Here is a 55,668-nt window from a genome sequence, read left to right as displayed (position 1 = left end):
CTGCATCACCGGCTCGACACCGGCGCGCTGGGCGAGCACGCTCCCGGCCAGGCTCGACATCCTGACGTTCGCCCCCTGGTTGTCCGTGATGTTCGCGGCGTCGACCCAGCCCCGCAGCAGATCCGCCTTACGCGTGACCGCCTCCGCGTCGGCCCCTCTCGGCGGGCCGATCTCGGCGGTGACGGCGAACCTGCCCGCTTCGAATGCGGCACGCAGCCCGCTCATCGCGGCCTCAACCCCAACTCGCGTCGCAGCAACGGACGAGGTTCGTCCTTGCTGGGTGCGGTCCCCAGCCCGTCGTCGCGCCCCTGCCAGTAGTTCACCCACGAGCTGCGATCCCATTCGCGATGATCCACCGGGCGCTGCAACAGATCCAGATCGGAGCCGTGCCCGGCGCCCTGTGCCCGCTCGAACGCGATCACCCAGACGCAGGCCAGCTCAGGATGGACCTCGCAGCGGCCATCGGCGGCCACACCGCCGCATGGGCCGTTGCGCAGTTGCTTCGGGCAGGTCATCGGGCAGGTGTAGCCGGTGTCGGGCAACGCGCACTGACCGCACATACGGCAGCCGTACAACCGCTCTTTCGCCACCCGCTCCACCCTGGCGAACCACCGGTAGGCCAGCCGCCTGCGTTCGAGCCAGGCGCCGAGCCTCCGATACAGGGAGTTGGCGGCAAGAACAGGGTGCAGGGCGTAGCTGACCCGAGCTTCGAGCCGGGGAACCACGGGGCGGGGCCGGCCATCCCCACATGCACGCTGCTCGCCCACGACCAACTCCCTCCGGATGAGCGGCTGCCGACGCGGCCCGAAGGCCGCTCACCGCTGAGATCGAGGCTGCCAGAGTGGTCAACGCGTGTCTTAGGCCCGCACACCAACACTGAGGGGACGTTCATTGTGATAGCTCACAACCGCGCCTTACTGTCTCCGCTCAGGCGTCGAGGGCGACCGGATGTTGGGCGTGAGGTGCCTAGAAGCAGGCGACATCGAGCGAGCGGGCCAGGCGCGGAACCAAGTGATCGCCTCCAACCCGGACTATCGGTTTCCGGCCATCGCCAAGCTGCTGACCGTGCAATGCACCGTGGTCGCCGGCAACGTGGACGAGGGCATGCGAGCGGCCGCAAGCGTGGTGGACGACCTGCCGGACAAGCGCCGCACAACCATGGTCGTACAAGCCGCACGAATGGCCCTGCGCGCAGTACCGATGGGCCAGCGGGACCGGCCGGCGGTACGAGACGTGCGCTCGCTGCCGGCCAAAGAAGTACGGCCTTCCTGGGACTGTACGGTCTTCGGCTCTGACTGGACACGCCCCGATCCGGCGGGCCTCCTGGCCCTCGGGGTACTTCCTCGGGGCTGGCATCGTCGTGTGATTCTCCCTTCCGTCAGCAAGATTTCGCTGACTTCAGGGCCTCCACGAAACCCGGGGCGGTTCACTCCCGGGGTTTGAATTGGGGCCCAACACCGCGCGAAGCCCTCGCCTGATGCATACGTGTCGGCGACCTCCGCCCCCAGCGGTGCAGACGAGGCCGGGTGAGATCTATCGAGAGAAGCCAGTGCATCGTCTTGACCGGCCGGATCGCGGCTTTTAGGTCCCGCCGGTCGCAAAATCGGCCGGAGATTTTCACCTGCGCGAACCTCCCACCACCTTATGCCGAGAGCGGAATTCGCTCATTTGTGCGAAACCTCCTTGCTATTTATTTCGAATGGGTATTGAATAAGAAACGCAAGCCAAGAAAAAAGGGAGGCTCTTATGAGCTTCGTACAGATTCTGGAATTCGATACCAAACGCGCCACGGAAGTCGAGTCGCTCATGAACGAGTGGCGGACGCAGACCGAGGGCACCCGCTACGTAAGACGCGAGGTCGTGGCGAAGCACCGCGATCGCCCCGATCACTACGTGGCCGTCGTGGAGTTCTCCTCCTACGAGGAGGCCCAGCGTAACAGCAAGCTGCCGGAAACCGACCGGTTCAACGAGCACATGGGCAGACTGTGCGAGGGCCCGATCGAGTTCTCCAACTACGATGTGATTCGCGATAAGAGCTGATCACCATCTGAACGTCGCGAAAAGCTCAACCTGCGCTGTGGTGTGTGAGAAGATTCTCGCGCCATGGCGCGGGCGATTTTTTATGTCAGCCTTCATGTAGGGGATCCGTAGGCATTGCAGTGTCCCCGGTGGCTGGGAATTCACACCGACGCCGAGCGCAGAGGCCCTTCGCATGGCAGACGCCGGTCGAGGTCGCGGGGGCGATCCGTTGGCCGGAATATCGAGCGGGTCAAGCGACTGGGCGCGGCGGGCCTCCTGAGCCTCGGGGCGTGTGCAGCTGCTGCGGTGGATCCGGGCTGACGGCAGGCCCGATAAGGACCTGGCACTTACCGCCTGGTCGGCCGCTCTGGCGAGCGCCCACCTCGCATGCCGGGTGAGTGCGACGTACAGTCGAGGTATCCGGAAACGACGACATCCCGCCGCTTTGAGGTGCCTGCCAAGGCCGGTTCATTGAAAGGGCTGTCATGGACATCCTGCACCGCTTCCGTTCCAGATCCGGGACATCTGCTGAGACGGCTGAAGCCGATGTGCCCCAAGGCGAGAACTCGCCGGTAGCGTCCGCGGAGCCGGACCCAAGCGCCGAGCTTTCCAGGCCGGTGCCCGTCACCCGCACCAGCGTGGCCTGGGCGGGCGTTTGGGCCGCCGCGCTCGTGTCCATCGCCTTCATCGTGTTCATGCTGCAGAACACCATTGCTACGCAGGTGTCCTTCCTCGGCCTGCACGGAACGCTGCCGCTGGCGGTCGCGATGCTGATCGCCATGATCAGCGGGATCCTGTTCACCTTGGTGCTCGGCACCGCCCGCATCACCCAACTCCGCCGCCTTGCCCGTCCACGCCGCCGCCAAAACCGCTGACAGCGGCCTTCTCCGGCGCCAAAGATTTGGCCACAGAGTGGCCCTGGCAGTCTCAAGCCAGTGCTGAGGGCGGCGTCGCGGCCTCCTGCATGGGCAGGCGAACTGTATCCCCGGAGCGCAAAGGCGCACCGCTGTTCGACGGGGAGGCAGAGCTGGCATGGCTTCGACAGGTACTGGCGCCGCCGATCAGGACCGAGGCGGCGCGGCTCCGCTCATCGACGGGCGCAAACCGGTCGCGGCGGTGGTCGCGTTCTGGATGTTCGTGCTGGTGCCGTTCGCGGCGCTGGCCGCCGCCGTGCCGGTGGCCTGGGGGTGGGGGCTCAGCTGGACCGACGTGGCGATCGCCGCCACGGCTTACGTCCTGACCGGGCTCGGCGTCACGGTGGGCTTCCACCGCTATCTCACCCACGGCGCGTTCAAAACCCGGCGGTGGCTGCGGATCGGTCTGGCCGTGGCCGGGTCTCTGGCCGTGCAGGGCTCGGTCATCCAGTGGGTGGCCGACCACCGTCGCCATCACGCCTTCGCCGACCGTGACGGCGACCCGCACTCACCCTGGCGCTACGGCCGCAGTGTGCGCGGTCTGGCCAAGGGGCTGCTGTTCGCGCATGTCGGCTGGATGTTCGGGCGTGACCTCACCAACCGGGATCGCTTTGCCAAGGATCTGCTCGACGACGGTGGCATCGGCCGGGTTGACCGGCTGTTCGGGCCGCTGGTCGCGGCCTCGCTGCTGCTGCCACCCGCCATCGGCCTGGCGGTGACCGGCATCTGGCAGGGCGCGGTGACCGCGTTCTTCTGGGGCGCTCTGGTGCGGATCGCGCTGCTGCATCACGTCACCTGGTCGATCAACTCCGTCTGCCACGTCTTCGGCGAGCGGCCGCTGAAGACCCGAGCCGGGGACCGGGCCGCGAACTTCTGGCCGCTGGCGATCCTGTCGTTCGGCGAGAGCTGGCACAACGGCCACCACGCCGACCCCACTTGCGCCCGGCACGGCGTGCTGCCCGGCCAGATCGACATCTCCGCCCGGCTGATCCGGCTGCTGGAACGGTTCGGCTGGGTCCACGAGGTACGCTGGCCGACGCCGGCGCGCCTGGCCGCACGACGCCGCGAGCCCTTCCCATGACCAGCCCTGACAAGGTGCGTCTCAGCCCGGACCCTGCCCTCACACGCCGGGGCGCGGTGGACAGGGCGTGGTGGCCCGCCAGCTACGACGCCGGCGCGGAGCTGCCCGCCCTGATCGCCGCCATCGACCAGCGGCTGGAGCGGCGGGTCCTGCGCGTGGGCCTGCATATGGACACCTGGGAAACATCCCCGCACCGCATCACCGCCCGAGGCCGCCAGGTCAAAGTGGGCTGGTTCCGCGCCATCGACCCCCACATGATCAACCTCATCATCCCGGGGATCGAACACATCAACCTGCTCGTCATCCCACCCGACACCACACCCCCCGCCGCCGACAAGGCGCTCGGCATGGAGCCGAGCCTGGTCGACTGGGACAACGAAGGCGGCCAGAGCCGACAGCCCGCCCGCGGGTACCTTACAGCCTGATCCTTCTGCCTGGGATGGCGTGCGGTCAGGAGCCGCCCCGCGCGAGGCGTCGCGATACGGCCGCGTGATCCACGCCCAGCCGCGCCAGCAGCTCCGCCGCCGGGTCGGGACGTTTCAACTCCAGCAGCGCGCGCAGCAGATGCCTGGTGTCGATGTCGCGGGTCCTGGCCTTCGCGGCCTTGACGGCCTTCGTCAGTACGGCCTGGGCGGTGGAGGTCATCGGCGGGTACTTGCGGGAGGGCACTCCTAGATCGGTGACGAGGTCTCCGAGGTCGATGCCGATGGCCCGCAGGGCCTCACGGTCCAGTGCCTCCAAGGCTGCGTAGGCGGCGTCCAGATCGACCTGAAGGGCTCGTACAGAGTCCGAGCCGGTCTCGTGGAGCAGGCCGAGCAGCAGGTGCTCGGTCCCCATGCGTTTGGCGCCCCCTCGACGCGCCTCCTCCCGGGCGGCGGTGACGACGACCACGAAGGGGCTGCCGGTGAACTGTTCGAACACGGTGTCCTCACTTCCCATGCTGGGCATGCGCGGACTGCCGCGACATGCCCAGCGCGTCACCGAACTGCTCCCATGATCGTCCCTGTCTCCGGGCGTGGGTGCCGGCTGCGGTCTTCACCTGTTCGGCCAGTGGGTGCAGCACTCCCACGGCTCGCAGGCCGAGGGCCGGGTCGTGTGCTTCGATGCGCTGCGTCAGGATTTCGATCCCATGTCTGTCAGTTTGTCTTGACACGACCTTTCTGTCAAGTGAAACTGACAGACACCGCGTCATCGTCGGTTTCCTGGAGGCACGTCATGCTCAAACAGATCGGTTTGCTGTGCGGTGTGGTCGCCGGACCGCTGTTCATGCTCGTTCTCCTCATCCAGGGAGCCGTCCGCGACGGCTATGACCCGATCCGTCACGCGGGCAGTTCTCTGGAACTGGGCAGCAGGCTCGGATGGATACAGCAGGCCAATTTCCTTCTGGCCGGAGTGCTCGTGATCGTCTTCGCGCTGGCCCTGCCCGGCGCGCTGCGAGAGCGCGGACGGCAGTCGGCCTGGGGATCGCTGCTCGTCGCCCTGTGGGGAGCGGGGCTCATCGGGGCGGGCGTCTTCCTGGACGATCCGGTCAGCGGCTATCCGCCGGGGACCCCGGCACTCACCGTGCCCCCCACCCTCCACGGCGACCTGCACGGCAAGATCTCCCTTGTCGGGTTCCTGGCGCTGGCCGTCGCCTGCTTCGTGTTCACTCGGCGCTTCGCGGGCTGGGGCGAAGGCCGATGGGCACTGTATTCGGCACTCAGCGGAATCCTGTTCTCCATCGGGTTCGTCCTGTTCGTCGCGGCCTCTCTCCAGGTGAACGGTCTGGTCGAAGTCGGCGGCCTGATCCAGCGCCTGACGGTCGGCATCGGCTGGCTCTGGCTGATGCTGCTGGCGATCCACTTCATCCGGACGCCCGGCGGCCTCCTGCGTGTGGGAGGGAACCGGGCCGCACGTCAGCAACCCTGAGCGGGTGGTTCAGATGCCGAAGTGGCTGACCTACCGGTGGTTCGGCGGTGTACTCCGCCAGAGGGACGGAGGTGAGGTTCTCCGCGGCGGTGTAGGCGAAGTGGTCGAACGGCTCGATCTGGTCGAAGAACCGCGCGAGGTCCTCGGGGGAGGAGACGTCGACAGTGAGGCCGGCGGCGTTGTCGGGGAGTTCGGCGAGGGCGCGTTCGACCGATGCTGGGCGGCGGGAGCCGATGACGACCCTCGCGCCGGTGGCGGCGCTTCTCCGGCCAGCGCTGATCTTGTGCGAAATCGATCATTCATGAGACACCCTGCAGCCACAGTCCGTCTCTCGTCATCCGGTGCCGCCGGGAGAGACCAGGCCGGTCTCGTAGGCGACCACCACGGCTTGGACACGATCGCGCAGGCCGAGCTTGGACAGGATGCTGGCGACGTGTGTCTTCACCGTGGCCACGCTGAGCGACAACTGGCCGGCGAGTTCGGCGTTGCTCAGGCCGGTGGCGAGCAGACGCAGCACGTCCAGCTCCCGAGGCGTCAGGTCCGACAAGTCGCGGTGGAGGGTGGGCTTCACGTTGTCGCGGCGGGCGAAACGCTCGACCAGGCGGCGGGTGATGGTGGGTGCGAGCAGAGCGTCGCCGGAGCGCACCAGACGTACCGCGGCCACCAGGTGCTCGGGTGAGACGTCCTTGAGCAGGAACCCGCTCGCGCCCGCGGTGAGCGCAGCGTAGACGTAATGGTCGAGGTCATAGGTGGTCAGGATCAGCACGCGGGTGTCCTCATTGCCGCCCGTGAGGATCCGTCGGGTGGCTTCGAGGCCGTCCATCTGCGGCATCCGGATGTCCATGAGCACGACGTCGGGCCTGGTCCGGCGGACCGCGGCGACGGCTTCGTCCCCGTTGGCGGCCTCGGCCGCCACGTCGATGCCGTTGGCGGTGAGGATCATACGGAATCCCGTACGGACCAGTGCCTGATCGTCGGCGATGACGGCGCGCAAGGGCTCGGTCATGCGGTCCTCCACGGGAGGCGGGCCTTGATCCGGAATCCGCCCTCGGCCGTCCGTCCGGCGTCGAGGGTTCCGCCGTAGACGGCGAGCCGCTCACGCAACCCGAGCAGCCCCCTCCCGCCACCGGTCCGGGTCTCGGCTCTGCGTGTACCGCCGGTGTCGGCCACCTCGATCTCCAGCCAGTCGCCGCCATGGCCGATCTTCACGGACGCGGCAGCCCCGGGCGCGTGCTTGATCGTGTTGGTGAGGGCTTCCTGTACGACGCGGTAGGCGGCGAGGTCGATCCCGGGGGGCAGCGGCCCGGGCGGCGACACCGCGACGTCCACCGGCACTCCGGCGGCGCGGACCCGTTCCACCAGGGCGTCGAGCTGGTCGAGCCCGGGTTGGGGTTCGAACCCGTCGACAGGCCCGTCGAGGCGTTCGCCGCCCGGGCCGGCCAGCAGGCCCATGACATGACGCAGCTCGGCCATGGCGGCCCGGCCGCCGGACTCGATGGCGAGCAGCGCCTGTTTCGACTGTTCCGGCTCCGCGTCCATCACGCTGCGGGCGGCGCCGGCCTGGATCACCATCACATTGACATTGTGGGTCACCACATCGTGGAGCTCGGCGGCGATCCGGGAGCGTTCCTCCGCGACGGCCCGGCGCATGGCGTCCGCCTGCTCCTGTCGTATCTCGGTGAGCCGGCGCCGCCAGAAGCGGACGAAGTTTCCGAGCACGCCGGCGCTCAGCAGGGCGAAGAACGGGCCCATCCAGCCGGGCGGCGCGGGCGCGATGTCCCCGAAACCGGCGCCGAGAAGCCCGCCCGCGAGCAGCAGGCCACCCATCGCCAGGACCCGGTTGCGGCTGTGGACGATGGCACCGTACGCGGCGATCGTGCACGTCAGGACTGTGATCCAAGTCGCGTCCGCGTGTGTGGCGCGCGCCGCCACCAGCACCACCCAGAAGGCGATGAGCGGGTACCGGCGCCTCACTGCCAGCGGCAACGCCGTCAGCGCCACGAGGAATGCGGGCGCCTCGTGGGATGGAAGCTGGACAAGCGGATGACCGAAGAGCTCTGACGGGCTCTGGGGCAGGACACGGGGAGGTGGTGGGGGGTCAGCCCGGAGCCGCAGGCTCTCGATCACTCCGGGCTGCTGTGCGGCGGTGCCGATCGCTGGATACTGCGCCGCAGCGGTCACCGCGAGGACCGTCAGGGCGATCGCGACCACCACGTCGGCGGCGAGCGCCCGGCGGGACAGTCGCGGAGCTCCGTCGCTGCTCCGCTCGGGCGTGTCCCGGGCCGAGTCGTCCTCGTTCAGCCGGCTGTACAGGTCGAGCACACACCGCCACCACGGCCGTCGTTCACTGGTCTCCACCGGCACATTGTCACGCCTGCCCCGTCCGTCCCACATCGGCCGTCGTGACGGAGCTGCAGGCTCTTCAGGACTAGGTCGCGAGGATGACCTGCCGGCCCCTCGTTCTCAAGCACTAGGTGATCTCGGCAGCACGGCCGAAGCGCACCGGCAGGAGCGGCGCCTAGCTTCGTTCCCGGCATCAGGCCGCGGTGCAGCCGCGGCCCCGGATGGCGGCCTCGACGATCGAGGCGCTGTTCATGACCATCCTTTCGAACCGCTGCTCAGGAGGACATAGCGTGACTTCCGTCCTGCAGGCCCAGGCGCTGGGCAAGAAGTACGGCAGCCGCTGGGCGCTGCGCGAGTGCACCATCGACATCCCTGCCGGCCACATCGTGGGGCTGGTGGGTCCCAACGGAGCCGGCAAGTCCACCCTGCTGAAGCTGGCCGGCGGCCAGCTCGAACCGACCGCGGGCGGGATCTCCGTGCTCGGCGGCCGGCCGGGCAGCACGCCCGCGCAGCTGGCCAAGGTCGGGTTCGTCGCCCAGGACACCCCGGTCTACGCGAGCCTGACCGTTGCCGAACATCTGCGGCTGGGAGCCCGGCTCAACCCCCGCTGGGACGGGGCCATGGCGCGTGAACGCATCGCGCGGCTCGGTCTCGTCCCCGCGCATCGGGCGGGTAAGCTGTCGGGCGGCCAGCGCGCCCAGCTCACCCTCACCCTGGGCCTGGCCAAACGCCCCGACCTGCTGATCCTCGACGAGCCCGTGGCCGCCCTCGACCCGCTGGCCCGTCACGAGTTCCTGCAGCACCTGATGGAGGCCGCCGCCGAGCGCAAGCTGAGCGTGGTGCTCTCCTCCCACCTGGTCTCCGACCTGGAACGGGCCTGCGACTACCTGGTCGTGCTGGTCGACTCCCGCGTCCAGATCGCCGGCAGGACCGACCATCTGCTGGCCACCCATTACCGGCTCACCGGCCCGCGCTGCGATCCCGGCAGGCTGCCCGCCGGCCAGTACGTGGTCTCGGCCCGGCACACCGACCGGCAGAGCGCGTTCGTGGTCCGTGCCGGTGACCCGATGCACGACCCCGCCTGGACGGTCAGCCGGATCAGTCTGGAAGATCTCGTGCTGGCCTACATGGACCGGCGCACCGCTGAGCACCGGCGGGTCACTCAAGAGGTGCAGGGATGATCTGGCTGACCTGGCGCCAGTTCCGCGGCTCGGCCGCGATGACGGCCGCCGTACTCCTCGTCCTCGGTATCACGCTGGCCGTGACCGGCCCGGGTCTGGCCTCCCGTTACGCCGCCGGGATCGCCGACTGCACCCCGAACGACACCTGCACCGACTTCTTCGACCGGTTCTTCGGCGAGTACCAGATCCCCTTCCTGGCCCTCACCCTCGTCGTGCTGATCCTGCCGGCGCTGGCCGGGCTGTTCTGGGGTGCTCCGCTGGTCACCCGTGAGCTGGAGGCGGGCACGCACCTGCTGGTGTGGAATCAGAGCATCACTCGGGCCCGCTGGCTGGCGGTCAAGCTCGGGCTCATCGGCCTGGCCGCCATGGCCTCCGCCGGGGTGTGCGCTCTTGCGGTGACCTGGTGGTCCGACCCCCTGGACAAGTCAGCCGTTCCGGAAATGGCGCGCATGGCTCCTGTGGTGTTCGGCGCGCGTGGCATCACGCCGATGGGGTACGCGGTCTTCGCCTTCGTCCTGGGCGTGACCCTGGGCGTGCTGGTGCGCCGCACCCTGCCCGCCATGGCTGTCACCCTGGTCGCCTTCGCCGCGATTCAGCTCGCCATGCCGCTGCTGGTCCGGCCCCACCTGATGCCGCCGGTCACGTCGACATTCGAGCTCGGCCGGACGAACGTGGAAGGCATCGTGCCGCAAGGCCGGCAGGGCGGAGCCACGCAAGTCTTCCTGAGTACGTCGGCGGTGCCTGGTCACGCGGGAGCCTGGGTCCTGTCCAGCGACCTGGTCGATCCGTCCGGACGCGTCGTCGGCGGCGATCGAGCCTCGGGGCCGTCCTCGACGATCGCGCGGTCCGTCCCGGTCTCCACGACGTCGGGACCCTGCGCGCCCAGGGCAGGACTGGGCACCGACGCGTGTACAGCCGAGATCAACCGGCTCGGCTACCGGCAGCAGGCGACCTACCAGCCTCTGGAGCGGTTCTGGCCCTTCCAAGGGATCGAGACCGGAACCTACGCCCTGCTCACGCTCGCCCTCACCTGGCTCTGCTTCCGGCGGATACGGACAGGCCTGTCATGACCGCCTTCACGGCAGGCGTCAGGACCGCGACCGCCGCCCTCGCCCTCCTCCTGACGTCCCTGCTGATGACGGCCTGCACCGCGCCGGCGCCGCCGCGCGGCGAGACGAGCACGGCGGCCGGTACGGTCTGCGCGCCGCCCCAGGGCGCCCCCGGCAAGGAGAGCGCCACCACGATCGACGTCATCGAGCAGGCGTACTCCTGCATCCTCGGCAACTACCACAGCGGCGCCACACTGGACGCCCGCTCCCTGCTGGCCGCCGGGTTCGCCGCCCTGACCCAGGAGCTCAACCGCAACGGACGCGACCTGCCCGAGGCGGCTGTGCCGGCGCTGAACGGCGACCGCAAAGCCGACTGGGCCGCCTTCGAAACCGTCTACCGGAAGATCACTGATCAGGTGCCCGACCTGCGCGACAAGCTCGCCGTCGCCACCCTCGAAGCGATCGTGGCCGCCCTCGATCACCACGCCTCCTGGGCGCACGATGTCAAGCAGCCGCCGGACTACTATGACGGCGACGGCTACGGCCTGGGTCTCGAGGCGAACGTCAACGCTTCGCAGGCGGACGGCAACCTCGACGCCGCCGTACCGCCGCTGTTCGTCACCTCCGTCCAGGGCGGCGCGGCGCAGGCCGCCGGGCTGCGCCCCGGCGACGTCATCGAATCGATCAACGGTTCGGCGCCCTTCATCGACCACAAGGCCACCCCCGCGATCGCCGCCCTCTACCCGCAGTACCCCCAGGCGCGCCCGGTCCGGCTGCGTCTCCTGCGGCAGGGCAGCGGCCGCCGCTGGAGCGTGACGCTCAAGCCCGGCCTCTACCAGCGGGATCTGGCCGCCCTGCAGGTGGTGCGGTCGAAGCTGATGGACGACGGCATCGCCTACGTACGGGTGACCGGCTTCGTGCCCGACTCCGCGGACCGGATCCTGCGAGCGATCTCCCGGCTGCGCAAGGGCCGGACACTGTCCGGCGTCGTGCTCGACCTGCGCGGCGGCAGCAGTAGCGGCGGCGGCTCCACGGAAGCGACCCGGCTGCTGAGCGCGTTCGCCCGCGGCAAGGTCACCGCCTATCACTGCACCGCCGACGACACCTGCCAGAGCCTGCGCACCGACGACACCGTCGTACTGCTCGGCTTGCCGCTGGTGGTGCTCACCGACCGCGGCTGCGCCTCGGCGTGCGAGCACTTCGCCTCCGCGGTCAAGGACCTGAGGGCCGGCCTGCTGGTCGGCACACGAACTGCTGGCATGATCTCCGGGCCGGCGCAGCCGTACCTGCTCGCCAACAACACCATCCTGAGCCTTCCTGACAAACACCACCTGGGCCCGAACCGTGAGGTCATCGACCGGATCGGCGTGCCGCCCGACCACCACGTGCCCCTGACCTCCGCAGACGCGGCCGCCGGGCGCGACCCCGCCCTGGCCAAGGCCCTGACCCTGCTGCACAAGTGAAGGGATCTTCCGATGAGACACCTCTTGGCAGTCGCCGCGGGGCTGGCCCTCCTCGCCGCGTCCGCCTGCTCCGCGCCCACCCCGCCCAGGGCCGCTGCCGTGTCACCCACGCCGGCCGGCCCTGCCACCCTGCTCGCCCCCACCGGCCCCCACCTGGTCGGCACCACCGTCCTCTACCTCAAGGACACCTCCCGCCCCGACCCCTGGAACCTCGACGCCAAAGCCAGAGAGCTCAAGGTCACCCTGTGGTACCCGGCCAAGCAGGGCGACGGGCAGCGCGCTCCGTATATGACGCCCAAGGAATCCGAGCTCCTCTTGAGAGGCACCGGAATCGCGAGTGCGCCGTACGACACGCTGAGCAAGACCCGGACGAACGCCATCAAAGACGCCGAGCCCGCAGGCAAGACACTACCGCTGGTGGTGCTCTCTCCCGGCTTCACCAAGCCGATGAGCACTCTCACCTCGCTGGCCGAGGATCTGGCCGGCCGCGGCTACGTCGTGGCCGGCATCGACCACACCTACGAAAGCTACGCCACCACCTTTCCCGACGGGCGCATCGCCGAATGCCTCGCCTGCGACAGCAACTCCGATCCTGGCTTCGGCGCCGGACTAGTTCAGGGCCGGGCCGCCGACGTCTCGTTCGTGCTCGACCAGCTGCCCTCGAAGTGGGACGGTTCCAGCCGGATCGACCGTTCCCGCATCGCCATGGCCGGCCAGTCGATCGGCGGGTCCAGCGCCATGGCGACCATGCTCGAAGACCCCCGCGTGCGGGCCGGAATCGACATCGACGGCACCACCTACGCCCGGATCCCCAAGAGCGGCTTCTCCCGGCCGTTCATGTTCCTGGGCTCGGCGCGGCACATCTCCGGAGGCTCCGCCCCCACGTGGGACCGCGACTGGAAACTGCTCACCGGCTGGAAACGCTGGATCGTACTGTCGGGCACCGAACATCAGTCCTTCACTGACACCCCGCTGCTGGCGGACGCCCTCGGCATCACACCTACCGCTGGCGTCCTGCCGGCGGCGCGCGCCGCCGAGCTCACCCGCACCTACGTGGCGGCCTTCCTCGACCAGCACCTGAAGTTCCAGCGGCAGTCCCTGCTGGACAAACCGTCCTCGCGCTACCCCGAGGCCAAGTTCTGCCCCGCCACCTGCGCTCCATCCTGAGGCCCAGCCGTCCCTGAAGCCCTCAGGGGATCCTGAAGACGCCGAATGCCTGCCTGGCCCGGGTGCACCGCGCCGAGCGCGAGCCTCTGGAGTTGTTGCAGGTCTTCGTGGAGCGGGGTCTCGAATGGTGGAGAAGTGCCTCCACCAACCACGAGAACCGGCTCAGTTCAGATCTTCGGTGATCGTCCAGCCCCGGCTACCGCCGATCTCGGCGATCCGCTGGCACCAGCCGGGGTGCCGTATCGGGCCCATGGCAGGCGTCTCCTTGCCGCCTGTTCCCTATGAGCTGGTCCTCCCGAGGCCGATCGCGGGCAGGATGGCCTGCTCGACGATGGCCGCCAGGTCGTCGTCGCTGGGTGGGACAGCGGCGTCGATCATACGCTTGGTCACCAGGGCCTCGCCGATGTCGGCCACGACCGGGGTGAGCAGTTCGACGGGGAAGTGGCCGCGTTCGGCGTAGTGCCGAAGGACGGTGCTGGTGAACGTGCCGCCGCGCTCGGCGAAGACCCGCTCGAACAGGGCCTGTGAGATCTGCGGTGTGCGCTGCGGGTCGGTGAGGATGGCCGCGACGGCGCGGCCGGCCGGGCTGAGCATCCAGTCCACCATGAGCCGCAGGGCGCGGATCAGGTCGCCGCGCAGGTCGTCGGCGCCCGGCGTGGGCTCCTCGACCGGATGCAGGTGGTGGAGCGCGTCGAGCAGCACCTCGACGGGGTCGGACCAGCGGCGGTAGAGCGTGGTACGCGGGGTCGCCGCCCGCTTGCCGATGCCGTCCATGGTCAGCCGCGCCACCCCGACCTCCGCCACCTCTTCCAGGACCGCCTTGTGGATGGCGCTGATGAGCTCCTCGCCACGCCGCCGGGTCCGCGCGTTGTGATCGCCCATCCTCACTCCCGCTTGCTTAAGTACACGGCTGTAGCTTACCGTGGGGCTTATTAGCTACAGTTCGTGTATCTAATTTCCTCAGGAGAGTCATGTCCTTAGCCCCACCTGCCCCTGTCCACTCCGGGGGCGCCGTGCCGCTCACTCATCGCGCGCTCGCCCCCGACCTCGCGCGCGGCCTCATGCTGCTGCTCATCGCCGTCGCCCACGCGCACATGTACCTGTCCGGCCACCAGACCGGCTTCCGCGGCTACGCCCTCGACGGCGGCCTCGTCGACCGGCTGGTCGCAGGGCTCCAGATCCTGCTGGTGGACGGGCGGGCCCTCCCCATGTTCGCCGCCCTGTTCGGCTACGGCCTCGCCCAACTGGCCAACCGACAGCTCGCCGCGGGCAAGAGCTGGCCGGAGACGCGGCGGGTGCTGCGGCGCCGGAGCCTGTGGCTGCTGGCGTTCGGGTTCTGCCACGCGCTGCTGCTGTTCTTCGGCGACATCCTGGGCGCGTACGGGCTGGTGGGGCTCGTCCTCATCGGGTTCGTCCGGCGCCAGGAGCGGGCCCTGCTGTGGGCCGCCGGCGTCGGGCTGGCCCTGCACATCGTCATACTCGCCGCGTTCGGTCTGCTCACCGTCTCCGCTCCCAAGGGCGACACGCCCGCGGCCATGGCCGACCCGATCGAGGCGCTGGTGATGAGGCTGATCGGCTGGTCGGGGATGACGCCCACCTACTTCGCGGTGAGCGTCGTGTCGGCGTTCCTGCTCGGCATCTGGGCGGCCCGCCGGCGGCTGCTCGAGGAGCCGGCCGCCCATCGGCCGCTGCTCTCCCGGGTCGCGATCGTGGGTGTAGGCGTGGCGGTCGTCGGCGGGCTGCCGTTGATGCTCGTGGACACGCGGGTCTGGGCGCCCTCGATGGCGGTCTCCGTGGCCGCGTACGTGCTGCACAGCCTGACCGGCATCGTCGGCGGCCTCGGGTACGCGGCGATCGTCGGGCTCGCCGTGAGCCGGATGCGGCACGGGGCGCCAGGCCCGGTGGTCGCCGCCCTGGCCGCGTGCGGGCAGTGGTCGCTGACCTGCTACCTGCTGCAGTCGGTGATCTTCGTGGCGGTGTTCGCGCCGTACGCGGGCGGTCTCGGCGCCAAGGCGGGGGACGCCGCCGCCTCGGGGATCGCCGTGGCCGCCTGGTTGACCACCGTGGTGCTGGCCGCGGCCTTCCGCGGACGGCGGGGACCGGCCGAGACCGCGCTGCGCCGACTGACGTACGGCTCATAAGCTCGCACGCGCGGTGACCGGCGGACCGCCGAGGTCCTCAAGGGGTGACCATCAGCCCGGCTACGCTGAGCTAATGGTCTTCCGGCGATTCCTGGGCTTCGCCGACGAAGACCTGCTGCTGGCCGGTCGGCCACGCCTCAGGTAGCCGCCCTCGATGACGAAGTCCTCACGCCCGCGCAGCTCCGTCTCCGACAGGTCGCGGTAGTAGTCCCGACGCGCCATCGGGCCGCGACAAATAGCGATCCCAAAATCACGTCATCCAGCGATCCAAGTCACATTTCGGTGATCGGCTGCGGGCGTGACGAAGGGCGTTCATGGCCGGTGTGTGAAGACAGACTTGGACGCCCTTCTGACCGCACTCTATGTCTATCTGGACGATCACGTGATGCCTTCGCGGGGAGGGCCTCGCGGGCGGGGCCGGCCCCCGGTGCTGACCTCGGCCGAGGCGGTGGTCGTGGCGGTGGCCCAGGTACTGCTGCGTTGTGATCAGGAGCGCTACTGGCTGCGGATCGCGGCGGCCCGGATCGGTCATCTGTTCCCGCGGTTGCCCTCCCAGGCCGTCTGCAACCGGCAGTTGCGCGAGCTGGGCCCGCAGATGTCGGCGGCGGCCTTGTGGATCGCCCGCCAGGTCCCCACCTGGCACGAACCGCTGCGGCTGATGGACGGCACTCCGGTCCGGTGCGGCGCCTCGCGGGTGACGGTCAACCGGTCGAGCCTGGGCGAGATCGCCGGTTACGGCATGGACCAGTCCCACCACGCCTTCTACTGGGGCGCCAAGCTGATGCTGATCACCACGGGAGAGCACGCGGATCCGCCAGCAGCAGCTGCTGATCGTCACCAGGTTCCTGCTGGCCGTGCGACTCGCCGATCGCCATGAGCCGATGGTGCTCGAAGGCCGCGAGCACCACCTGGGTGAGGTCCCGCGCGGCCACGCCGGTCCTGCTCGTCGAGTTGCCCATGGCTCTGACCGTCGAGCTGGTCGTCAGCAGTCCACCGGCCACCGTACCGGCACCGGTGGCGGCGAGGAACCTACGCCGCGTCAACCGTCAGGGGAATGTGGCTCGTGCTTCCGGGATGGTTGTACGGCACCGCCGGTGGCGGCCGAATGTCAGCCGCTCGCCGGGATCAACCCGGGCCTGCCGGGCCGGTAGCACGGTCAGGCTGGTGGAGAAGCGTCCGCGGCGCGCCTGCGGGCCACCAGTTGAGCGGGCCGGCCAGGCGCATGAGGCTCGGCACCAGCACGGCCCTGATGACGGTGGCGTCCACCAGCACGGCCACGGCCATGCCCACGCCCAGCATCTGCACGAACGTCACCCGCGCCGGGGCGTAGGCGGCGAACGTGAGCGCCAGGATCCCGCCCGCCGCTGTGATCAGCGGCGCGCCCCGCTGCAGGCCGGCGGCCACGGCCCGCTCGGTGTCGCCGGTCCTGTCGTACTCCTCCTTGATGCGTGACAGCAGGAACACCTCGTAGTCCATCGACAGCCCGTAGGCCACGCAGAGCATGAGAATCGGGATGCTTGGGTCGAGGGTCCCAGTCGGGGTGAAGCCGAGCAGGCCAGACAGGTTACCGTCTTGGAAGACCCAGACGATCGCGCCGAACATGACGCCGAGACTGAGGACGTTCAGCAGCGTCGCCTTGAGCGGGATGATGAGGCTGCGTGTCATGAGGAACAGGACGGCGAACGTCACGCCGAGCATGAGCGCCAGCACCAGCGGGAGCCGGTCCACGACCGAGGCCCGGTAGTCCGACAGCTCGGCCGGGTAACCCCCGACCAGCACCTCGAAGGGCGGCTCGATGGAGCGGACGGCCGCCACCAGGCGTACCGGGTCGTCGGCCAGGGCGGCGGCCGAGGGCACTGCCGACAACCAGGTTCCCTGTTCGGTCGCGGTGGTGCCGCGGAAGCGGACCGGGTCGCCGTCGCCCACGCGGCGTCCCCCGGCGAAGGAGCCGGCGGCAGAGTCGACCTGGGCGATGCCCGGCAGCCGGGACAACGACTCCGCGTACGCGGATATGTCGCCCGCCGCCGGACCCTTCGAGATGATCTGGATGGCGTCGGTCTCCTCGGCCGGGAACGACTGGCGGATGACCTCCTGCGTCTGCCGGGAGGCGGCCTCCGGCGGCAGGATGCGGTCGTCGGCGACGCCGAAGCGCAGCCCGAGGAAGGGTGAGGCGAGCAGGAGCAGCACCGCCGTCGCCAGGCCCCCGAAGACCAGCGGGCGGCGCATCACGCGCACGGCCAGCCCGTGCCAGAACCCCGACTCTCCGGGCTCGGATCGCGTGGACTTGGGCAGCAGCGTGCCGCCGATCGTGGCGAGCACGGCGGGCAGCACGAGCACCGCCGCCACCAGGCCGCCGATCACCACGGCGATGCCCGCGTAGGCGAACGAGCGCAGGAAGTCGAAGGGCAGCGCGAACAGAACGGCCAGCGACATGGCCACGGTGAGGCCGCTGAACAGCACGGTACGGCCCGCGTGCTCGACCGCCCCCGCGATCGCGCTCGCCCGGTCCCGCCCGTCGCGGATCTCCTCGCGGAAGCGCTGGATGACGAACAGGCAGTAGTCGATGCCGAGCCCCAGGCCCATGGCCAGGGTCAGATTCAGGGCGAAGGTGGAGATCTCCGTCCAGAGCAGGACGCCACCCAGCAGCGCCAGCCCGGTCACCATGGCGAACACCCCAGCCAGGATCGGCACCAGAGCCGCCATCGCGCGCCGCTGGTAGAGCCAGAGCAGCACGAACGCCACCGGGAAGATCACCAGCTCCGCCCGGACGAAGTCCTGCCTGGCCAGCGGCACGGTCTCGCGGAAGACCTCCTCGCCGCCCCCGGCACGGACCTGGAGCAGGTCGTCACCGGCGGTGATCCGCGGCACCAGGACGGGCAGCACCCGGGAGCGCACGTGATCGGCGTCGCCGGGGACGCGCACCACGATCAGCGCGTGCCGGCCGTCCGTACTGCGCATGGTCGCGGGCTTGCCGCGGGTCCAGTACGAGGCGGCCTCGGCGACGCCGTCCTCGCGGCCGACCCTGGCGGTCAGTTCGCGACCCGCCGCCGCCACGGCCGGGTCGTCCACGGTGCCCTGCCTCGCGGTGACCAAAAAGATCATGTCCGGGCTGCCGGTGCCGAATCGCCCGGCCAGCTCGGCCTGCGCCCGGTCGGACTCCGAACCGGGCGCCTCGAACCTGGCCAGCGACAACCCCGACGCCGCGCCGGCCGCCAGCACGCCCGCGGCGATCAGCCCGGCCAGCGCCAGTGCCAGCACCAGCCGGCGACGGCGGACGAGCAGGAACCCGAGCCTGCGCAGCGGCGGCCCCACCGTCATTTCCCCGGAGTGCCTGGCCGGGGCGCCGACGGCCGTCACGGGCGCAGTCCCAGGACGTCGAGGAGGCGCTCGAAGCTCTCCTGATCGTGCTCGCGCCACCACCAGCGGGAGTGGATGTCGGTGCCGAAGCTGCCGCAGTCCGTGACGAGCACGGTTCTCATGGGGTCTCCCGGGGAAACTCGGTAAACTGCTCGTGTTTCTCTGCCGAGCCTAGAAATACAAGTAAATGCTCGCATTTGTCAACGAGGAGGTCGGCCATGCCTGAACGCTCAGTCCGTCGGCAGGCGCGCGGCCTGAAGCGCATGGCCGAGATCCTCGACGCCGCCGAACTGGTGGTCGCCGAAGTGGGTTACCTGGAGCTGACGACGAACCAGGTGGCCGCGCGGGCCGGGATCTCGCCCGGGTCGCTGTATCAGTTCTTCCGCAACAAGGAGGAGATCCTCGACGGGCTGGTGACGCGCTACACCGATGACCGGCAGGAGTTCTGGGCCGCCCAACTCGCCGCCGTCAGTCCGGATGTGCCGCTGGAGACGCTGGTGGAGCGGCTGGTGGATGAGAGTGTGGCGTTCAAGACGGCCTCGCCCGCGTACTGGTCGCTGCTGTACGGCACTGCCACCGGCGATAGGCTGGCGGCGGCCTCGCAGCAGTTGCACGAGGCCATCGCGGGGCACATCGCGGCCATGTTGCGCCGTCGCACTCCCGGGCTGCCGGAGGAGCGGGCGCTGCTCACCGGGACGATGGCGCTGGCCATGGTGAAGGCGGTGATGCCGATGATCACCACGGCCACGCAGGAACGGGCGGCGGAACTGGTGGCCGAGCTGCGACTGATGCTGGTGCGGTACCTGAGCTGAGCGCGCCGCCAGGTGCCAGGGGACAATCGGGCAAGCCTTTCCGGCGGCGTCCGTGCGCCCGCTCGACCGGTGAACGCCATGAGCGCGCCACGCGCTCGGGTTCCGGCTGGGGATCGGGCGTCGGCGGGGCCGGGCGCGGGAGGGCCAGCGGGCGGGCCAGCGGGCGGGGCAGCCACCAGTCGCGGTGCCCGAGCAGCCTCATCAGGGCGTGATGGATGCGCCTGCCGAAATTACATCCGTGCAGGTCAAGCGGCATGTGCGTACTCGTGAAGGACGCCGCCGAGCCGGTCTCGTCGGCGTATGTGCAGGTCACTGATTCGCCCCGGGTCCGTGATCGGGTCCGGGGCAGGACGCAGCGGGGCGGCTTGGTCCAGGGCGAAATGATGGGCCGGGCATGCAGCGGATAGTAGATCCGCTCATCAGCCCACAGCGTGCTCACCGTGACGATGCCGTTGTCGGTCTTGCCCAGGCGGCCCAGCCACTGGCGGCCCACATGCGCGGTGGCCTTCCCATCGTTGCGGTCTCCGCTGTCATCGATCACCAACACCCCATCCGGATGGGACGCGGTCGCCGCCTCGGCCGGCAATAACTCCACCCGCCGGGCATTGAACCCGCTCGGGATCCCAGCACGACTCCGACAGGAAATACTGCCCCCGCTGCGCCGCCGCGCTCTTGGACCCGGCCACCGGTTCAGCCCCGGCCAGTGCCGCAGCCGTCTTGTTCCGCTCCCGCGGCGGCGGCAACCCCGCCACATACTCCCGGACCCCGCGCCGCTGCCCCAGATGAGTGAACAGATCATCAAACCTGGCCGCCTACCCCTCCAGCGCCCCTGGCGCGGGCGGAGCAGGTTTGGGCTTGGTCATCGCCTGGCTCCCTTCTCGGGAGCCCCCGCGACACCATCCCCGCCCAGCCAGAATCTTGATCTAACGGACTATCGGTAGCAGCCGACGGCTCATTCGCGCGGCGCGTGTTGCCGCAGGAACGTCCGCACCACGGCTTGTGACTGGTCCGCCCTGGGGCTGAGCCAGAAGCCCAGGTGATCCTCATTCTCCATCCAGTAATGTTGCGCGCCGGGTATCCGCTCGGCCGCGTATTCTCCATGGTCGAAGGACACATCGCCGTCCTGCCTTCCGTGGATCACCAATGTCGGAGCCGTGATCCGCTCCAGAGGAGAACCGCCGCGCCGGGCTTGCGCCGCGTCGTTGTCGGTGCCCGGCCAGCGCTCCTCGTAGGGAAATGTCGTTTCGAACATCGCCTCGAAGAGCGTCCGCACGCGTGGCGTGTTCATGATGTACGAGAGCCGCCCGGCCCGCTGTTCCTCGTTGAAGGTGCTGGTCTCGTCCAACGTCGCCGAGACCACGGTCTCGAACGAGAGCATCGCCGTCAGCCGGGTGAGCTTCTGCCCGACGGTGTTCAGGAACGTTCTCCGCAGTGACGAGCTCGGCTTACCGGGGGGCTGCTGTTTGCTCACTCCGCCGATGGAGACCATCCCCCAGATCCGATCCGGATGGCGTGCGGCGAAGGTGTAGCCCACCGGGCTCCCGGCCGAGACCGCGAGGACTCCGACCCGGTCGATGCCGAGCTCATCCAGCAGCGCGGCGAGCAGGTCGGCCTGCTCCTCGTTGGTCCGGCCGCTCTCCAAGGGCGTGCCGAGGTAACCGGGCCGCGAAGGACTCAGGATGCGGAACCCGCCCTGCTGCAGCCAGCCGGCGAACAGTCGTCCCTGGTCGGCTCCGCCGAGCCCGGCGTGAACAGACAGCAGCACCGGACCTTCCGTACCGTACAGGTCGTACTCGATCGGGCCACGCCGCGTCTGGGCCGTCCGCAGGTCGATCTGGACACCGGGGAAGAGCTCCCGGCGCGGGCCGGTGTCGATGCTGCCGTCCCAAAGAAGCAGCCCGGCGACTACCGCGGCCGGGATCCCGACCAGGACAGCGAGCACCACTCTGAAGATCTTGATGACTCTTCGCTTGGGCACCGCTGCGACACCCTTCGGTATCTGGCCTGAAGTCACGGCAGCGTCTCGATGGCGGCCTGGCGCGTTGCCTGGACGAACCTCAATGGGGTCCTCATAACCCGCAATGGTCGTCCAGCCGCTGGTGCGGGTCATCCCACAGGTGGAGTCTTCTGCCACTACCACACCGGGATCAACGACTGACCGAGCTACAACGCTGGGAGCAGCCCGCCAGTACGGTGGTGAGAGCACTGACCACCCATGACCGGCTCTGCGAATTCAACCTGTGTACCTAAGTTTCGGAAGATCAGCCCACGTTACCTCAGCGGCTGGTGCTCACTTAGAATGCCTCTGTTAGATCCTGCGCTATTACAACCGTGGCCGTCGCCACCGAGGACGAGCAACACTCGTCGCAAAGAAGATCGTCGGTGGCAAGCGCGGCATCGTCACCGACACGCTCGGCATCATCTTCGCCGTGGCCGTCGCCGCCGCAGGCCTGTCCGACAACGTGATCGGCAAAGGGCTCCTCGACCAAACCAAAAGCGCCTACCCGACGATATCCAAAACCTGGGTCGACACCGGCTTCAAGAACGCCTCAATCGAACACGGCGCCACGTTAGGCATCGACGTCGAAGTCGTCTCCAGAAAAGCCGAAACCCGCGGATTCCACGTCGTCGAACGCCGCTGGGTCGTCGAACGTAGCTTGGGCTGGCTCATGCTGTATCGCCGGGTAACCCGCGATTATGAAACCCTGCCCGCCAGCTCTCAAGCCATGATCCACATCGTGTCGATCAACTACCTGACAAAGCGCATAAAAGACGAAAGCACCCCAACCTGGCGCGGCACTTACTAGAACATAAGCCGCAACCTACTCAAATCAAATGCCCTCTCAAATGTGGCCTCGCGGTAGTCATGCCAAGCGGCGAGCTCCGTTCATCGAGCGCCACCCGCCGCGGGCGCGTCGCTGATGCCGTCGCCGACCAGGGCGATCGATCCGTGGCGGGTGCGCAGTTCGGTGACGGCGGAGGGCTGGTGCTCGGGCAGCATGGTCGCGGCGCGGTAGTCGTCGATGCTGACGGCGGCGGCGATGTCGGCCGCGACTTGGGGTTTGTCGGCGGACAGGAGCATGACGGTCTTGCCCTGGGCCTGCAGCCGGATCGGTTGTCGCGGAACCATGTGTCGGCGAGACGTCGAGACCTTCAAGGCCGCTACTCGTCGATCCAGCCGTTCTCAACTGCCCACTCGTGCGTCATGGCTTCGGCCGCGGGCAGCGTGAGGAACGAAACGGCATACAGAACAACGAGGAGCCCGATCGGAACGGCCCACGCGCGAGGACGGGTTTCCGGCGGACCGGCCCCATCTTGTCCAGCGTCGGCAGGGCGGTCCCGACGTAGCCGCGTCGCCGGGAGCCGACGGTCGGCAGGCCTCAGTACCCACGACGCGATGGCGCACACCCCGAACATCAGTGGCACCCCCCACGCCTGAAGACCGTCGCCGAGTATCAGATGCGACGCCACGGCACTCGACCACAGGAAAAAGGCGCCCACGTAGGCCCATTCCTTGATCAGCCGGAGCTCGGGCGCGATGATCGCGACGGCCGCCCCGACCTGCCACACGCCGAGAATGTAGACGAAGTAGCGCGGGTATCCCAGGTGGCGCATCTGGACTTCCATCCATTCGATCGGTACAAGATTCCACACCGATCCAGCAGCCAACTCGAAGACGATGATAAACGTGGTGGCCCAAAAGGCGATGGGGCGGATTCGGCTCAAGTTCCAGCCGCTTCGTGCGACGGTGGCCGCCTTGTCATTGGTGCGCTGGAATATTTTTGGCATGTTAATGAGTCTCCTTACAGGAGTTGTGCACAACTTCGGTTCGAAGTCGCGGCCTCGCTGTGGTTCCCGGGGAAGTTTCCAACGGATTCGCCTCACCGGCACGGCGCGAGCATGGCGCCTGGGCGGCTCGTGGAAGCACCGCGCCGACACGCTGATGCCGCGGGCGTGGGCCAGTTCGCCGGCGCTGGATTCGGTGCTTTCATGGCCGGTCAGATCGTCTCGAAGTTGGCCATCATGCCCATGTCCTCGTGCTCGAGGTTGTGGCAGTGGAACATGTAGCGTCCGCGGTAGCCGTCGAACCGGGTGATCACCTCCACCGCCTCGCCGGGGCGCAGATCGACGGTGTCCTTGCGGCCGGCGTCGTATGGGCCGGGCGCGCGGCCACCGCGGGAGAGCACGCGGAAGTTCACCAGGTGCAGGTGGATCGGATGGTGCAGGTCCACCACGAAGCGCCAGATCTCCACGTCGCCGAGCCGGGGCCGGGCGTCGATTCGGGACGGCGCGTACGGCCGGCCGCCGATCGTCCAGCCGTGCCGGTCACCGAGGCGCCCGCCGCGGAAGGAGAAGTCCCGGGTCACGGTCGCTTGCGCGCGGTCGAGTGGTTCGATTTCGCTGAGCCGGTCCGGGATGTGGCTGTCCTCTTTGTCGCGCCGGGCGACGCGGAACCGCATCACTTGGGCAGTCGATCCGGTGCCGAGCCGGTTGACCAGGGTGACCTCGGAGCCGACCGGGTAGCGGCCGAAGTCGACGACCAGGTCATAACGCTCGGCCGGGGCTATCGGGAGGTGGTCGTGCACGCGCGACGTGTCGAGCAGGCCCTGGTCCGAGCCGATCTGCGTGAAGGCCTGGCCACCGGGTGGCGGTGGGTCGAGCGCGAGGTCGTAGCGGCGGGCGTTGGACGCGTTGAGCACCCGCAGTCGGTGTCTGGTCGCCGACACTTCGGCCACCGGCCAGGGTGCGCCGTTCACCAGGATCACGTCACCGAGCACCCCCTCGATGTAGGAGTCCTCGACGCCGTGCACGGTGGTCAGTGACCGGTCGACGGACGGGTAGTGCATCGAGCCGTCCTCGGCGAACGCTCGGTCGGTGATCATCAGCGGCAGTTCGCGCTCGCTGTGCGGCAGCGGCAACGCGTCCTCTTCGGTGTCCCGTATGAGGTGGAATCCGGCCAGGCCGCGGTAGACGGCGGGCCCGGTGAAGTCCATCCGGTGATCGTGGTACCAGAGCGTCGATGCATGCTGCTGCAACGGATACACGTAATCGCGCATGCCCTGAGTGACCCTCGCGTGCGGATCCTGCATGCCCGTGTGCCCGCCGTGCGAGTGCGTCGTGTGCGTGCCGCCGGCGGGCAGCACCAGGTCGGTGGTGTAGCCGTCGGACTCCGACGGGGTGCGGCCGCCGTGCAGGTGGACGACGGTCGGTACCGGGAGTTCGTTGCGGTGCCGGACGATCGCCGTCCGGCCGCTGCGGGATTCGATGGTCGGCCCGGGGAACGTGCCTTGGTAGCCCCAGATCGGCGTGCGCAGTCCGGGCAGGATCTCCACCGTGGTCTGCCGCTGGACGATCTCGTACCGGTCGGCGTCCGCGTCCCGCGCGATCGGGGCCAGCACAGCCGGAATGGGCAGCGGGACCTGGAACGGCGCGGGTAGCGGCACTTTGCTGGTGAGCAGTTCCCCGGAAGTCGCAGCGGATCCGAACAGCCGTGGCCCGGCGAGCCCGGCGGCGAACAGCGCGCCCGCCCCGCCGGTCAGGCTGAAGAACCGGCGCCGGGACAGCCCGCTCATCGCTGCCCCCTGGGCTGCTCTCCGGCTGTCCGCCAGATCCCGACCAGCATGATCGACGCGTACATGGCGAGCGCGACGCCCAGCGGGAAATGCAGGTCCAGCTCACCGGCCACTCCCGCGAAGTACTGTCCGGACTCGCCCAGGAACAGCAGCAGGCTCGCCCAGAACGGCCAGCGCGTCCCGGCTCGCCGCCAGAGCACCGCCGACAGCACGACCTGCGCCAGCCCGAAATAGGTGACCAGGTCGGCGCCGAGCGTGTGCAGCGCCAGCATGTCGTAGTCGCCGATCATGTAGCGGCCGGCGAACACCGGCTGGGCGAAGATCGCGACGGTGTGCGCCGTGACGATCCAACGCATCACGCCCAGCACCGCCCGTCCACGCAGCCGCGGCGGAGCTTTCTGAGTCTCGATTGTTGTCGCCGTCGTGGGCGTGGACATGGTGAGGTCTTCCTTCTCAATCTGTTGCTTACAACGGGGGTTCACTGCTCGCACGAGTCAGGGGAGGGTCGGACGCGGGCCGCCCTGAGCCAGACGAGGGACCCCGGCTTGCGGGCTTCGCGACGGATTCTCGACACCGCGAAATTGGTGGTCACTTCCTTGATCGCCGCGCCCACGCGGCCGCCGACGTAGACGTTCACCGCGGTATCGTCCTTACCGGCGAGCTGTCGGATGGCCACGCGCCGGCCGAGGCTGGCACACGCTCCCGAGAAGGCCAGTCTGATCGTCGCCGGTTCGGTCCCCGCGATACGGCTCAGCACGGTGTTCGCGGCCTGCGCCCCGAGCGGCCCGGCGGCGTAGCAGCTCATCCGCAGCGGCTGGCCCGACGGTGCGGCGGAGTCGCCGGCCGCGACGACGCGGTCGTCGTCGACGCTGGTCAACGTCTCGTCGGTGAGCAACCGGCCGAGCTCGTCGGTCTGCAGCCCGCTCGCGGCCGCCAGCTGCGGCACGCCGAAACCGGCCGCCCAGATGGTCAATGCGCTCGCGCGCACCGCACCGTCGGCGAAGACGACCGCGGCCGGCCGGACCTCGGTCACCGCGACGTCCTCGAGCACCGCGGCGCCGTGCCGGGACAGCCACTTGGCCACGGCTCGGCGACCCGGTGCGCTGAAGGACGGCGCCAGGGTCCGGCCACACACCAGCGTGACCGTGCGTCCTTGTTCGGCCAGTTCAGCGGCCGTGTCGATACCGGTCAACCCACCGCCGACCACGGTGACCGGAGCATCGAGGGGCAACTCCTCCAGCCTGGCGCGCAACCGTTGCGCGGTCTCGAATTCAGCGATGTCGAACGCGAATGCGGCCGCGCCGGGCACCGATGACGGTGTCGCCCCGGTGCTGCCGACCGCGTAGATGACGTAGTCGTAGTTCAGCGCGCGGCCCGATGCCAGCTGCACTGTGCGGGCGGCGGTGTCGATGCGCGTGGCGCTGTCGACGACCAACTCGATCCCCTCGCCCAGTAGCGTGCCGTAGTCCACCGTGGCCTCGCCGGTGCCGGCCACGAACTGGTGCAGCCGGACTCGTTCGACGAACTCCGGGCGGGGATTGACCAGAGTGATGTCGATGTCGGCGCGCATCCGCAAATGGTTGGCCGCCAGTGTTCCGGCGTAGCCGCCGCCGATGACGACGACCTTGTGGGGTGTGTGGTGTTCAGACGTGGGCATGGCGAGGTCTTCCCTTCTCGATCTCAACGAGGAAGTGCGGCTTGTGACCCGATGGGATTGGTCCTTCATCACGAAGTGGCCGGCCCCAGGGGACGATCACGCATGCCGACGAGGTCGGCTTTTCCTGCGTGCTGGATGGTGTCTCACCAGTTCGACAACCCAACACCTCGAAATGTGAGGCGATACGCCAACCTCACAGTTCACTGCGCTGTCTTGTCGAACTGGTAAAGGCAGATGCGACCAAGGGAGCCGACGACACTCATGACCACCCCATCCGAGCCGGAAGGCGACCAGCTCGATCCCGGCCTGAGCGCGATCATGAGTGAACGGCGCCACCTGATCAATCTCGCCTACCGGCTCCTGGGCTCCCTGGACGACACCGAAGACGTCGTCCAGGAGACCTACACCCGCTGGTACGCCCTGTCCCGGCGGCAGCAGGACGCCATCGCATCCCCCGGCGCCTGGCTGACGACGGTGGCCAGCCGCATCTGCCTCAACCTGCTCTCCTCGGCACGCGCCCGGCGAGAGACCTACGTGGGCGAATGGATCCCCGAGCCGCTACCCGAACCTACCGAGTGGATCACCGGGCGGGCGGACGGCATCACCGTCGACCCTGCCGACCGGGTCACCCTGGATGAGTCGGTCAACATGGCCTTCCTCGTCGTGCTCGAATCGATGACCCCGGCCGAGCGCGTCGCGTTCATCCTGCACGACGTCTTCCGCTACTCCTTCGCCGAAGTGGCCGACATCGTCGGCCGTACCCCGGCGGCCTGCCGCCAGCTCGCTTCCTCGGCCCGCCGTCGCATCCGCGCGCCGCAGACTCCCGCGCCTGTGGCGGCCGGGCAGGCCCGCATCGTCAAAGACTTCAAGCAAGCCTGGGAGGTCAAGGACATCAATGCCCTCATCGGCCTCCTCGACCCCGACGCCACGGCGATCGCCGACGGCGGCGGCATCGTCGGCGCCTTGCTCCACCCGATCGAAGGCGCCGAGCAGATCGCGCGCTCCCTGGTCAATCTCGAGGGCAGGCTACACAAGCTGACGATCCTGGAGCGTACGGTCAACGGCCAGCCCGGCCTGGTTGCCCAGCAAGACGGCATCACCGTATCGGTGTACGCGTTCGACATCGCAGGCGGCCGGATCAGGCGCATCTGGGCGGTACGCAACCCCGACAAGCTCAGGCCGTGGACGATGGGGCCGCCGCAGTAGGAGAGTCAGGAACAGCAAGTGGTGCCGAACGATAGAAGATGATCTTAGCGAGTCCGGGACACGCTGGGTTTCGCGTGCGCCTTACTCGAGGTCAAAGGGTTCCGCGAGCGCCCCCAGCCCGCGATGGACGGGCATCGCCGCAGACCGGTGAAACCACACAAGACACTCGATCTCAGTCGCCTTCCTTCACCTGCCAACGCATGGATATTTCACACGATCACAGGATGGATGGACAGAAGATGACGTACGCACAGGAGTTGCCGCTGCAGATGCGGCGGAACGGGTTCGACCTGGTCGAAGAACTGGCCAAGGCACGAGATGGCGGGGGCGTCGTGCGGATGGAGACGCCGTTCGGCCTGCCCGCCTACCTGGTCTGCCGCCACGATGATGTTCGCCAGGTGCTGTCGGATCCGGCTGCGCAGGCTCGAGCCGCGCATCACCGAGATCGTCCAGGCGGCTCTGGACGACCTCGAGCGGGCCGGCACACCGGCCGACCTGGTGGCGCACTTCGCGCTGCCGGTGCCCTCGCTGGTGATCTGCGAACTGCTGGGCGTGCCGTACGCCGACCGCGCCGCCTTCCAGAAGCGTTCCGTGCGCATGCTCGACACCTCGTTGCCGATGGAGCAGCGCGTCGCGGCGCAGCGGGAGGACCGCGCCTACATGGCCGGCCTGGTCTCCCGCGCCCAGGCCGACCCGGGCCAGGACATGCTCGGCATGCTGGTACGCGAGCACGGCGACGACCTCAGCACCGACGAGCTGATCGGCATCGCGGGACTGCTGCTACTGGCCGGGCACGAGACCACCTCGAACATGCTCGCCCTGGGCACCCTGGCCCTGCTGCGACACCCAGACCAGCTCGCCACGATCCGCAAAGATCCGGCGCAGATCGAGCCCGCCATAGAGGAGCTGCTGCGCTGGCTGTCCATCGTGCAGTCGCTACCGCCGCGCACGACCACGACGGAGGTGGAGATCGCCGGCCATACCATCCCTGCGGGTTCGCTCGTGATGCTTCCGCTTCAGTGAGCGACCTGTTCGAGCGCGGCATCGACGTCAAGGTGCTGGAGGGCATCGCGGCCGGCAAGCACACCGAACGCTCCCTCATAATCGACCTGGCCCTCGACCTGGCCGAAGACCGCCGCCGCGACATCGTCCGCAAGACCAAAGACGGCTTCGAAGCCGCTGGCCGCCGAGGCCGCGCCGGCGGCCGCCGCCCCGTGGTCGACGACAACAAACGCGCCGCCATCCTCGCCCGACGCCAGCGCGGCGAATCCATCCGCACCATCGCCGCCGGCGTCAAGGTCTCCATCGGCGTCGTCCACAAGGCCCTGACCGCCGCCCAAGCGGAACAGCGACCGTAGACACCCACTGCCACGCCGGTGAGCCATTCAGCTACCGAACGTTACTTTGGGGCTGGGGTCAGCTTCGGGAGCAGGACGCCGAGAAGACGGGTGACGGGCTGCGCATAGAGCAGGACGAACAGGGCGACGACCCGGTCCAGCAGCACCCGCCGCCTGCGGCCAGTCCGTGACCCGTGGCTCAGGTTGGATTCAGGTCATTGATCTACCACGCTGTGCCCATCGCATTTCTCGCGATTGCCGTACGTGCAGCAAGACTGAGTGACATGTCTGGGTGAAGGGGTGGGGCCCACGGTGGGCGGAATTCTCGATGATGGACGAAAGGACGTCGTGCGCCGAGCATGACCTTGCGGACCGCGTCGCCAGGAATGCGCCGCTGGCGCTGGCGGCCGTCAAGGAGGTGCTGCGCGCGACGCCGAGCCTCAACGACGGCGACGCCTTCGAGCGCCATGACGAGCCCATCTCCGGGCTGCCCTCCAGCCAGGACGCGCGCGAAGGCGCGCCCGAGGAATATCGGCCGATGTTCGAGGTGAACGTCTTCGGTCTGATCGAAACCACCAGAGCCGCCCTGCCTGTCTTGCGACGTTCGGGCCGAACGATCGTCAACATGTCGTCTGGCGCCGGAATCGCGGGCGGCGGAGGCTATTACAACGCCGCCAAATTCGCCGTGGAAGGGATTTCCGAAGCGCTCGCCGGCGAGCTGAAGCCGTTTGGCATCCGCGTGCTGATCGTCGAGCCTGGGCCGTTTCGCACCGATTTCCTTGGCCGTTCGATCACGATGGCGGCCAACGAGATGCCGGAATACGCCGCGAGCTCGCGCAAGCATTATCGCGAAACCAAAAACGGCAATCAGGCGGGCGATCTCGACAAGGCGATCGCGGTGATCCTGCAGGCAGTCGACGCCGATGACGCCCCGCTTCATCTGCCACTCGGCCTGATCGCGCACTCGATTGCTGAGCGAAAGCTGGCTGCCTTCCGCAGCGATATCGACGCCTGGCGCGACATCACGATCGCCACCGATTTCGATCAGCCCTGAGCGCTGGCCGCGAGCTCTGTTTGAACGTCAACATCTGACTGGAAAGCGATCATGATCGCAACTTTGAAGGGGTTTACCCAACAACTGATGCCGGTGAATGGCATCAAGATCAACGCTGTCACGGGAGGCTCAGGCCCGCCGATCCTTCTGCTTCACGGGTGGCCGGAAACATGGTGGGAATGGCACGATGTGATGCCGCCGCTGGCCGAGTATTTCAGCGTAGTGGCCATCGATCTGCGCGGCGCGGGCTTTTCCGACTGCCCGCTCGACGGCTATGACAAGGCGACGATGGCGCGCGACGCGCACGAAGTCATGGTTGCCCTTGGGCATGAACGCTACGCCGTGTGCGGACATGACATCGGCGGAATGGTCGCCTTGCCGCAGGCCGCCATCTATCGGGAGGCTGTTACCCATCTGGCCGTCCTCGACGTTCCGCTTCCCGGCTGGACCGGATGGGAGGCGACGACCGCAAGGCTTTGGCACTTCAGCTTCCATATGAACCGGGATCTACCCGAGCACCTGATCCATGGCCGTGAATATGACTATATTTCGACCTTCATGTCTGAGCGGTTCTACGATCACAGCACCTTCAATCCGGCGGACATCGAGATCTACGCGAGAGCGATGGCGCTTCCTGGCCGCACCCGCGGCGGCATGGAATGGTATCGGACCCTCACCGCCGACCATGCGGCCGCGCTCGAGTACAAGAAGCAACCGCTCGAGATACCGGTGCTAGGTCTCGGCGGGGATCAGCGCTTCGGTGCGCAGATGGTGCCGATGCTCAAAGAGTTCGCCAGCAATGTGACGGGCGGCTCGATTGCGCAGTGTAGCCACTATGTCGCGGACGAACGGCCGGATGAAGTCGCGGCCGCTCTGATCGATTTCCTCAAGGCCAAGTGAAAATCTGCGACCGCGCCGTCGTGGGCCGGGCGGATCGCGACACTGCGGGCAAGTTGCGCCCGCACCTATCCCGATCGATCGATCAAATAAGAAAGGAAAACTGTCATGTCCGCACCTGTCATTCGCGGCGTCAATCATATCGGCATCACGGTGCCCGACATCGAAGCCGCAAAATCGTTCCTGGTGGAAGCTTTCGGCGGCCAGGTGATCTATCAGTCCTTCGGACCGCAGGATCCGCCGCGGCAGGGACCCGAATTCGAGCGGGCCGTTGGCGCTTTCCCTGGAACGGTCGTGCGCGCGCAGGCGATGGTCAAGATCGGAACCGGGCCCGATATCGAGCTCTTCGAAATGCACGGCCCCGAACAAGCCCAGCCGATCCGAGCGAGCGACTTCGGCATCACGCACTTCGCTCTCTACACCGACGACATCGACGCATCGGTTGAGCGCTTCAAAAAGGCCGGAGGCACCCCACTCACGGCGCCTCGCGCTATTCCCTATGCAACGGAGAAAGGTCCTGGAAACAAGGTCTGCTACTGCCGCATGCCCTGGGGCACGACGATGGAATTTATCACCACGCCGGACCGCATGGCCTATCATGACCAGACGGATCTGCGCAGGTGGCAGGACGAGGACTGAGCAGGGCGGTGAGTTGGTCGCGCGCGGCGACCGCATCGCCGGCTTTCCCCGTCCAGCGGGCGAGGCTGCCCCGGGCGTAGAGGGTGCTGGGGTGGTCGGGGCCGAGGATGTCCTCTAGCTCGGGGAGCAGAGCCCGCGGTTCTCGTAATCCTCCTGGGGACCCAGGAATGCTCCTGGGGTCCCCAGGAGTCAGGGGCTTACGGCCATGTCGCGGTCCCGGACGCGGTGATCCGGTGGAGGAGCTGAGGGGTGAGGGTCGCAGGGCGTTGGGTGATCCAGCGACGCACCTGGGAACGGTCACGTCCGGCTGCCGTGCCTGCTGTGGTATCAGCATGTACAGGCCCGAGCGGCGGGCCACCAGAGCTCCGGTGCGCACCTGGGTCGAGACCGGGAGCTCAGTGGCGCGGCTTCAACCGGTCGATGCCTCCGGGATAGGCGTTGCCGAGCGCGACGACGACGTCTAGCAGCGCCCCGTACAGCCGGCCGAATTCCCAGTGCTGGTCGGCGAGCTGTCCGCTGGCTCCAGTGCGCGGGTGAGCTCGGCGAGCTGCGTGCGCCACTCCTCCGCTGTGGCGGGCAGACGCGGGGCGGCCGCCTCCGGCCGCTGTTGCGGCCGCCTGGGGTGGCGGCGCGGGCTCGGATCGCAGGGACGAGCGGAGTGCGCGCTGCCGGTCAGCGCCTTGAGGAGTTCCTCGGCCACCAGGCGCATGGTGGGCTTGCTGGTGAAGGTCAGCGTCAGCGCGGCGTCTGGCCGCACGGTGCGGTCCCGGCGCGCAGGTCCTCCAGCACCGCCTGCACCGCGAACGTCTTGCCGGTGCCGGCGCAGCCGTGCACGACGCCGGTGGCCTGTCGCCGCGCCCGCTTCAGGAGCGGCCGTCACGGCGTAGCGTGAATTGTCCGTAACGCCGGGCCCGGCAGCGAGGAAACATCTGAAAGCACATTCCTCGGCGAGGGCCGCCCGCGCCCCCGTCAGGCCCGGCGATCGTCGCCGATCCATCAGGGAGAGATCTTGACGCACAGTGGCAAAAAGACGGACCCGCGGGATCCGGAGTACGCCGACGCCCCGGCTGCAAGGATCAATCCGCACATTCCTCACCCCGCCCGGATCTATGACTTCTTACTGGGCGGCAAGGACAACTTCGCCTCCGACCGTGAGGCCGCCAAGGGGCTCATCGAGCTGTCGCCGGGCACCCGTGAGGGCGTGCGCGCCCACCGTGCCTTCGTGAGCCGGGCCGTACGGTATCTGGCGGCCGAAGCCGGCATCACCCAGTTCCTCGACATCGGCACCGGGCTCCCCACCCAGGACCCCACCCACGTCATCGCCCAGCGGGCCGTGCCCGAGACCCGGGTGGCCTACGTCGACAACGACCCCATCGTCCTCGTGCACGGGCGTGCCCTGCTGACCGGTGACCCGGCGGGCGCGACGGAGATGATCGAGGCGGACCTGCGGCAGCCACAGAAGATCCTGTCCGACCCCGCGGTCCGGGAGGTGCTCGACTTCACTCGTCCCGTGGCCGTCATCCTGGCCGGGATCCTGCACTTCGTCACCGATGACGAGGACCCGTACGGGGTGGTCGAGCAGCTCAAGGCGGCGGTGCCCAGCGGCAGCCACCTGCTGCTGTCGCACATCACCATGGACTTCGCCGACAACCTGAGCCGCGAGGAGTTCACCAAGCCGTACGACAACAGCTCCGCCCCCATGGTGCCGCGCAGCCACGACGAGACGCTGCGCTTCTTCGAGGGCTGGGACCTCCTGGACCCGGGCCTCGTCGAGGTCGTCACGTGGCGGCCGGACCCGGTCGAATACCAGGAACAGATCCCCGGCGGCCACGCCTGGGCCTACGGCGGCCTCGCCGTCAAACCCTGAGACACCCCCCGCGTGCGCCGTCCGGCCCACGCGGCCGCGCACGTCACGCCACTACACGAAGTAGCGTGCCTGGAGGCGGAACAGCTCGGCGTAGAGCCCGCCGGAGCGGCTCAGCGCGTCGTGGGTGCCGACCTCGGCCACCCTGCCCCGCTCCAGCACGACGATGAGGTCGGCCGCCTGAGCTGTGGTGAGCCGGTGCGTCACCAGGACGGTCACGCCGCCCCGCAGCCGGCCCATGCCGGCGTACTGTTCGAACAGCCACTCCTCGGCCCGCGCGTCCAGGCTGGCGGTCGGCTCGTCCAGAACGCCTCCAGGATGCGGCCCTTCCCCGGCCGGTACAGACCGCACAGCAGCTTCACCAGGATGGACTTGCCCGCGCCGTTCTCCCCGACCAGGGCGACCACGGAGCCGGCCGGCGGCTCGACGTCGACACCGCTCAGCGACGGCCGGTCCCGGTCCCAGTACCGGAGGCCGAGCCCCTCCAGCGTGACGCCCCGCTCCAGCCGGGACGGCGAACAGCGGAAGGACCACCAGGATCGGGACGACCGAGGCCATCAGCAGCGCCGACGACACCCAGACCAGCGCCCCCCGGTGAGCCGCAGAACCCGGTCGAAGCCCTCGCGGAGGCCGTTGCGGGCCGGCGCGGAACGCCGCCGCCCGGCCGGCCCGGCCGGGACGTTCGTGGATCTCCAGCGTCGGCGTCGTTCCGGCCACGTCGATGAACCGGTGCTCCACCTCGTTCTGGAGCTCCTCCGACAGGCGCAGCCGGGTGAAGTAGCCGGCGATGAACGTGCTCTGGGTGAGCATCACGAACGCGGCCAGGCAGAGCGACAGCACCGGCACCGTGCTCGTCGCGTGGTCGCTCGCCGCCTCGCTGAACAGGCCGAGCAGCATCGCGAGGCCGACCCCGGTCACCTGTTCGAGGATCGCCACGGCCACCACGACCGTCGTGGCGCCGGCCGTCAGCTCGTGGAAATGTCGCAGAGGCCAGCGGCCGGCTCGTCCATGATCAGCAGCCGGGCGCCGTGCCGCAGGCCGAACATGGCGCGGGCGATGGCGATGCGCTGCCACTCGCCGCCCGACGCGTCGGTCATCACCGTGTCCGAGCCGTCCGGAAGCCTGCCGATGAACTCGCGGAGCCTGGCCTGCGCCGCCACCGCGCGCAGGCACTCGTCGGCCTTAATGGCGGCCTTCAGCGTGCCCGCCCGCCTGGCGTGCCGGTTGGCACCACCGCGGCGGCACCGAGGTCGGCGTCAACGGTGCCGGTGCGGCTTTGTACGGCCGTTCAGGCGGGCGGGAGTCATGGGTGAAAAAGGGGCGCGGGAGGGTAAGGACGGCGCTTTTCCGGCCGATCGAGGGCAGGCGTCATGGCCGCGGCGACGTAAGAAAACCGGACGATCAGGCGGGCGGGGGCTCAGGGGCGGGGTGCGGGTCTCGGGGACGGGTCCTGAGGGCTCAGGTGGACCCGCCATCACTCGCCGAGTCGGCGGCGTGACCGTCGGTCCGGATGTGGTCCACGCTCCTCCTCGATCAAGTTGGGTGGCTAGCCGCATTAAAAGAGGGGACTTTCGCCGACACAAGGGTGAAATCGTTTGCAATTTAGGTAACGTTCCGGTAACTAACGCCGAAACGGTCGCTGAAATGCGCAGACATCAGCGATGCCAACTCGTTACGCGACGGAGGGGTTCACGGTCGGACATTGGCGTGTTACAACCCGATTAATTGATCTCAGAGATAAACAAAGGGGCAGGTGGTGCGCATGTCGTACAAGCCACCCAATCGCGCCCCGGGCGGCGCTCCACCGGCGAGTCCTGCCGCGCTGCGCCGGGCGAACCTCTCGCTCGTGCTGCGCGAGCTGCGCGACCACAGGGTCCTGTCCCGCGCCGACATCGCCGAGACGACCGGGCTGCACCGCGCCACCGTCTCCAACCTGATGGCCGAGCTGCTGGAACGGCGTCTCGTACGCGAGGTCGGTGTCAGGCACGTCGGCGCAGTCGGCCGCCCCAGGCGCGCGGTGGCCTTGCACGGCGCGCACGTCGGCGCGCTCGGCATGGAGATCAACGTCGACTACATCGCGGTCCATGGCACCGACCTCAGCGGCCGGGTCCTGGTCGAGCGCCGGATCGTGCACGACGCGGTGGGCAGCGGCCCGGACGGCTCCGTGCGGCGGCTCGCGGCCGTGGCAGGGCAGGCCGTCGAGGCCATGCGGCGGGCCGGAGCGACCCCCGCCGGCATCGCGGTCGCCGTCCCCGGGCTCGTGGACGTCACCCGCGGCGTCGTGACGCTCGCCCCCAACCTGTCCTGGCACGAGCTGCCCCTGGCCGAGCGGCTGACCTCCGTGCTCGGCCCGTTGCGCCTGCCGGTACGGGTGGACAACGACGCGAACCTCGCCGCCCTGGCCGAGTACACCTCCGGCGTCGCCGCCGGCACGCCCTACCTGGTGTACCTCACCGGCGAGGTCGGGGTCGGCGGCGGCATCATCCTGGACGGCCGGCTGCTGCGCGGCGCGGACGGCTTCTCCGGCGAGGTCGGGCACCTCCAGGTGGACCCCCACGGCGCCCAGTGCGGGTGCGGCCGCGCCGGATGCTGGGAGACCAAGGTCGGCCTGGCCGCGCTCGTCCGCGCGGCGATGCCCGAGCAGGCGTACGGGCTGCCCGGCAGGCCGGTGCCCGACCCCGGCGAACGGGTGAGCGACATCGCCGGCGGCCTGGCCGCGGGCGACCCGCGGATGACGGCGGCGGTGGCGCAGGTCGGCGAGTGGCTCGGGCTCGGCGGCTCGATCCTGGCCAACCTGTTCAACCCGCGCGTGATCGTCATCGGCGGCTACTTCGCCTCGCTGGCCCGGTGGCTGCTGCCGCACGCGCAGGACCAGCTGGACCGGCTCGTGGTGGCGGCCCCCGCCGCCCAGTGCCGCTTTGTCGCCTCCACGCTCGGCTTCGGCGCCGCCTCCCGGGGCGCCGCCAGCATGGTGGTCAGCGACGTCATCGACGACCCGACGGCGATCATCGGTACGTCACCCCGGCCGGCACCCGTCTGACGGCCCCGCAGACCTGGAGACGGCACCCTCCAGCACCCCGCAAGATCCGCTCCACGAAGTGGCAACAGCGCGGCGGCGCGCGCCTTGCCTGACGTCCCCCCGGTCAGGAAGGGTTTCCATGTCACCACGTCATCGCACGTGGGCCAGGCTGCTCCGTGCGGCCCTGCCGTTACGCGGACGGCGCCTCAGGCGCCGAGCCGTGACGACGATGGCCTTATCCGCCCTCGTCGCCCCCCTCGCCGTCCCTCTCGTCCCGATCCTCGCGGCGCCCGTGAGCGCCGAGGCCACCTCGGCGGCCGAGCCCGCCTACAAGGTCCTCGTCTTCTCCAAGACGACCGGTTTCCGGCACGACTCCATCCCCGAAGGCATCGCGGCCGTGCAGCGACTCGGCCAGGACAACGACTTCGCGGTCGACACGACCGAGGACAGCGCCCTGTTCACGGACCAGAACCTGGCCCAGTACAAGGCCGTGATCTTCATGTCCACGACCGGTGACCCGCTGAGCACGCAGGACCAGAAGGACGCCTTCCAGCGCTACATCCAGAACGGCAACGGCTTCGTCGGCGTCCACGCGGCCGCCGACAGCGGCTACACCTGGGAGTGGTACGGCAAGCTGGTCGGCGCGTACTTCAAGAGCCACCCGGCGATCCAGCAGGCCACGGTCAAGGTCGAGGACCCGGCGCACCCGTCCACCAAGGACCTGCCGACGACCTGGACCCGTAGCGACGAGTGGTACGACTACCAGGCGAACCCGCGCCAGACGGTCCACGTGCTGACGTCGATGGACGAGACCTCCTACACCGGCGCCACGATGGGCGCCGACCACCCGAACACGTGGTGCCAGGACTTCGACGGCGGCCGTTCGTGGTACACCGGGCTCGGCCACATGAAGGAGAACTACAGCGAGCCGAACTTCCTGAAGCTGCTGCTCGGCGGCATCCAGACCGCCGCGGGCGTCGTCAAGGCCGACTGCTCGGCCTCGCAGAGCTCCAGCTTCGAGAAGGTCACCCTCGACGACGACACCTCCAACCCGATGATGGTGGACGTCGCGAAGGACGGCCGGGTCTTCTACATCGACCGCCTCGGCGAGGTCAAGATCATCAAACCGGCCGGCGGCACCGTGACGGCGGCCGATCTGGACGTCTTCACCGCCAACGAGAGCGGTCTGCTCGGCCTCGCGCTCGACCCCGGCTTCGACACCAACCACTGGGTGTATCTGTACTACTCGCCCACCGGGACGAACGTCGACCGGCTGAGCCGCTTCACCGTCACCGGCGACACCCTGGACCTGGCGAGCGAGAAGAAGATCCTCGACGTCCCGGTCCAGCGGGCCGAGTGCTGCCACCACGGCGGCGGCATGGTGATCGACCCGAAGACCGGCGACCTCTGGCTGGGCACCGGCGACAACACCAACCCGTTCGCCTCCGACGGCTACACGCCGATCGACGAGCAGTCGGGCCGGTCGAGCTGGGACGCCCAGCGCAGCGCGGGCAACACCAACAGCCTGAGCGGCAAGCTGCTGCGCATCCACCCCGAGGACGACGGCACCTACACGATCCCATCGGGCAACCTGTTCGCACCGGGCACGGCGAAGACCAAGCCGGAGATCTACGGCATGGGCTTCCGCAACCCGTTCCGCATGGGCCTGGACCCCAAGACGGGTCACATCATGCTCGGCGAGTACGGCCCCGACGCCAACTCCGCCAGCGCCACCCGCGGCCCGCAGAACACCGTCGAGTGGAACATCGTGTCCGAGCCGGGCAACTACGGCTGGCCGTACTGCGTCGGCGACAACACCCCGTACGTCGACTTCAACTTCGCCACGAGGCAGTCGGGGTCGGCGTTCAACTGCGCGGCGCCGGTCAACGACTCGCCGAACAACGACGGCCTGACCAGCCTGCCGCCGGTCATCCCCGCGACGGTCTGGTACCACTACGCGGCCGACCCGCAGCACTTCCCGGAGCTGAGGGGCGGCGCCCCCATGGGCGGCCCGGTCTACCGTGACGACCCCGACCTGCAGTCGGACGTCAAGTGGCCGGCGTACTGGGACGGCAAGGCGCTGTTCGGCGAGTGGAACAACGACAAGATCTGGTCGTTCCAGCTCGACGAGGACAGCACCGAACTTGTTGAGATGAACCCGATCCTCGGCACGTTGCCGTTCAAGAAGCCGATGGACATGAAGTTCGGCCCCGACGGCGCGCTCTACGTGATCGAATGGGGCTCCGGCTTCGGCGGCGACAACGCCGACTCCGGCATCTACCGCATCGAGTACACCAAGGGCACCCGCCCGCTGATCGCCCGCGCCACCGCGGACAAGACGGACGGGCCGCTGCCGCTGGCCGTCACGTTCTCCAGCGAGGGCAGCAGGGACCCGGACGACAAGCCGATCACCTACGCCTGGGACCTCGACGGCGACGGTGAGACCGACTCCACCGACCCGAACCCGTCCTTCACCTACGAGGAGGGCGGCGACTACAACGCCGTCCTGACCATCACCAACCCCGACGGCAGGACCGCCACCGCGAGCGTGGCGATCAGCGCGGGCAACACCCGTCCCACCGTCTCGGTGGACCTGCCGCCGAACGGCTCCTTCTTCGAGTTCGGCGACCAGGTGAAGTTCGAGGTCACCGTCACCGACCCCGAGGACGGCACGATCGACTGCGATCGGGTGCAGATCCAGGCGATCCTCGGCCACGACAGCCACGGCCACCCGCTAGACCAGCACAAGGGCTGTGAAGGCGTGCTGCAGACCCAGCAGGCCGGCCACGGCGAGTACGACAACCTCTTCTACGTCATCGAGGCCAGCTACGCCGACGACGGCGCCAACGGCGCCAAGTCGCTGACCGGGCGGGGCGAGGTCCTGCTGGAGCCCAAGCGCAAGCAGGCCGAGCACTTCTCGCAGACCGGCCGGGTGAGCGGCGGCACCGGCACCGACGCCGCGGGCGTCGCGGCGGAGACGACCAGCGACACCCAGGGCGGCAACGAGCACATCGCGTTCATCCAGGACGGCGACTGGTGGTCCTTCGACCCGGCGAACCTGTCGAACCTGACCGCGATCCGGCTGCGCGCCTCCTCCGGTGGCCCCGGCGGGACCGTGCAGATCCGGGCGGGCGACCCCGAGACCGGCACGCTGGTCGGCTCGGTCGAGGTGCCGCCCACCGGCGGCTGGCAGACGTTCACCGACGTCACTCTCGACCTGACGGAACCGCCGTCGGCGAGCGGGCCGCTGTACTTCGTCGTACGCAAGCCCACGGACGCGGCCGACGACGCCTACCTGATCAACGTCAACTGGGTCGACTTCGTCGGCAAGGGCGCGACCGACAACCAGCACCCGGTGGTGACCGCGACGGCCACCCCGGCGACGGGCGTCGCCCCGCTGCAGGTGGCCTTCACGGCGACGGCCACCGACCCCGAGGGCGACCCGCTCACCTACAAGTGGAACTTCGGCGTGGCCGGCGCACCCGAGCCCACCACCGCCGAGGCGAGCCACACCTACACCGCGCCGGGCACCTACACCGCCGTGGTGACCGTCACCGACGACAAGGGCGCGTCGGCCACCGCGCAGGTCCAGGTCAAGGTGGACGCCCAAGCCACGGTGTGCTTCACCGGCCGGTCCGACGACTTCCTCGGCGACCAGCTCGACCGTGACCGCTGGTCCGTCGTCCGCGAGAATCAGGACCTCAAGGTCGAGGACGGCAAGCTGGTGATCCCGACCTCGACCACCGACATCTACAGCACGGGCGGCAACACGCCGAACATCGTGCTGCAGCCGGCTCCCTCGGGCGCCTGGACGGCCACGGCCAAGCTCACGCTGGACGCGCGGGACGCGTACCAGCAGGCGGGCCTGGTCATCTACGGCGACGACGACAACTACGCCAAGATGGTGCTGCAGGCGCGCTCGACCTCGGGTTCCGACCACGCCAGCCGCATCTTCCAGTTCATCAGGGAGGAGAACGCCGCCCCCAACGAGGTGTCGCAGAGCAACACGGCCTCCCTCGGCGACGCCTACCCCGACACCGTGTACGTGCGGTTCGTCAGCGACGGCAGCACCATCAGCGCCCACTACTCCTCCGACGGCAGCACGTTCACCGCGATGCCGCAGACCAAGTCGCTCGCCGGGATCACCAGCCCGAAGATCGGCCTGATCTCGCTCGCCGGGGCCAACCACCCGGTGGTGGACGCGGCCTTCGACTGGTTCCACATCACGCCGGACGACACGGCGACCGCGCCCGCCCCGGACGACGAGTTCGACGGCACCGCGCTCGACACGTGCCGCTGGAGCGCGGTCGTGCGCCCCGACGCCACCGCCGCGCGGGTGAGCGGCGGCAAGCTGGAGCTGGACACCACGATGGGTGACATCTACGGGACCACCAACACCGGCCCGAAGAACCTCATCCTGCAACTGGCCCCGGACGGCGACTGGACGCTGGAGACCAAGCTGGACGCCTCGGCGCTCAACGAGCAGTACCAGCAGGGCGGCCTGATGGTCTACACCGGCGACGACGACTACGTGAAGCTCGACTTCCTCACCACCAACTCGCCGGGAGCCACGGTGGCGCGGGCCATCGAGCTGCGCAGTGAGGTCGGCGGCACCGTGCAGAGCCCGCAACCGCAGGCGAACAACCTCACCGGCGGCGAGTGGCACCTGCGGCTGAAGAAGGAGGGCGACACCTTCACCGGCTCCTACTCCTCCGACGGCCAGACCTGGACGGACCTGTCCGCTCCGGTGGAGAACAGCGCCGTGGCCGAAGACGCGAAGGTCGGCGTCTACACCATCGGCACCAACCAGACGGCCTCGAAGACGGTCACGTTCGACTTCTTCCGCCTGACCGGGGCGGCGCAGGTCGAGCTGGCGGTCTCCGCCGCGTCCCGCTGCATCGGCACCTCGGCGTACGTGGCGGTCACCGCCGTCAACACCTCCGAGACGGCGGCGACGGTGACGCTGACCACGCCGTACGGCACGAAGACCGTGGCCGGCGTGGCCCCGGGCAAGCAGGCGTACCAGTCCTTCAACAGCCGGGCCGGGCAGATCGACGCCGGCACGGTGACCGTGAAGGGGACGGCGACGATCGGCGGCCAGGAGGTCACCTCGTCGTACGACGCCGCGTACCCGGCGCTCGACTGCAGCTGAGACAGAACCCCCGGGCCGGCCGCTGGGCCGGCCGGCCCGGCCCACTCATAGATGGAGCGATCACATGAGAATCAACAAGGCCGCGCGGCTGCTCGCCGCCGCGGTGGTCGGTGTCGCGCTCGCCGGCGCCGGCCTGGCCGGTCCTGCCGTGGCCGAGGACGATCCCGAGGACGGCATCGACGTGTCGGTGACCATCGAGCCGGGCACCACTACCGGCCAGGTGTCCATGACCGTCGCCGACAACGGCGGGGTGGCCCTGCAGGAGAGCGGCTCCGACGCCGCCGCCCGCCAGTTCGTCGGCACCCTGCCGACGGTCACGGTGACCGACACCCGCGATCCCGGGGAGATCCCCGACGGTGACTTCTGGGCGGTCGTGGGCCAGGCCGGCGAGTTCACCGCGACGGACGGCTCCGCGCCGCCCATCGGCCCGCAGTACCTGGGCTGGCGGCCGCGGCTGCTGAGCGACTCCTCGACCGGCGCGGTCGCGGCCGGCGAGCCCGTCTCCAGCGTCATCTCCGACGGCTCGGGAGCGCCCACCGTCGGCCTGCAGGGCCAGGAACTGCTGGTGTCCACGGCGAACTCCGCCGACGAGATCGGCACCTGGGAGGTGAACGCCGACCTGGCGCTGCGCACGCCCACCGACGTCGCCGCCGGCGAATACCACTCGACCCTGACGCTCTCCCTGTTCAACCAGTCCTGAGCCATTTGCCGGGGCGCGGGACGCCATCGCCGCCCGGGACCCCTGCGGGGTTCCGGGCGGCCACGACGACGAGACTGGAGACATCCTCTGTTGAGCATCAACCGTGCGCGAGGCGTCCTCGCCCGCCTCGCCGTCCTCGCCGCCCTGCCGGCCGCCGTCCTGGTGGGGCCGGCGGCCCCGTCGCACGCCGACACCACCTGGTCGGTCGTGCCGGCCAACGCGGGCGGGCCCGACGGCCGCAGCGCCATCGACCTCGAACTCCCCGGCGGCGGGCAGGTGGTCGAGCACGTCGCGGTCATCAACCGCTCCACCGAGCCGGTCGAGTTCGGGATCGACGCCAACGACGGCTACCTGACCTCCAAGGGATACTTCGACATGCGGCCGTCGGACGTCGCGCCGGTGGACGGCGGCTCGTGGATCACGGTGCCCGAGAAGGTGACCGTCGCCGCCGGTGCCACCTCCGTCGTGCCGGTGACGGTGTCGATCCCCGGCAACGCGACGCCGGGCGACCATCCTGCCGGAGTGACCGCGTCCCTGGAGACGGTCTCCGGGCAGGTACGGGTCCAGAACCGGGTGGGCGTCCGCCTGAACATCCGGGTCACCGGCGACTACGTCGCCAAGGTGGCCGTCAGCGGGGTGCGGGCGGAGTACACGGGCTCGTGGAATCCCTTCGTCCCTGGGACGGTCGAGGTGACGTACACGGTGGCCAACGCCGGAAACATCCGGCTCGTCAGTGACAACCGGGTGCTGTCGTCCACGCTGTTCACCGAGAACTCCTGGAGCGACCCGTCCGCGGCCAGGGCCAGGGAGCTCATGCCGGGCGGCAGCCGTACGTACGTCGCGCGGGTGGCGGGGGCCTGGCCGCTGGGGCCGGTCCGTACGACGGTCGTGGCGGTCCCCTCCTTCGCCGGTGCGGCGGCGCCGGACGTCGCCGTGCGGCAGGCGACGATCGCCACCACGGTCTGGGCGCTGCCGTGGCCGCAGCTCGGCCTCGTCGTCCTGCTCGTCCTCACCTTCTTCGCCCTCCGGCTGAACGCCGCGCGGCGCCGCAGGCGCATCGAAGAACTGATCAGGCTCGCCCGTGAGGGCAGGCCGCAGGAGACGTGAGTCCCGTCACCCGCCCTCAGAGGTGGCGGCCGTCAACCGGCCCGGGCGCCGGCATCGAATCGCAAGGGAGCCATGTTCCGTGAAGAAGGCATCGGCCTACGTCCTGACCGTCCTGCTGTCCTGGGCCGGGCTGGTGCTCGGCGCACCGGCCGCCCACGCGCACGGCGGGCCGATCAAGCTGGAGGTGATGGGTGACGGGGCCGACAACGTCAACGTGCTCGTGACGTACAAGAAGGACGGCCATCCCGTGACCGAGATCGTCGCGGCGACGCTGACCGCTACCTCGTCCGACGGCCGTGCCTTCGGCCCGGTCCCGCTCCGGTCGGCCGGCGAGGGCCAGAACCTCTACCGCTCCGCCGAGCCGCTGCCCAGCGGCGAGTGGCGGGTGACGGTGAGGGCGACCGAGCCGGCCAAGGCGAAGAAGACGGTGAAGGTGAAGGCCGGCGTGGTCGCCGCGCCGGTGGCGGCGACTGCGGCACCGGGCCCGACCGCCGCGCCCGCGCCGGGCTCGACGACCGCTCCCGCACCGGGTACGACGGCCGCCCCCGCTCCTGGCCAGGCGTCCGCACCCGCCCACCTGCACGAGGCCGCGGCGGGCGCGGCGGGTAAGACGGACGGGGACGGCGCGATGGGGAGCGTGCTGCGGATCGGCGTCATCGTCCTCGCGGCGCTCGCCGCCCTCGCGGCCTGGCTCGTCCTGGCCCACCGGCACCGGCAGACCCGCCCCTGAGCACACGCCCCCGCCGCTCGTGTCAGCGGCCGCGACCGTGAAGATCAAGGCCGCTGAGCACGAGCCTGTGGGTGCCCGAAACTCGGCCGTTGGGGCTGACCTGGTGTTTGGTGTTCCCGTTCTGGCGGGCATGATCGCTGTTCATGGCGCTGCGGTTGCTTTACCTGATCTTTGTCCGGCTTGCGGGTTGGTTGGTGTTGCTGGGTCGCTCGTATCGGTCGAAGGAAGCGGAGATCCTCGTCTTGCGTCATCAGGTCGCGGTGTTGCGTCGGCAGGTGGCAAGGCCTCGGCTGTCGTGGGCGGATCGGGCGGTGATCAGCGCGCTGGCGCGGCTGCTGTCTCCATCTGGTCGTCGGCGGTTGTTCGTGACGCGGTTACCGGCGGATCGCTGGGGAACTCGCCGCTCTGGGTTACCGGGTGGGCGCTTGCATCGTATGGCTCCTCTTGAAGAAGGCCGGCATCGATCCAGCGCCGCGACGCGCGGGACCGACCTGGAGTGAGTTCCTGCGTGCTCAAGCTGAGGGGATCTTGGCATGCGACTTCTTCCACTGCGACACCGTGCTGTTCAAGCGCCTGTATTGCCTGGTCGTCATGGAGATCAGCACCCGCAGGGTGCACGTCCTCGGCGTTACCGAGCACCCGACCGGGCCGTGGGTGGCGCAGCAGGCTAGGAACCTGATGATCGAGTTGGGGGACAGGGCGCAGGGGTTCAGGTTCCTCATCCGCGATCGGGATACCAAGTTCACCACGATGGTCGACGAAGTCTTCACGGCCGAGGGCATCCGCATTCTCAAGAGTCCGCCTTGCGCTCCGCGGGCCAACGCGTTCGTCGAACGCTGGATCGGTGGTCTGCGCCGAGAACTGCTCGATCGGATCCTCATCGTCAACGCCCGCCACTTACGGTGCGTGTTGGCTGCGTACGAAACCCACTTCAATGAGCATCGCCCGCATCGCTCCCTGGGCCAGGCCGCCCCGCTGCGAGCCCTTCCCGACCCGGTCGAGGACGATATCAAGGTCATCCGACATGACCGCCTCGGCGGGCTGATCCACGAATACGCGCAGGTCGCATGAGGCGGCCGAGTTCTTGGCACCCACAGGCGGTACGGCGGGTGGAACGAGATGGCGGTCACGCCCGGTACGGGCACCTCCGGCGCCGTGCTCTGTCCCTGCGCGTCGTACCACCAGCCGATGACCTGGCCGTTGTCCTTGCAGAATGGCCCGATCGGCTCATCCGACTGTGACCAGTGCCATCGCTGCCGCGCGGGCATCACTGGCTGCAGTGCCGGTGTGATCGACCAGGCCCCGGGTCTTGACGCCGTCATAGAGCACCAGCAGTTGCCGGGCCACGACGGTTGGTTGCGTGCTTCCTGCCGCAGTGGCCAGGCGCTCGAACAACGCGAGCATTCGCTCGTCGTGGGTGGCCAGCGCGTGATGAGCGGGATGCTCGGGTGTCAGGAAAACGGCTGCGCTGTTCACCAGAAGGCAGCCATGGTAGCTCGGGTCGGGCAGGTTGGCGGCCAGCAGGTCGAACGGTGCCACCAGTTGAGCCAGCGGGTCACCACCGCGTCGTTCCAGTTCGGCGTCCAACTCGGTGAACCATTCGTCGCTTGCCGCGGTGAGCACGGTGCCGATGAGGGCGTCCTTGGACTTGAAGTGCGCGTACACGGTGGGCTTGGCGACGTTGGCCCGCTCCGTGACGGCATCGATCGAGACGCTGTAGCCGTGGGCGTAGAACAGCTCGCGTGCGGCTTCCAGCAGTCGATCACGTGCAGCGGGACGAGGCATACCAAAATTCTAACCGGTAAGTTCAGTCTGGTAGGGTATTCCTACCAATCTAACTGGTTAGTAAGTCTGAAAGAGGATATGGATGCGTGCCCTGATCTACGATCCCGACGCCGCACAGGGCGTACGGTTCGACGAGATCGACGAACCCCGACCGCAGGCGTCGCAGGTGTTGATCAAGGTTGTGACGGCTTCGCTCAACTTCGGCGAGCTTGCCTTCGCTGCCCGGCAACTGCGCCCCGGCCAGGTCTTCGGCAAGGATGCCGCCGGTGTTGTGGTGAAGGCCGCCGCCGATGGCTCCGGACCGCCTGAGGGCGCACGCGTCTCCTCGTTCGCAGGGACAGGCGGGTGGGCCGAGCTGCGCGCCGTCGATACCGCAGACCTGGCCGTTGTGCCCAAGGGCGTCGACCTCGGTGCGGCCGGCGCCCTGCCCGCGGCCGGCGCGACAGCTCTGCAAGCGGTCCGCCGGCTGGGTTCCGTACTCGGACGCCGCGTGCTGGTGACCGGAGCGTCAGGAGGTGTGGGACGGCTCGCCGTACAACTGGCCGCGCGCGCAGGCGCGCACGTCATCGCATCGGTGGGGCGGCCGGAACGCGCCGTCGGACTGCGCGAACTGGGCGCCGCGGAGATCCTTGTCGGTACGGCGAAAGCCACCGATCCTGTGTTCGGCGTGCTCGACAACGTGGGTGGCCGACTGCTGAGCGAGGCGTTCGGGCAACTCCAGGACGGCGGCCTCGCCTTGTCCATCGGATGGGCATCTCGCGAGCCGACCGTCATCGACTTCGAGGAAGAACGACTGACAGGCATCCCCAAGCGGTTGGAACCCTTCATGGTGTCCGGCCCCTTCGGCCCGGATATCGCCTACCTGATCCACCTGCTGGAGAACGCCGAACTCGATCCACAAGTCGGCTGGCGCGGCCCCTGGACCCAGGTCGACGAGGCGATAGAGGCACTGCTGGCGCGCCGCGTTCCCGGCAAGGCCGTACTCGACCTCGCTTCCGACGAACCGGCGGCATAAGCGTCGGGCAGGCGGTGGTGGCCGTCCCCATATCGAGGGTTTGGCCTGTTGGTTGAGTTGGGTGGTGGCGATGCGGGTGGCGTAGGCGATGTCGTCCGGGCAGGCGAACGACACGCCTGCCAGGGCGTGACGTATCGGGCAACCGGCGCCAGGAACGACAGGAGCCCGATCGGGGTGCTGTCCCGCCAGGTGGTGCGGAAGTCGGCCGGATCGACCTCGGCCCCGGCCAGGAAGGTCAGCACCACGCTGCCGAAAGAGGCCAGGAAGATGAGCCAGTCGTGGGTGGCCAGGTGCAGCGTGTTGCCCAGCGCCACCCCGGAGACGATCTCGATGATGGACACCGACAACCCGACCTCGACCGAGATGATGCTGCCGGGCCAGGACGGTCACCGCGAGCACGGCGGCGACGAACAGCGAACTCCCCATGGACCCGTTTCCCCTTCCCGGACGCGCTGAGGCGCGGCCAGGAAGCCATCAGCCGCATCCGGCGGTTCGACCCTCGCGCGACGCGCTGCTCGCGGGGGCTTCGGCGGGATCCATCGCCATCTACGAGGGTAGGCGCACCGCTTCCCCGCACGCCCGCACACTGACCTGAGGGACCCCATTCCGGCAGGCATCCGGCAGCCGACCGGGCTGCCGCAAGGCCACCTCGGCCGACCTGCCCGGCGTCATTTCGGGCCAGGCGGGCAAGGGCTCATAAGGAAGGCACAGCCGCCCCAGCCCCTGCCGAGGGCGGGCGGTGAGGCTTCCAGGCGAAGGAGCGTGCCATGAAGCTCGAAGGCGGCGCCTGCCGGCTGGCCGTGATCGTGGGCGAGCACGACCAGTACCACCACCGGCCCTTGTTCACGCCGGTCGCTGGTCAGGTCGTCAGGGTTGGCGTGCCCGGCCCCAGCCGGGGGTGGGTGGCTGCGGCCAGGGGGGCGGGAGCGGCAGGTTCTCGTCCGGTCCGGGGGTACGGCCGGCGAGCCAGCCGAGCAGCACGTGCCCGGCGGCGGCGACCGTGGGCCCGCCGGGGGTGAGCTCCCAGCTGCGCCCCAGATCGACTGCCTCGGCCGAACCGATGGGGAGGTGCTGTTCTTTCAGGGTGGCGAGTGTGTCGTCGAGGGCCCATATGACGTACGAGACCGGCCAGTCGGACGGGTGGTAACCGCAGTACAGGTCGACATGGTGGGTTTCGAGTTCGCGTAGGCATCGCCACAGGGTGAACCAGGCCGGGTGCCGCCAGCCCGCCAGCGCCGTGACCAACCGGCTCCAGGCGTCAGCCGGCATCGCTCTGGCCTCCTCTGCGAAGCGTTCCAGGCTGAGGCGCACGTCGGCGGCGAGTGCGGCCGCGCGTTCCGTCGTACTGGGCGGGGGAGCCGTGGTCGGCCTGCTGCCGGGGTGGTGGCACCCGCGGGCTGAACGCAGCAACCAGGTGTAGGCGTCGGCGCTGCGAGCGAGGTGCACGAGCACCTGGCCGCGCGTCCAGGCGGGGAGTGCCGACGGAGCGCGCACCTGGTCGTCGGTCAATGTGGTTGCGGCTTTGATGAGCCGCGCGCTGGATCGGCCGACCTCTTCGATCAGATCGCCGATGGCCTTCTCGTTCGGCTGTGGGTTCGTGGTCACAGAATCACCTGGGGGACGAGATGGTGGTCGAGGTTCGCGCCGGTGGTGATGGGGGCCGCGGTCGTGCCCCTTCGGCGATGGTGGCGGTCGGGGTGGCGCTGGGGGTGATACCCGCCCATACGCCAGGCGTGCTCCATCAGTTTCACGTGCTGGCTCCGCTCGAAGAGCCGGTCTGTGGCCGTGATCCGTCGAGCTGACGATCTCGGCGGCCGGGCGCTGATTGCTCGGCGGATGCCCTGGACGGCCCCAGGTCCTGCGGCTTGCTGCGCATGCGGGCCTCCGGCAGGAGGCTCAGCAGGCCCAGCGCCGCCAGTGCCGCGCCGAGCCAGAGAGGGGCCCGCAGGCCGTAGGCATCGATGGTCAGGCCTCCGATCGAAGAGCCGATGATGACCCCGAGGGTGATGAAGGACGAGTGGACCGTATTGACCAGCGGCCGGGCGTTGGTGGTGCGTTGGACGCGGGTGGCCATGGCGGGTTCATGGTGACGCCTACTACTAGAGCGACCGAAGAGACCCGAAGGAACTCAAGGGTTATTAGTTACACGAGTTGCCTGTACGCCAGCTTCGACCTGCGCCGGCGCACTGTCCTGAAAGCCTTCCCCAGCCTCCAACGGCGGGGTCAGGCCTGGATGCGGGCCATGAGCAGGGCGATGTCGTCCTCGGGTGTGTCGTCCACGATGGAGCCGATGACGGTCGTGCACACGCATTCGAGCGTCGCCGACCGCGATGCCGCGCGGGCGAGGGTGTCGCCGAGCCTGGCCATGCCCGTGTCGAGGTCGGCATGCCGCGTCTCAATCAAGCCGTCGGTGTAGAGGGCCAGCAGGGTCCCGGCCGGCAGATGCAGGTCGTGCGACTGGAAGGTGCCCAGCCCGACGCCGATCGGCGTGCCGGCGGGTAGCGAAGGGAACGTCACGTCGCCGGACGGGGTCACGATTGCGGGCGGTGGGTGTCCGGCTGCGGCCATGGTGCAGCGGCCGGTGCGCGGATCGTAGACCGTGTACAGACAGGTGGCGCTTGTGACGTCGAAGCCGCGGGCGTCCTTGGCCATCAGGTGGTCGAGGTGGGTGAGCAACTGGTCCGGAGGCAGGTCCAGGTAGGCCAGGGTGCGCACGGCGGTGCGCAGTCGGCCCATGGTGGCCGCGGCGTTGATGCCGTGCCCGGTCACGTCGCCGACGACCAGGGCGAGGCGGGAGCCGGGCAGGTGGATGGCGTCGTACCAGTCGCCGCCCACCCCCTTGTGCCGGTCGGAGGGCAGGTAGCGCGAGGCCACCTCGACGGTGTCGGTGCCGCTGAGGCCGTCCGGCAGGAGGTCGCGCTGGAGTGCGAGCGCGGTCTGCCGCTCGCGGGTGTACTGGCGCGCGTTGTCCAGGCTCAGTGCGGCCCGCGCGAACAGCTCCTCGGCCAGGAGCAGGTCGTCTCGGGTGAACGGCGCCGGGTTGGAGGTGCGCGCGAACGCCGCAACGCCGAGCACGTCGCCGCGCGCCTGCAGCGGAATGACGATCAGCGAGTGCACGCCGCGGGCGCGCATGGTGCGCGACCGGTCGGGGTTCAGGTCCAGCCAGGTGCCGGGCGAGGTGTCCAGCACGGGCTCGAAGTGCGGCCGGCGCGTGTGCAGGACCTCCATGAACGGTGATCCCTGCGGCACGAACACCGCCTCGTTGCGTCCCCAGAGAGACTCGGGCACCCCGTCGTGCACCGAGGCCATGCCAGCCCGCCGGAAGACGGGAATGCCGGCCTCTGACGCGGCCAGCCGCTGCAACGGCTCGGCGCCGGGCAGCATCTCCTCGCACAAATCGACGGTCATGTAGTCGGCCAGGACCGGAATGGCCAGCTCGGCCAGCTCTTGGGCGGTTTTCCTGACATCCAGCGTGCTGGCGAGCCGGACGCTGGCCTCGCGCAGCAGCTTGAGGCGATCTCGCGCCTTGCTGTTGCTGAAATCCAGAGCCACCGAGCACACGCCCAGCGGCCGGCCGTCGGCGCCCACCAGAGGCGACAGCGAGATGGACAGCGCACGCTCCTGACCCTCATAGGACCAGTGGGCCTCCCGGTCGATCACGGGCTGGCCGTCGGCGAGCACCTTGCGCATCGCGTCCTGCACCGCCTCGGTGTCGATCCCCTCGATGGGCTCGGTCAGGGAGCGGCCGTTACGGTAGTAGGGGTAGCCGTCGCCGAGCTGCTCAGACGCCTCGTTCCGCCAGACGCAGCGCAGATTCTTGTCCCAGATGGCCATGGCGATGGGGAAGCTGCTGATGAGCGATTCCAGCAGGGCGCTGGTGGACAGGTCGGTGGCGGCCGCGATCGCTGACACCAGCCAGAACCCCTGTCGGGTCCCGGCATCGTCGTCCAGAGTGAGCGGGGCGGCTTCGGTGCGGACGATGACCACCTCGCCGTCCCGCCGCCGCACCTCCATGAATCCCGTACTGGGCAGATGCGTGCCGGGCGGTTCGCCGCCCTGGCCGTCGGACGGGAGCAGTGTGCCGATGGGGCGGCCGAGAATGTCGGTGGCGGGGTAGCCGGTGAGCTCTTCGGCGGCCTGGGTCCAGCCGACCACTGTGCCCGTGCGGTCGACGACGGCGATCGCTGGGATCGTCCCTCCACGAAGGATGCCAGCTGCTTTCATGCCCATCACCTCCAGTTGGGGACGAGGCGGTGGGCGGTGGTAGCGCCGATACCGCTGGAAGAGCCCATGGCGACGAGGCCGAACAGGGAGCGCGCCTCGGCGTCGGTGATCTCCAGTGCGCCGAGCAGGCCCCGGCCGGCGTTGTTGACCTGGACGTCGACGTTGCCGAAACGCTGGACGGCGGTCTCGACGGTGGCCGGGGCGATCTTCTGATCGCGGGTGACGTCGAGCCGGACGCCGAGCACCCGGCCGGACCGCTGGAGGTCGCCGGGCAGGCGGGCGGGGTCGCGGACCGCCGCCACCACGGTGTCGCCGTGTGCCAGGGCGGTGCGGGCGAGGTGCAGGCCGAGCCCCCGGGAAGCGCCGGTGATGAACCACGTGGACATGTGAAAGCTCCTTCGTCGCCAGCCAGAAAGGCCCTCATGCCCCACGGTGTGCTGCTGGGCAGCGGCCTTCTCGCCCCGGCCGGTGCGGCCGGGCGATCTGGAAGGGGGCCCGCGCGATGCTCCAGTCCAGCAAGTTGTCCGACCCAGTGGCCCACCACAGGTCGGTGATCGCGCGGTTCACCCCGTCAGGCCGTTGGTGGCGGTGTAATGCCACATTACCGCCTTGGTGCCCTGACGGGTCAGTTGGCCATCGCCTTCCACCCCACCGGCGGTCCACGCCTTCTGGTCGTTCACGCCGCGCGGATGGTGGGGCTGGCGGGTCTGGTCCCAGCCCACACAGAGGATAAGTTGGCGAGGAGCCGAGGCCCAAGCCGACCACCCTTCGACAGAGGTGAAGCATGCGCCGTCGTCCCGAGGATGGGCAGCGTGCGCCGCCGCCTGGCCGCGCCGTCGGCGACCCGTTCCCTCGGTACGGCACGATGATGCGCCCTGCTCGAACGGACGGCTCCTCGTACTCCAGTGACACTTCGCGATCTTGGGCCTGGAGGTGGCATGAAGGCGGCCACCATGTGATCATTCGGAGTGGTTGGACGGAAATATCGTGTGCCTTTGCCCGATCCCATCACAGGTGGGGTCATGCTCACCCCTGTCGTGAAACGCTCCCGATAGCCCGCAGGCATGACGCCGAAGCGACGCCAGCCGGCTGGCACAGACGATCGCAGACCTTGGAAGCCCGGCTCACCGAGCCGGGGGCAGGCCGACGAGGGTAAACGGCCCTCAACGGCCAGCCAGGAGCCCCACCATGACCACGCTCGAACGCACCCTTGTCCAAGCCCTCACGAAAATCGTCATCAGGCTGGATCTCAGCGACGACGACACCATCACGCCCGAGGCCACAATGGAGGTGCTCCAGTCGGTGATCGCTCTCCTGCACGACTCCCTCCCTACGCGTGCAGGCGTGCGCGAGACGTGCACATGCACGACGGAGAGCGAGCGCGGTCCCGCGCCGCCAGGGGCCGCCCGATGCCGGTCCCGCCCAACGCCCAGACGCTGCAGACACCGGCCGACGGCACCGGCGGACGCGCCTACGACGCCCAGAGCGCCACATCGCTGGATGCGGTGTATGAGGGCCTCGGCAGCTTGCTCGGCACCATGCCCAAGACCCAGGACATCAGCGCCGAGGTGCTGCGCCGGGGCCCCGTTGCCGGCGTTCGCGCTGGCCGCCCTGGCACTCCTGACACCGATCCGGCTGGCCTGGCCGCGCCGCGTCTGGCCGGTGAGCGCCGCGCAGCAGAGGTCACCTCGACGATCGGCGGCCGGGGCCGTGCGGAGCCGCGATCTCAGGGCAGGGGGCCGGCAGCACGCGGGTCGAGCAGGATGAGCACGCTCAGCAGGACGATCCAGGCGACGACGGCGGCCACCAGGAGCCTGGCGGTGGAGTACCGGCGGCGCAGCTTCTTGAAGGGGTTCACAGCCATCCGCTCCTGCGCAGCAGCCGGTGCACGATGATCACGGCGATGACCATGGCGGTCAGGCTGAGCGGGTAGCCCAGCAGCCAGTGCAGCTCGGGCATGTAGTCGAAGTTCATGCCGTAGATGCCGGCGATCATCGTGGGCACGGCGATGAGGGCCGCCCAGGAGGAGATCTTGCGCATGTCGGCGTTCTGCTGCATCGCCGCCTGGCTCTGCTCCCGGCCCACCAAGGCCAGGTGTGCGCTCAGCACGCTGGTCAGCAGTTCGTTGCGCTCGTCCACCGCCGCATCGACCCGCAGCAGGTGGTCCAGCACGTCGCGGAAGCGCTCCCGGTTGACCGAGCACAGCTCCACCCGGCCTTTGACGATCTCCTCCAGTACCGGGACCAGCGGATCCTGCGCGGTGCGGAACTCCAGTACTTCCCGCTTGAGCTGGTAGATGTCCTCGGTGACGTCGGCGTGCTCGCCGCTGAACACCCGGTGCTCCAGCGCGATCAGGTCGCTCTCCACCTCGTGGCTGATGCGGCCATAGGCGTCGACGACCTCATCGCAGATCGCGTACAGCACGCCGGCGGGCCCTGTGGCGAGCAGTTCGGGGTCGGCCTCCAGGCGGCGGCGCACCTCGGCCAGCGGGGCGGCCTGTCCGTGCCGGACGCTGATGACGAAGTCCTTGCTCAGGAACAGGTTGATCTCGCCGACCTCGATGTCGGAGCACGCCTTGTCGTACAGCAGCGGCTTGAGCACCACGAACAGGGTGTCGTCGTAGCGCTCCAGCTTGGCCCGCTGATGAGCGTGGATGGCGTCCTCGACCGCCAGCGGATGCAGCATCACCTCGCTGGTGATCAGATCGAACTCCTCCTGCGTGGGATCGTGCAGGCCGATCCACAGGAAACAGTCCCCCCGGGCCCGAGCGGCGCCGAAAGCGTCGCTGATGTCGCCGATGATCGTCTCGCGCGTGCCGTTGCAGTAGATCGCCTGGTCCACAATCACACGCCATATTGTTGCGTACCTGGACAATCGGCCGTCTGCGTTTGAACGGCACCGGGCTGGCGTGGGAGCCGCCACGGCGGCGTTTCGCTTCGTCCTCGAGCGCCTCAACGCTTCGCGGCGTTGTCGGCCGGAGTGCGGCAAGACCCTCCGACGGTGCCCTCGGCGGTCAAGCAGCAACAGCGGGGACAGCAAGGCCGCCGAGCCCCAACGCGGCGCTGACGCATCTGGGCGAGGGCGGCACAAGCCTGCCGCGCGTCCCGGACGCGCCGGAGCGGACGAGGATGACAACGAGCCATCCTCCTCGTCTCAGCCGCCAAGATGGCCCGCCTGTACCGCTTCATAACTCATCGCGTGGTGCTTGATCTGCGGCTTTGACCTCCACAGGCCCTACGGGCAAGATCGCAGTTCGTGTCGGTTCGTCTGCTGTCTCTGACCTTGATCCGGGTGTTCGGCTGGCTGGTGTTGCTGGGGCGTAGCCAGGCGTCCAAGGATGTCGAGATCATGGTGCTCCGCCACGAGGTTGCGGTGTTGAGTCGTCAGGTTGTGCGGCCGAAGCCGGACTGGGCCGATAGAGTGTTCCTGGCGGCCTTGGCCCATGTCCTGCCGTCGGTGCTGCGCGCTCCTCGGCTGGTCACCCCAGGAACCCTCTTGACCTGGCATGGTCGTTTGATCAAACGCTCCTGGACCTACCCCCACCGCACCGGCCGTCCCGGAACCAGCAAAGAGGTCCGGGATCTGGTCCTGCGCCTGGCTCGTGAGAACCCAAGATGGGGGTACCGGCGGGTCCACGGTGAACTGGTTCGGCTCGGTTTGCAGGTCAGCGCGGCGACCGTGCGGCGGATCCTGCGTTCACGCCGGCACAGTCCGGCGCCACGAACCTTCGACACTTCTTGGCGGACGTTTCTACGGCTGCAAGCGAAGGGGCTGCTCGCCTGTGACTTCTTCCACGTCGACACGGTCTTCCTGAAGCGCTTGTACGTGTGGTTCGTGATGGAGGTGGAAACGCGACGTGTGCACATCCTGGGCGTTAGCGCTCACCCCACAGGCGCCTGGACGGCTCAGCAGGCGAGAAATCTGTTTATGGATCTCGGCCGCCAGGTAAGGTCATTTCGGTTCCTCATCCGTGACCGGGACGCCAAATTCACCGCCGTCTTCGACGAGATCTTTACCAGCCAGGGCGTCACGGTGATGAAGACACCGCCACGAACGCCTCGAGCCAATTGCTACGCCGAACGCTGGATCCGCACCGTCCGAGCCGAATGCACCGACCGCATGCTGATCTACGACGAACGCCACCTTCGATCGGTTCTGAACGAGTATGTCGAGCACTACCCTCGATCTTTCGTGATCAAGGTGTGGCCAGCTGAACGGTTCGGCTGAGGGTCGAATACAGGCGGTGGTCAGCGCGCTGGCCCGGCTGTCGCGCC

Annotated in this window: 57 protein-coding genes and 3 pseudogenes (1 of these 60 only partly in view); 30 read left to right on the top strand and 30 right to left on the bottom strand. The window is 68.9% G+C overall.

Going from position 1 to position 55,668, the window contains the following annotated elements; genetic code table 11:
• Both AB0C27_RS44665 and AB0C27_RS44660 read right to left on the bottom strand, forming a co-directional pair.
• On the bottom strand, positions 1-225 hold the beginning of the coding sequence (locus AB0C27_RS44665) for a methylenetetrahydrofolate reductase (protein WP_357858284.1). Its footprint begins 687 nt before the window's first position; the window shows 225 of its 912 coding nt (coding positions 1-225); the start codon lies at positions 223-225; the stop codon falls past the left edge of the window.
• The gene (locus tag AB0C27_RS44660; RefSeq protein WP_357858281.1) at positions 222-767 is read right to left on the bottom strand and encodes a methylenetetrahydrofolate reductase C-terminal domain-containing protein; all 546 of its coding nucleotides are present in this window, start codon (positions 765-767) and stop codon (positions 222-224) included. The genes AB0C27_RS44665 and AB0C27_RS44660 overlap by 4 nt, the downstream gene beginning before the upstream one ends.
• A gap of 244 nt (positions 768-1,011) precedes the next feature.
• Between AB0C27_RS44660 and AB0C27_RS44655 the strand changes: the two genes are divergently transcribed.
• The 5 genes from AB0C27_RS44655 to AB0C27_RS44635 all read left to right on the top strand — a co-directional run bounded on the left by AB0C27_RS44655 (position 1,012) and on the right by AB0C27_RS44635 (position 4,439).
• Positions 1,012-1,443 (top strand): hypothetical protein, encoded by a 432-nt coding sequence (locus AB0C27_RS44655; protein WP_357858278.1) that lies wholly within the window; start codon positions 1,012-1,014, stop codon positions 1,441-1,443.
• Positions 1,444-1,746: 303 nt separating this feature from the next.
• Complete coding sequence (locus AB0C27_RS44650) at positions 1,747-2,040, top strand: hypothetical protein (RefSeq protein ID WP_357858275.1); 294 nt, start codon at positions 1,747-1,749, stop codon at positions 2,038-2,040.
• Positions 2,041-2,504: 464 nt separating this feature from the next.
• A complete protein-coding gene (locus AB0C27_RS44645) occupies positions 2,505-2,894 on the top strand; it encodes a lipopolysaccharide assembly protein LapA domain-containing protein (protein WP_357858273.1) in 390 nt (129 codons plus the stop codon).
• Positions 2,895-3,150: 256 nt separating this feature from the next.
• A complete protein-coding gene (locus tag AB0C27_RS44640; protein WP_357858610.1) occupies positions 3,151-4,014 on the top strand; it encodes an acyl-CoA desaturase in 864 nt (287 codons plus the stop codon).
• Positions 4,011-4,439, top strand: a complete 429-nt coding sequence (locus AB0C27_RS44635; protein ID WP_357858270.1) for a DUF5994 family protein — start codon at positions 4,011-4,013, stop codon at positions 4,437-4,439. Before AB0C27_RS44640 ends, AB0C27_RS44635 begins: the two co-directional genes overlap by 4 nt.
• Positions 4,440-4,464: 25 nt before the next feature.
• Here AB0C27_RS44635 and AB0C27_RS44630 read toward each other — a convergent pair whose 3' ends face one another.
• On the bottom strand, positions 4,465-4,953 hold the full coding sequence (locus AB0C27_RS44630; RefSeq protein WP_357858267.1) for a Clp protease N-terminal domain-containing protein: 489 nt from the start codon (positions 4,951-4,953) through the stop codon (positions 4,465-4,467).
• Positions 4,954-5,229: 276 nt separating this feature from the next.
• On the opposite strand from AB0C27_RS44630, the gene AB0C27_RS44625 reads away from it, so the two are divergent.
• Positions 5,230-5,922: a DUF998 domain-containing protein gene (locus AB0C27_RS44625; RefSeq protein ID WP_357858264.1), complete on the top strand. Its 693-nt coding sequence runs from the start codon at positions 5,230-5,232 to the stop codon at positions 5,920-5,922.
• A 334-nt stretch (positions 5,923-6,256) separates the two neighbouring features.
• On the opposite strand, the gene AB0C27_RS44620 is transcribed toward AB0C27_RS44625, so the two are convergent.
• The gene (locus AB0C27_RS44620; RefSeq protein ID WP_357858261.1) at positions 6,257-6,928 is read right to left on the bottom strand and encodes a response regulator transcription factor; all 672 of its coding nucleotides are present in this window, start codon (positions 6,926-6,928) and stop codon (positions 6,257-6,259) included.
• Complete coding sequence (locus AB0C27_RS44615) at positions 6,925-8,280, bottom strand: histidine kinase (RefSeq protein WP_357858258.1); 1,356 nt, start codon at positions 8,278-8,280, stop codon at positions 6,925-6,927. The genes AB0C27_RS44620 and AB0C27_RS44615 overlap by 4 nt, the downstream gene beginning before the upstream one ends.
• Before the next feature lie 275 nt (positions 8,281-8,555).
• On the opposite strand from AB0C27_RS44615, the gene AB0C27_RS44610 reads away from it, so the two are divergent.
• Genes AB0C27_RS44610 through AB0C27_RS44595 form a run of 4 tightly spaced genes read left to right on the top strand, consistent with a single transcriptional unit; the run spans position 8,556 to position 13,125 of the window.
• A complete protein-coding gene (locus tag AB0C27_RS44610; protein ID WP_357858255.1) occupies positions 8,556-9,446 on the top strand; it encodes an ABC transporter ATP-binding protein in 891 nt (296 codons plus the stop codon).
• A complete protein-coding gene (locus AB0C27_RS44605; RefSeq protein ID WP_357858252.1) occupies positions 9,443-10,516 on the top strand; it encodes an ABC transporter permease in 1,074 nt (357 codons plus the stop codon). Before AB0C27_RS44610 ends, AB0C27_RS44605 begins: the two co-directional genes overlap by 4 nt.
• The gene (locus AB0C27_RS44600) at positions 10,513-11,958 is read left to right on the top strand and encodes a S41 family peptidase (RefSeq protein ID WP_357858249.1); all 1,446 of its coding nucleotides are present in this window, start codon (positions 10,513-10,515) and stop codon (positions 11,956-11,958) included. Before AB0C27_RS44605 ends, AB0C27_RS44600 begins: the two co-directional genes overlap by 4 nt.
• A gap of 12 nt (positions 11,959-11,970) precedes the next feature.
• The gene (locus AB0C27_RS44595) at positions 11,971-13,125 is read left to right on the top strand and encodes an alpha/beta hydrolase (protein ID WP_357858246.1); all 1,155 of its coding nucleotides are present in this window, start codon (positions 11,971-11,973) and stop codon (positions 13,123-13,125) included.
• Positions 13,126-13,404: 279 nt separating this feature from the next.
• Here AB0C27_RS44595 and AB0C27_RS44590 read toward each other — a convergent pair whose 3' ends face one another.
• Positions 13,405-14,007 carry a TetR-like C-terminal domain-containing protein gene (locus AB0C27_RS44590; RefSeq protein WP_357858243.1) on the bottom strand — a complete coding sequence of 201 codons (603 nt, stop codon included), beginning with the start codon at positions 14,005-14,007 and terminating at the stop codon, positions 13,405-13,407.
• 131 nt (positions 14,008-14,138) lie between these two features.
• Here AB0C27_RS44590 and AB0C27_RS44585 point away from each other — a divergent pair, with 131 nt between their 5' ends.
• Positions 14,139-15,266, top strand: a complete 1,128-nt coding sequence (locus AB0C27_RS44585) for a DUF418 domain-containing protein (RefSeq protein ID WP_357858240.1) — start codon at positions 14,139-14,141, stop codon at positions 15,264-15,266.
• Between the two features lie 385 nt (positions 15,267-15,651).
• Positions 15,652-16,143 carry a hypothetical protein gene (locus AB0C27_RS44580; protein WP_357858237.1) on the top strand — a complete coding sequence of 164 codons (492 nt, stop codon included), beginning with the start codon at positions 15,652-15,654 and terminating at the stop codon, positions 16,141-16,143.
• Here AB0C27_RS44580 and AB0C27_RS44575 read toward each other — a convergent pair.
• The 3 genes from AB0C27_RS44575 to AB0C27_RS44565 form a co-directional block, all read right to left on the bottom strand.
• A complete protein-coding gene (locus AB0C27_RS44575; protein WP_357858234.1) occupies positions 16,055-16,309 on the bottom strand; it encodes a twin-arginine translocation signal domain-containing protein in 255 nt (84 codons plus the stop codon). The genes AB0C27_RS44580 and AB0C27_RS44575 overlap by 89 nt on opposite strands.
• Before the next feature lie 82 nt (positions 16,310-16,391).
• Entirely contained in the window at positions 16,392-18,623 is a 2,232-nt protein-coding gene (locus AB0C27_RS44570; RefSeq protein WP_357858231.1) for an MMPL family transporter, read from the bottom strand.
• Positions 18,620-18,745, bottom strand: a complete 126-nt coding sequence (locus tag AB0C27_RS44565) for a hypothetical protein (RefSeq protein ID WP_357858228.1) — start codon at positions 18,743-18,745, stop codon at positions 18,620-18,622. The genes AB0C27_RS44570 and AB0C27_RS44565 overlap by 4 nt, the downstream gene beginning before the upstream one ends.
• A 96-nt stretch (positions 18,746-18,841) precedes the next feature.
• Between AB0C27_RS44565 and AB0C27_RS44560 the strand changes: the two genes are divergently transcribed.
• Positions 18,842-19,435: a TetR/AcrR family transcriptional regulator gene (locus AB0C27_RS44560; protein WP_357858225.1), complete on the top strand. Its 594-nt coding sequence runs from the start codon at positions 18,842-18,844 to the stop codon at positions 19,433-19,435.
• Here AB0C27_RS44560 and AB0C27_RS44555 read toward each other — a convergent pair.
• Both AB0C27_RS44555 and AB0C27_RS44550 read right to left on the bottom strand, forming a co-directional pair.
• Positions 19,359-20,189, bottom strand: a complete 831-nt coding sequence (locus AB0C27_RS44555; protein ID WP_357858607.1) for a transposase — start codon at positions 20,187-20,189, stop codon at positions 19,359-19,361. The genes AB0C27_RS44560 and AB0C27_RS44555 overlap by 77 nt on opposite strands.
• A gap of 198 nt (positions 20,190-20,387) precedes the next feature.
• Positions 20,388-21,545 (bottom strand): alpha/beta hydrolase, encoded by a 1,158-nt coding sequence (locus AB0C27_RS44550; RefSeq protein ID WP_357858222.1) that lies wholly within the window; start codon positions 21,543-21,545, stop codon positions 20,388-20,390.
• A gap of 256 nt (positions 21,546-21,801) precedes the next feature.
• Between AB0C27_RS44550 and AB0C27_RS44545 the strand changes: the two are divergent.
• Positions 21,802-22,242 (top strand): annotated as a pseudogene (locus AB0C27_RS44545) (transposase); the annotation flags it as partial.
• 80 nt (positions 22,243-22,322) lie between these two features.
• Here the strand turns inward: AB0C27_RS44545 and AB0C27_RS44540 are convergent.
• From AB0C27_RS44540 to AB0C27_RS44520, 5 genes are all read right to left on the bottom strand, one after another.
• Positions 22,323-22,565 carry a hypothetical protein gene (locus AB0C27_RS44540; RefSeq protein ID WP_357858219.1) on the bottom strand — a complete coding sequence of 81 codons (243 nt, stop codon included), beginning with the start codon at positions 22,563-22,565 and terminating at the stop codon, positions 22,323-22,325.
• 32 nt (positions 22,566-22,597) lie between these two features.
• Positions 22,598-23,224 (bottom strand): DoxX family protein, encoded by a 627-nt coding sequence (locus AB0C27_RS44535; RefSeq protein ID WP_357858216.1) that lies wholly within the window; start codon positions 23,222-23,224, stop codon positions 22,598-22,600.
• Positions 23,225-23,433: 209 nt separating this feature from the next.
• Positions 23,434-25,008, bottom strand: coding sequence for a multicopper oxidase family protein (locus AB0C27_RS44530; protein ID WP_357858213.1), 1,575 nt, complete (start codon positions 25,006-25,008; stop codon positions 23,434-23,436).
• Positions 25,005-25,364 (bottom strand): hypothetical protein, encoded by a 360-nt coding sequence (locus AB0C27_RS44525; protein WP_357858209.1) that lies wholly within the window; start codon positions 25,362-25,364, stop codon positions 25,005-25,007. The genes AB0C27_RS44530 and AB0C27_RS44525 overlap by 4 nt, the downstream gene beginning before the upstream one ends.
• 122 nt (positions 25,365-25,486) lie before the next feature.
• Positions 25,487-26,665 (bottom strand): FAD-dependent oxidoreductase, encoded by a 1,179-nt coding sequence (locus AB0C27_RS44520; protein WP_357858206.1) that lies wholly within the window; start codon positions 26,663-26,665, stop codon positions 25,487-25,489.
• A gap of 261 nt (positions 26,666-26,926) precedes the next feature.
• On the opposite strand from AB0C27_RS44520, the gene sigJ reads away from it, so the two are divergent.
• The 6 genes from sigJ (at position 26,927) to AB0C27_RS44490 (ending at position 31,798) form a co-directional block, all read left to right on the top strand.
• On the top strand, positions 26,927-27,871 hold the full coding sequence (sigJ, locus tag AB0C27_RS44515) for an RNA polymerase sigma factor SigJ (RefSeq protein WP_357858203.1): 945 nt from the start codon (positions 26,927-26,929) through the stop codon (positions 27,869-27,871).
• 384 nt (positions 27,872-28,255) lie between these two features.
• On the top strand, positions 28,256-28,894 hold the full coding sequence (locus tag AB0C27_RS44510) for a cytochrome P450 (protein WP_357858200.1): 639 nt from the start codon (positions 28,256-28,258) through the stop codon (positions 28,892-28,894).
• Complete coding sequence (locus AB0C27_RS44505; RefSeq protein WP_357858197.1) at positions 28,891-29,229, top strand: helix-turn-helix domain containing protein; 339 nt, start codon at positions 28,891-28,893, stop codon at positions 29,227-29,229. Before AB0C27_RS44510 ends, AB0C27_RS44505 begins: the two co-directional genes overlap by 4 nt.
• A 307-nt stretch (positions 29,230-29,536) precedes the next feature.
• Positions 29,537-30,262 carry an SDR family NAD(P)-dependent oxidoreductase gene (locus AB0C27_RS44500; RefSeq protein ID WP_357858194.1) on the top strand — a complete coding sequence of 242 codons (726 nt, stop codon included), beginning with the start codon at positions 29,537-29,539 and terminating at the stop codon, positions 30,260-30,262.
• Between the two features lie 51 nt (positions 30,263-30,313).
• Positions 30,314-31,162, top strand: a complete 849-nt coding sequence (locus AB0C27_RS44495; protein WP_357858191.1) for an alpha/beta hydrolase — start codon at positions 30,314-30,316, stop codon at positions 31,160-31,162.
• Positions 31,163-31,267: 105 nt separating this feature from the next.
• Positions 31,268-31,798 (top strand): VOC family protein, encoded by a 531-nt coding sequence (locus tag AB0C27_RS44490; protein ID WP_357858188.1) that lies wholly within the window; start codon positions 31,268-31,270, stop codon positions 31,796-31,798.
• Positions 31,799-32,258: 460 nt separating this feature from the next.
• On the opposite strand, the gene AB0C27_RS44485 is transcribed toward AB0C27_RS44490, so the two are convergent.
• Positions 32,259-32,555 (bottom strand): hypothetical protein, encoded by a 297-nt coding sequence (locus AB0C27_RS44485; RefSeq protein WP_357858185.1) that lies wholly within the window; start codon positions 32,553-32,555, stop codon positions 32,259-32,261.
• Between the two features lie 252 nt (positions 32,556-32,807).
• On the opposite strand from AB0C27_RS44485, the gene AB0C27_RS44480 reads away from it, so the two are divergent.
• Positions 32,808-33,665 carry an SAM-dependent methyltransferase gene (locus AB0C27_RS44480; protein ID WP_357858182.1) on the top strand — a complete coding sequence of 286 codons (858 nt, stop codon included), beginning with the start codon at positions 32,808-32,810 and terminating at the stop codon, positions 33,663-33,665.
• Positions 33,666-33,716: 51 nt separating this feature from the next.
• On the opposite strand, the gene AB0C27_RS44475 is transcribed toward AB0C27_RS44480, so the two are convergent.
• The 3 genes from AB0C27_RS44475 to AB0C27_RS44465 form a co-directional block, all read right to left on the bottom strand.
• Positions 33,717-33,902, bottom strand: a complete 186-nt coding sequence (locus tag AB0C27_RS44475; RefSeq protein ID WP_357858179.1) for a hypothetical protein — start codon at positions 33,900-33,902, stop codon at positions 33,717-33,719.
• Entirely contained in the window at positions 33,878-34,069 is a 192-nt protein-coding gene (locus AB0C27_RS44470) for an ATP-binding cassette domain-containing protein (RefSeq protein WP_357858176.1), read from the bottom strand. The genes AB0C27_RS44475 and AB0C27_RS44470 overlap by 25 nt, the downstream gene beginning before the upstream one ends.
• A gap of 558 nt (positions 34,070-34,627) precedes the next feature.
• Positions 34,628-34,822, bottom strand: a complete 195-nt coding sequence (locus AB0C27_RS44465) for an ATP-binding cassette domain-containing protein (protein WP_357858173.1) — start codon at positions 34,820-34,822, stop codon at positions 34,628-34,630.
• Between the two features lie 602 nt (positions 34,823-35,424).
• Here AB0C27_RS44465 and AB0C27_RS44460 point away from each other — a divergent pair.
• From AB0C27_RS44460 to AB0C27_RS44430, 7 genes are all read left to right on the top strand, one after another.
• A complete protein-coding gene (locus AB0C27_RS44460) occupies positions 35,425-36,702 on the top strand; it encodes an ROK family transcriptional regulator (protein WP_357858170.1) in 1,278 nt (425 codons plus the stop codon).
• 208 nt (positions 36,703-36,910) lie between these two features.
• Positions 36,911-41,833, top strand: coding sequence for a ThuA domain-containing protein (locus AB0C27_RS44455; protein WP_357858604.1), 4,923 nt, complete (start codon positions 36,911-36,913; stop codon positions 41,831-41,833).
• Between the two features lie 64 nt (positions 41,834-41,897).
• Positions 41,898-42,533 (top strand): hypothetical protein, encoded by a 636-nt coding sequence (locus tag AB0C27_RS44450; RefSeq protein ID WP_329581227.1) that lies wholly within the window; start codon positions 41,898-41,900, stop codon positions 42,531-42,533.
• 90 nt (positions 42,534-42,623) lie between these two features.
• The gene (locus AB0C27_RS44445) at positions 42,624-43,640 is read left to right on the top strand and encodes a hypothetical protein (RefSeq protein WP_357858167.1); all 1,017 of its coding nucleotides are present in this window, start codon (positions 42,624-42,626) and stop codon (positions 43,638-43,640) included.
• A gap of 79 nt (positions 43,641-43,719) precedes the next feature.
• Positions 43,720-44,370 carry a hypothetical protein gene (locus AB0C27_RS44440; protein WP_357858164.1) on the top strand — a complete coding sequence of 217 codons (651 nt, stop codon included), beginning with the start codon at positions 43,720-43,722 and terminating at the stop codon, positions 44,368-44,370.
• 143 nt (positions 44,371-44,513) lie between these two features.
• On the top strand, positions 44,514-44,870 hold the full coding sequence (locus AB0C27_RS44435) for a hypothetical protein (protein WP_357858161.1): 357 nt from the start codon (positions 44,514-44,516) through the stop codon (positions 44,868-44,870).
• Positions 44,815-45,441 (top strand): integrase core domain-containing protein, encoded by a 627-nt coding sequence (locus AB0C27_RS44430; RefSeq protein WP_357858158.1) that lies wholly within the window; start codon positions 44,815-44,817, stop codon positions 45,439-45,441. Before AB0C27_RS44435 ends, AB0C27_RS44430 begins: the two co-directional genes overlap by 56 nt.
• Positions 45,442-45,597: 156 nt before the next feature.
• On the opposite strand, the gene AB0C27_RS44425 is transcribed toward AB0C27_RS44430, so the two are convergent.
• The gene (locus AB0C27_RS44425; RefSeq protein ID WP_357858155.1) at positions 45,598-46,155 is read right to left on the bottom strand and encodes a TetR/AcrR family transcriptional regulator; all 558 of its coding nucleotides are present in this window, start codon (positions 46,153-46,155) and stop codon (positions 45,598-45,600) included.
• Between the two features lie 82 nt (positions 46,156-46,237).
• Between AB0C27_RS44425 and AB0C27_RS44420 the strand changes: the two genes are divergently transcribed.
• Positions 46,238-47,170 carry a zinc-binding dehydrogenase gene (locus tag AB0C27_RS44420; RefSeq protein WP_357858152.1) on the top strand — a complete coding sequence of 311 codons (933 nt, stop codon included), beginning with the start codon at positions 46,238-46,240 and terminating at the stop codon, positions 47,168-47,170.
• A 197-nt stretch (positions 47,171-47,367) separates the two neighbouring features.
• On the opposite strand, the pseudogene AB0C27_RS44415 reads toward AB0C27_RS44420, so the two are convergent.
• The 9 genes and pseudogenes from AB0C27_RS44415 to AB0C27_RS44375 all read right to left on the bottom strand — a co-directional run.
• Positions 47,368-47,484, bottom strand: a pseudogene (locus tag AB0C27_RS44415) (hypothetical protein); the annotation flags it as partial.
• Positions 47,485-48,037: 553 nt separating this feature from the next.
• Complete coding sequence (locus AB0C27_RS44410) at positions 48,038-48,775, bottom strand: maleylpyruvate isomerase family mycothiol-dependent enzyme (protein ID WP_357858149.1); 738 nt, start codon at positions 48,773-48,775, stop codon at positions 48,038-48,040.
• Entirely contained in the window at positions 48,772-48,921 is a 150-nt protein-coding gene (locus AB0C27_RS44405; protein WP_357858147.1) for a hypothetical protein, read from the bottom strand. The genes AB0C27_RS44410 and AB0C27_RS44405 overlap by 4 nt, the downstream gene beginning before the upstream one ends.
• Before the next feature lie 131 nt (positions 48,922-49,052).
• Positions 49,053-49,250 (bottom strand): annotated as a pseudogene (locus AB0C27_RS44400) (MFS transporter); the annotation flags it as partial.
• A 143-nt stretch (positions 49,251-49,393) separates the two neighbouring features.
• Positions 49,394-51,394 carry a SpoIIE family protein phosphatase gene (locus tag AB0C27_RS44395; RefSeq protein WP_357858144.1) on the bottom strand — a complete coding sequence of 667 codons (2,001 nt, stop codon included), beginning with the start codon at positions 51,392-51,394 and terminating at the stop codon, positions 49,394-49,396.
• Between the two features lie 5 nt (positions 51,395-51,399).
• A complete protein-coding gene (locus tag AB0C27_RS44390; protein WP_357858141.1) occupies positions 51,400-51,780 on the bottom strand; it encodes an SDR family NAD(P)-dependent oxidoreductase in 381 nt (126 codons plus the stop codon).
• Between the two features lie 177 nt (positions 51,781-51,957).
• Complete coding sequence (locus AB0C27_RS44385) at positions 51,958-52,116, bottom strand: hypothetical protein (protein WP_357858138.1); 159 nt, start codon at positions 52,114-52,116, stop codon at positions 51,958-51,960.
• A gap of 1,004 nt (positions 52,117-53,120) precedes the next feature.
• Positions 53,121-53,258 (bottom strand): hypothetical protein, encoded by a 138-nt coding sequence (locus tag AB0C27_RS44380; protein WP_357858135.1) that lies wholly within the window; start codon positions 53,256-53,258, stop codon positions 53,121-53,123.
• Positions 53,249-54,241: a magnesium and cobalt transport protein CorA gene (locus AB0C27_RS44375; protein WP_357858132.1), complete on the bottom strand. Its 993-nt coding sequence runs from the start codon at positions 54,239-54,241 to the stop codon at positions 53,249-53,251. Before AB0C27_RS44375 ends, AB0C27_RS44380 begins: the two co-directional genes overlap by 10 nt.
• A 408-nt stretch (positions 54,242-54,649) precedes the next feature.
• Here AB0C27_RS44375 and AB0C27_RS44370 point away from each other — a divergent pair, with 408 nt between their 5' ends.
• Positions 54,650-55,621 carry a helix-turn-helix domain-containing protein gene (locus AB0C27_RS44370; protein ID WP_357858129.1) on the top strand — a complete coding sequence of 324 codons (972 nt, stop codon included), beginning with the start codon at positions 54,650-54,652 and terminating at the stop codon, positions 55,619-55,621.
• Positions 55,622-55,668 lie beyond the last annotated feature (47 nt).

The organism is Nonomuraea sp. NPDC048882, from assembly GCF_040649755.1.
GTDB classification, from domain to species: Bacteria; Actinomycetota; Actinomycetes; order Streptosporangiales; family Streptosporangiaceae; genus Nonomuraea; species Nonomuraea maheshkhaliensis.
Note: the sequence above shows the minus strand (reverse complement) of the source record. Positions and strands in the feature narration are given on the sequence as shown.

Excerpts from the sequence above, each read along its gene's own strand:
- AB0C27_RS44635 (WP_357858270.1), top strand. The coding sequence starts at position 4,011 with ATGACCAGCCCTGACAAGGTGCGTCTCAGCCCGGACCCTGCCCTCACA.
- AB0C27_RS44620 (WP_357858261.1), bottom strand. The coding sequence starts at position 6,928 with ATGACCGAGCCCTTGCGCGCCGTCATCGCCGACGATCAGGCACTGGTC.
- AB0C27_RS44630 (WP_357858267.1), bottom strand. The coding sequence starts at position 4,953 with ATGGGAAGTGAGGACACCGTGTTCGAACAGTTCACCGGCAGCCCCTTC.
- AB0C27_RS44475 (WP_357858179.1), bottom strand. The coding sequence starts at position 33,902 with ATGGGCCGGCTGCGGGGCGGCGTGACCGTCCTGGTGACGCACCGGCTC.
- AB0C27_RS44390 (WP_357858141.1), bottom strand. The coding sequence starts at position 51,780 with ATGTCCACGTGGTTCATCACCGGCGCTTCCCGGGGGCTCGGCCTGCAC.
- AB0C27_RS44395 (WP_357858144.1), bottom strand. The coding sequence starts at position 51,394 with ATGAAAGCAGCTGGCATCCTTCGTGGAGGGACGATCCCAGCGATCGCC.
- AB0C27_RS44520 (WP_357858206.1), bottom strand. The coding sequence starts at position 26,665 with ATGCCCACGTCTGAACACCACACACCCCACAAGGTCGTCGTCATCGGC.
- AB0C27_RS44650 (WP_357858275.1), top strand. The coding sequence starts at position 1,747 with ATGAGCTTCGTACAGATTCTGGAATTCGATACCAAACGCGCCACGGAA.
- AB0C27_RS44525 (WP_357858209.1), bottom strand. The coding sequence starts at position 25,364 with ATGCGTTGGATCGTCACGGCGCACACCGTCGCGATCTTCGCCCAGCCG.
- AB0C27_RS44560 (WP_357858225.1), top strand. The coding sequence starts at position 18,842 with ATGCCTGAACGCTCAGTCCGTCGGCAGGCGCGCGGCCTGAAGCGCATG.
- AB0C27_RS44435 (WP_357858161.1), top strand. The coding sequence starts at position 44,514 with ATGGCGCTGCGGTTGCTTTACCTGATCTTTGTCCGGCTTGCGGGTTGG.
- AB0C27_RS44530 (WP_357858213.1), bottom strand. The coding sequence starts at position 25,008 with ATGAGCGGGCTGTCCCGGCGCCGGTTCTTCAGCCTGACCGGCGGGGCG.
- AB0C27_RS44625 (WP_357858264.1), top strand. The coding sequence starts at position 5,230 with ATGCTCAAACAGATCGGTTTGCTGTGCGGTGTGGTCGCCGGACCGCTG.
- AB0C27_RS44605 (WP_357858252.1), top strand. The coding sequence starts at position 9,443 with ATGATCTGGCTGACCTGGCGCCAGTTCCGCGGCTCGGCCGCGATGACG.
- AB0C27_RS44425 (WP_357858155.1), bottom strand. The coding sequence starts at position 46,155 with ATGCCTCGTCCCGCTGCACGTGATCGACTGCTGGAAGCCGCACGCGAG.
- AB0C27_RS44380 (WP_357858135.1), bottom strand. The coding sequence starts at position 53,258 with ATGGCTGTGAACCCCTTCAAGAAGCTGCGCCGCCGGTACTCCACCGCC.
- AB0C27_RS44495 (WP_357858191.1), top strand. The coding sequence starts at position 30,314 with ATGATCGCAACTTTGAAGGGGTTTACCCAACAACTGATGCCGGTGAAT.
- AB0C27_RS44555 (WP_357858607.1), bottom strand. The coding sequence starts at position 20,189 with ATGTGGCGGGGTTGCCGCCGCCGCGGGAGCGGAACAAGACGGCTGCGG.
- AB0C27_RS44550 (WP_357858222.1), bottom strand. The coding sequence starts at position 21,545 with ATGACCCGCACCAGCGGCTGGACGACCATTGCGGGTTATGAGGACCCC.
- AB0C27_RS44450 (WP_329581227.1), top strand. The coding sequence starts at position 41,898 with ATGAGAATCAACAAGGCCGCGCGGCTGCTCGCCGCCGCGGTGGTCGGT.
- AB0C27_RS44455 (WP_357858604.1), top strand. The coding sequence starts at position 36,911 with ATGGCCTTATCCGCCCTCGTCGCCCCCCTCGCCGTCCCTCTCGTCCCG.
- AB0C27_RS44535 (WP_357858216.1), bottom strand. The coding sequence starts at position 23,224 with ATGCCAAAAATATTCCAGCGCACCAATGACAAGGCGGCCACCGTCGCA.
- AB0C27_RS44500 (WP_357858194.1), top strand. The coding sequence starts at position 29,537 with ATGATGGACGAAAGGACGTCGTGCGCCGAGCATGACCTTGCGGACCGC.
- AB0C27_RS44600 (WP_357858249.1), top strand. The coding sequence starts at position 10,513 with ATGACCGCCTTCACGGCAGGCGTCAGGACCGCGACCGCCGCCCTCGCC.
- sigJ (WP_357858203.1), top strand. The coding sequence starts at position 26,927 with ATGACCACCCCATCCGAGCCGGAAGGCGACCAGCTCGATCCCGGCCTG.
- AB0C27_RS44640 (WP_357858610.1), top strand. The coding sequence starts at position 3,151 with ATGTTCGTGCTGGTGCCGTTCGCGGCGCTGGCCGCCGCCGTGCCGGTG.
- AB0C27_RS44580 (WP_357858237.1), top strand. The coding sequence starts at position 15,652 with ATGCCTTCGCGGGGAGGGCCTCGCGGGCGGGGCCGGCCCCCGGTGCTG.
- AB0C27_RS44420 (WP_357858152.1), top strand. The coding sequence starts at position 46,238 with ATGCGTGCCCTGATCTACGATCCCGACGCCGCACAGGGCGTACGGTTC.
- AB0C27_RS44595 (WP_357858246.1), top strand. The coding sequence starts at position 11,971 with ATGAGACACCTCTTGGCAGTCGCCGCGGGGCTGGCCCTCCTCGCCGCG.
- AB0C27_RS44565 (WP_357858228.1), bottom strand. The coding sequence starts at position 18,745 with ATGAGAACCGTGCTCGTCACGGACTGCGGCAGCTTCGGCACCGACATC.
- AB0C27_RS44510 (WP_357858200.1), top strand. The coding sequence starts at position 28,256 with ATGATGTTCGCCAGGTGCTGTCGGATCCGGCTGCGCAGGCTCGAGCCG.
- AB0C27_RS44460 (WP_357858170.1), top strand. The coding sequence starts at position 35,425 with ATGTCGTACAAGCCACCCAATCGCGCCCCGGGCGGCGCTCCACCGGCG.
- AB0C27_RS44590 (WP_357858243.1), bottom strand. The coding sequence starts at position 14,007 with ATGGGCGATCACAACGCGCGGACCCGGCGGCGTGGCGAGGAGCTCATC.
- AB0C27_RS44645 (WP_357858273.1), top strand. The coding sequence starts at position 2,505 with ATGGACATCCTGCACCGCTTCCGTTCCAGATCCGGGACATCTGCTGAG.
- AB0C27_RS44490 (WP_357858188.1), top strand. The coding sequence starts at position 31,268 with ATGTCCGCACCTGTCATTCGCGGCGTCAATCATATCGGCATCACGGTG.
- AB0C27_RS44540 (WP_357858219.1), bottom strand. The coding sequence starts at position 22,565 with ATGGTTCCGCGACAACCGATCCGGCTGCAGGCCCAGGGCAAGACCGTC.